The 57671-nt window shown below is 59.1% G+C and carries 48 protein-coding genes (1 of these 48 running past the window's edge); 20 read left to right on the top strand and 28 right to left on the bottom strand.

Annotated elements, in window-relative coordinates; all coding sequences use genetic code 11:
* The 3 genes from ACN1C3_RS25545 to recR all read left to right on the top strand — a co-directional run.
* On the top strand, positions 1–99 hold the end of the coding sequence (locus ACN1C3_RS25545; RefSeq protein ID WP_419118523.1) for a sensor histidine kinase. Its footprint begins 1353 nt before the window's first position; 99 of the gene's 1452 nt are visible here — the last part of the coding sequence; its start codon lies beyond the left edge, outside the window; it ends in the stop codon at positions 97–99.
* Positions 74–1531, top strand: a complete 1458-nt coding sequence (locus ACN1C3_RS25540) for a sigma-54-dependent transcriptional regulator (RefSeq protein ID WP_419118522.1) — start codon at positions 74–76, stop codon at positions 1529–1531. Before ACN1C3_RS25545 ends, ACN1C3_RS25540 begins: the two co-directional genes overlap by 26 nt.
* A 90-nt stretch (positions 1532–1621) precedes the next feature.
* Positions 1622–2224: a recombination mediator RecR gene (recR, locus tag ACN1C3_RS25535; protein WP_419118521.1), complete on the top strand. Its 603-nt coding sequence runs from the start codon at positions 1622–1624 to the stop codon at positions 2222–2224.
* Positions 2225–2327: 103 nt separating this feature from the next.
* Here the strand turns inward: recR and ACN1C3_RS25530 are convergent, their stop codons facing one another.
* The 16 genes from ACN1C3_RS25530 to ccoN (ACN1C3_RS25455) form a co-directional block, all read right to left on the bottom strand.
* Positions 2328–2876 carry an adenine phosphoribosyltransferase gene (locus ACN1C3_RS25530; RefSeq protein ID WP_419118520.1) on the bottom strand — a complete coding sequence of 183 codons (549 nt, stop codon included), beginning with the start codon at positions 2874–2876 and terminating at the stop codon, positions 2328–2330.
* An 86-nt stretch (positions 2877–2962) separates the two neighbouring features.
* On the bottom strand, positions 2963–3697 hold the full coding sequence (gene fnrA / locus ACN1C3_RS25525) for a Crp/Fnr family transcriptional regulator FnrA (protein WP_419118519.1): 735 nt from the start codon (positions 3695–3697) through the stop codon (positions 2963–2965).
* A 139-nt stretch (positions 3698–3836) separates the two neighbouring features.
* Complete coding sequence (gene hemN / locus ACN1C3_RS25520; RefSeq protein WP_419118518.1) at positions 3837–5219, bottom strand: oxygen-independent coproporphyrinogen III oxidase; 1383 nt, start codon at positions 5217–5219, stop codon at positions 3837–3839.
* A gap of 132 nt (positions 5220–5351) precedes the next feature.
* A complete protein-coding gene (locus ACN1C3_RS25515; RefSeq protein WP_419118517.1) occupies positions 5352–6035 on the bottom strand; it encodes a sulfite exporter TauE/SafE family protein in 684 nt (227 codons plus the stop codon).
* Positions 6028–6261, bottom strand: coding sequence for a cbb3-type cytochrome oxidase assembly protein CcoS (gene ccoS, locus ACN1C3_RS25510; RefSeq protein ID WP_419118516.1), 234 nt, complete (start codon positions 6259–6261; stop codon positions 6028–6030). Before ccoS ends, ACN1C3_RS25515 begins: the two co-directional genes overlap by 8 nt.
* 24 nt (positions 6262–6285) lie before the next feature.
* Positions 6286–8736 (bottom strand): heavy metal translocating P-type ATPase, encoded by a 2451-nt coding sequence (locus ACN1C3_RS25505; RefSeq protein ID WP_419118515.1) that lies wholly within the window; start codon positions 8734–8736, stop codon positions 6286–6288.
* 147 nt (positions 8737–8883) lie between these two features.
* Positions 8884–9417, bottom strand: coding sequence for a FixH family protein (locus ACN1C3_RS25500; protein WP_419118514.1), 534 nt, complete (start codon positions 9415–9417; stop codon positions 8884–8886).
* Between the two features lie 11 nt (positions 9418–9428).
* The gene (gene ccoG / locus ACN1C3_RS25495) at positions 9429–10844 is read right to left on the bottom strand and encodes a cytochrome c oxidase accessory protein CcoG (RefSeq protein WP_419118513.1); all 1416 of its coding nucleotides are present in this window, start codon (positions 10842–10844) and stop codon (positions 9429–9431) included.
* Positions 10845–11135: 291 nt separating this feature from the next.
* Positions 11136–12113 carry a cytochrome-c oxidase, cbb3-type subunit III gene (gene ccoP, locus ACN1C3_RS25490; protein WP_419118512.1) on the bottom strand — a complete coding sequence of 326 codons (978 nt, stop codon included), beginning with the start codon at positions 12111–12113 and terminating at the stop codon, positions 11136–11138.
* A complete protein-coding gene (locus ACN1C3_RS25485; RefSeq protein WP_003175465.1) occupies positions 12110–12295 on the bottom strand; it encodes a CcoQ/FixQ family Cbb3-type cytochrome c oxidase assembly chaperone in 186 nt (61 codons plus the stop codon). The genes ccoP (ACN1C3_RS25490) and ACN1C3_RS25485 overlap by 4 nt, the downstream gene beginning before the upstream one ends.
* Positions 12296–12300: 5 nt before the next feature.
* Complete coding sequence (gene ccoO, locus ACN1C3_RS25480; RefSeq protein ID WP_054593209.1) at positions 12301–12909, bottom strand: cytochrome-c oxidase, cbb3-type subunit II; 609 nt, start codon at positions 12907–12909, stop codon at positions 12301–12303.
* Positions 12909–14351, bottom strand: a complete 1443-nt coding sequence (ccoN, locus tag ACN1C3_RS25475; protein ID WP_419118511.1) for a cytochrome-c oxidase, cbb3-type subunit I — start codon at positions 14349–14351, stop codon at positions 12909–12911. The genes ccoO (ACN1C3_RS25480) and ccoN (ACN1C3_RS25475) overlap by 1 nt, the downstream gene beginning before the upstream one ends.
* A 483-nt stretch (positions 14352–14834) precedes the next feature.
* Positions 14835–15785 (bottom strand): cytochrome-c oxidase, cbb3-type subunit III, encoded by a 951-nt coding sequence (gene ccoP / locus ACN1C3_RS25470; RefSeq protein WP_419118510.1) that lies wholly within the window; start codon positions 15783–15785, stop codon positions 14835–14837.
* Positions 15782–15982, bottom strand: coding sequence for a cbb3-type cytochrome oxidase subunit 3 (locus ACN1C3_RS25465; RefSeq protein ID WP_419118509.1), 201 nt, complete (start codon positions 15980–15982; stop codon positions 15782–15784). Before ACN1C3_RS25465 ends, ccoP (ACN1C3_RS25470) begins: the two co-directional genes overlap by 4 nt.
* Positions 15983–15985: 3 nt before the next feature.
* The gene (gene ccoO / locus ACN1C3_RS25460; protein ID WP_419118508.1) at positions 15986–16594 is read right to left on the bottom strand and encodes a cytochrome-c oxidase, cbb3-type subunit II; all 609 of its coding nucleotides are present in this window, start codon (positions 16592–16594) and stop codon (positions 15986–15988) included.
* A gap of 10 nt (positions 16595–16604) precedes the next feature.
* On the bottom strand, positions 16605–18029 hold the full coding sequence (gene ccoN, locus ACN1C3_RS25455; RefSeq protein WP_419118507.1) for a cytochrome-c oxidase, cbb3-type subunit I: 1425 nt from the start codon (positions 18027–18029) through the stop codon (positions 16605–16607).
* A gap of 100 nt (positions 18030–18129) precedes the next feature.
* Here ccoN (ACN1C3_RS25455) and ACN1C3_RS25450 point away from each other — a divergent pair, with 100 nt between their 5' ends.
* On the top strand, positions 18130–18819 hold the full coding sequence (locus ACN1C3_RS25450; protein WP_419118506.1) for an alpha/beta family hydrolase: 690 nt from the start codon (positions 18130–18132) through the stop codon (positions 18817–18819).
* Positions 18820–18916: 97 nt separating this feature from the next.
* Here the strand turns inward: ACN1C3_RS25450 and ACN1C3_RS25445 are convergent, their stop codons facing one another.
* The 3 genes from ACN1C3_RS25445 to acnA form a co-directional block, all read right to left on the bottom strand.
* Positions 18917–20482, bottom strand: coding sequence for a methyl-accepting chemotaxis protein (locus tag ACN1C3_RS25445; protein WP_419118505.1), 1566 nt, complete (start codon positions 20480–20482; stop codon positions 18917–18919).
* An 83-nt stretch (positions 20483–20565) separates the two neighbouring features.
* Entirely contained in the window at positions 20566–21354 is a 789-nt protein-coding gene (locus ACN1C3_RS25440; protein WP_419118504.1) for a lysostaphin resistance A-like protein, read from the bottom strand.
* Between the two features lie 127 nt (positions 21355–21481).
* Positions 21482–24223, bottom strand: a complete 2742-nt coding sequence (gene acnA / locus ACN1C3_RS25435; RefSeq protein WP_419118503.1) for an aconitate hydratase AcnA — start codon at positions 24221–24223, stop codon at positions 21482–21484.
* 257 nt (positions 24224–24480) lie between these two features.
* Here acnA and rlmM point away from each other — a divergent pair, with 257 nt between their 5' ends.
* Both rlmM and tusA read left to right on the top strand, forming a co-directional pair.
* Positions 24481–25554, top strand: a complete 1074-nt coding sequence (gene rlmM / locus ACN1C3_RS25430) for a 23S rRNA (cytidine(2498)-2'-O)-methyltransferase RlmM (protein ID WP_419118502.1) — start codon at positions 24481–24483, stop codon at positions 25552–25554.
* A gap of 97 nt (positions 25555–25651) precedes the next feature.
* Positions 25652–25891: a sulfurtransferase TusA gene (gene tusA, locus ACN1C3_RS25425; RefSeq protein WP_419118550.1), complete on the top strand. Its 240-nt coding sequence runs from the start codon at positions 25652–25654 to the stop codon at positions 25889–25891.
* On the opposite strand, the gene ACN1C3_RS25420 is transcribed toward tusA, so the two are convergent.
* On the bottom strand, positions 25888–27297 hold the full coding sequence (locus tag ACN1C3_RS25420; protein ID WP_419118501.1) for an MATE family efflux transporter: 1410 nt from the start codon (positions 27295–27297) through the stop codon (positions 25888–25890). The two genes, tusA and ACN1C3_RS25420, sit on opposite strands and share 4 nt — an antisense overlap.
* Before the next feature lie 428 nt (positions 27298–27725).
* Between ACN1C3_RS25420 and pdxB the strand changes: the two genes are divergently transcribed.
* Positions 27726–28874 (top strand): 4-phosphoerythronate dehydrogenase PdxB, encoded by a 1149-nt coding sequence (pdxB, locus tag ACN1C3_RS25415; RefSeq protein ID WP_419118500.1) that lies wholly within the window; start codon positions 27726–27728, stop codon positions 28872–28874.
* A 206-nt stretch (positions 28875–29080) separates the two neighbouring features.
* Here pdxB and ACN1C3_RS25410 read toward each other — a convergent pair whose 3' ends face one another.
* Positions 29081–29260, bottom strand: a complete 180-nt coding sequence (locus ACN1C3_RS25410) for a PA1571 family protein (RefSeq protein WP_419118499.1) — start codon at positions 29258–29260, stop codon at positions 29081–29083.
* A 267-nt stretch (positions 29261–29527) separates the two neighbouring features.
* Here ACN1C3_RS25410 and ACN1C3_RS25405 point away from each other — a divergent pair, with 267 nt between their 5' ends.
* Complete coding sequence (locus ACN1C3_RS25405; protein WP_419118498.1) at positions 29528–31300, top strand: ABC transporter transmembrane domain-containing protein; 1773 nt, start codon at positions 29528–29530, stop codon at positions 31298–31300.
* An 82-nt stretch (positions 31301–31382) separates the two neighbouring features.
* On the opposite strand, the gene ACN1C3_RS25400 is transcribed toward ACN1C3_RS25405, so the two are convergent.
* The gene (locus ACN1C3_RS25400; RefSeq protein ID WP_419118497.1) at positions 31383–33311 is read right to left on the bottom strand and encodes a transglycosylase SLT domain-containing protein; all 1929 of its coding nucleotides are present in this window, start codon (positions 33309–33311) and stop codon (positions 31383–31385) included.
* 212 nt (positions 33312–33523) lie between these two features.
* Between ACN1C3_RS25400 and ACN1C3_RS25395 the strand changes: the two genes are divergently transcribed.
* Positions 33524–35440, top strand: coding sequence for an ATP-binding cassette domain-containing protein (locus ACN1C3_RS25395; protein WP_419118496.1), 1917 nt, complete (start codon positions 33524–33526; stop codon positions 35438–35440).
* Between the two features lie 182 nt (positions 35441–35622).
* Here ACN1C3_RS25395 and ACN1C3_RS25390 read toward each other — a convergent pair whose 3' ends face one another.
* Positions 35623–36060 carry a universal stress protein gene (locus ACN1C3_RS25390; protein WP_419118495.1) on the bottom strand — a complete coding sequence of 146 codons (438 nt, stop codon included), beginning with the start codon at positions 36058–36060 and terminating at the stop codon, positions 35623–35625.
* A gap of 103 nt (positions 36061–36163) precedes the next feature.
* On the opposite strand from ACN1C3_RS25390, the gene ACN1C3_RS25385 reads away from it, so the two are divergent.
* The 7 genes from ACN1C3_RS25385 to ACN1C3_RS25355 all read left to right on the top strand — a co-directional run bounded on the left by ACN1C3_RS25385 (position 36164) and on the right by ACN1C3_RS25355 (position 44676).
* Positions 36164–36601, top strand: a complete 438-nt coding sequence (locus ACN1C3_RS25385) for a hypothetical protein (RefSeq protein ID WP_419118494.1) — start codon at positions 36164–36166, stop codon at positions 36599–36601.
* A 561-nt stretch (positions 36602–37162) separates the two neighbouring features.
* Complete coding sequence (fadB, locus tag ACN1C3_RS25380; protein ID WP_419118493.1) at positions 37163–39310, top strand: fatty acid oxidation complex subunit alpha FadB; 2148 nt, start codon at positions 37163–37165, stop codon at positions 39308–39310.
* Positions 39311–39339: 29 nt separating this feature from the next.
* Positions 39340–40515, top strand: a complete 1176-nt coding sequence (gene fadA / locus ACN1C3_RS25375; RefSeq protein WP_419118492.1) for an acetyl-CoA C-acyltransferase FadA — start codon at positions 39340–39342, stop codon at positions 40513–40515.
* Between the two features lie 87 nt (positions 40516–40602).
* Positions 40603–40833, top strand: coding sequence for a DUF1653 domain-containing protein (locus ACN1C3_RS25370; RefSeq protein ID WP_419118491.1), 231 nt, complete (start codon positions 40603–40605; stop codon positions 40831–40833).
* Positions 40834–40953: 120 nt separating this feature from the next.
* Positions 40954–43581: a type I DNA topoisomerase gene (gene topA, locus ACN1C3_RS25365; RefSeq protein ID WP_419118490.1), complete on the top strand. Its 2628-nt coding sequence runs from the start codon at positions 40954–40956 to the stop codon at positions 43579–43581.
* 141 nt (positions 43582–43722) lie between these two features.
* Complete coding sequence (locus tag ACN1C3_RS25360; RefSeq protein ID WP_419118489.1) at positions 43723–44244, top strand: DUF6586 family protein; 522 nt, start codon at positions 43723–43725, stop codon at positions 44242–44244.
* A 198-nt stretch (positions 44245–44442) separates the two neighbouring features.
* Positions 44443–44676 (top strand): hypothetical protein, encoded by a 234-nt coding sequence (locus ACN1C3_RS25355; protein ID WP_419118488.1) that lies wholly within the window; start codon positions 44443–44445, stop codon positions 44674–44676.
* Positions 44677–44776: 100 nt separating this feature from the next.
* On the opposite strand, the gene sulA is transcribed toward ACN1C3_RS25355, so the two are convergent.
* Both sulA and lexA read right to left on the bottom strand, forming a co-directional pair.
* A complete protein-coding gene (gene sulA / locus ACN1C3_RS25350) occupies positions 44777–45250 on the bottom strand; it encodes an SOS-induced cell division inhibitor SulA (protein ID WP_419118487.1) in 474 nt (157 codons plus the stop codon).
* 10 nt (positions 45251–45260) lie between these two features.
* Complete coding sequence (lexA, locus tag ACN1C3_RS25345) at positions 45261–45872, bottom strand: transcriptional repressor LexA (protein ID WP_419118486.1); 612 nt, start codon at positions 45870–45872, stop codon at positions 45261–45263.
* Positions 45873–46124: 252 nt separating this feature from the next.
* On the opposite strand from lexA, the gene ACN1C3_RS25340 reads away from it, so the two are divergent.
* From ACN1C3_RS25340 to ACN1C3_RS25330, 3 genes are all read left to right on the top strand, one after another.
* Positions 46125–46832, top strand: coding sequence for a TetR/AcrR family transcriptional regulator (locus ACN1C3_RS25340; protein WP_419118485.1), 708 nt, complete (start codon positions 46125–46127; stop codon positions 46830–46832).
* 209 nt (positions 46833–47041) lie between these two features.
* Positions 47042–48040 carry a beta-N-acetylhexosaminidase gene (nagZ, locus tag ACN1C3_RS25335; RefSeq protein ID WP_419118549.1) on the top strand — a complete coding sequence of 333 codons (999 nt, stop codon included), beginning with the start codon at positions 47042–47044 and terminating at the stop codon, positions 48038–48040.
* Positions 48041–48051: 11 nt separating this feature from the next.
* On the top strand, positions 48052–48789 hold the full coding sequence (locus ACN1C3_RS25330) for an S-methyl-5'-thioinosine phosphorylase (RefSeq protein ID WP_419118484.1): 738 nt from the start codon (positions 48052–48054) through the stop codon (positions 48787–48789).
* A gap of 153 nt (positions 48790–48942) precedes the next feature.
* Here the strand turns inward: ACN1C3_RS25330 and ACN1C3_RS25325 are convergent, their stop codons facing one another.
* From ACN1C3_RS25325 to mfd, 3 genes are read right to left on the bottom strand one after another with little or no spacing between them, the layout of a single operon-like run.
* Complete coding sequence (locus ACN1C3_RS25325) at positions 48943–51630, bottom strand: SNF2-related protein (protein ID WP_419118483.1); 2688 nt, start codon at positions 51628–51630, stop codon at positions 48943–48945.
* Positions 51631–51641: 11 nt separating this feature from the next.
* Complete coding sequence (locus ACN1C3_RS25320) at positions 51642–52211, bottom strand: CsiV family protein (protein ID WP_419118482.1); 570 nt, start codon at positions 52209–52211, stop codon at positions 51642–51644.
* Between the two features lie 10 nt (positions 52212–52221).
* Entirely contained in the window at positions 52222–55671 is a 3450-nt protein-coding gene (mfd, locus tag ACN1C3_RS25315) for a transcription-repair coupling factor (RefSeq protein WP_419118481.1), read from the bottom strand.
* 365 nt (positions 55672–56036) lie between these two features.
* Here mfd and ACN1C3_RS25310 point away from each other — a divergent pair, with 365 nt between their 5' ends.
* On the top strand, positions 56037–57500 hold the full coding sequence (locus tag ACN1C3_RS25310; RefSeq protein ID WP_419118480.1) for a glyceraldehyde-3-phosphate dehydrogenase: 1464 nt from the start codon (positions 56037–56039) through the stop codon (positions 57498–57500).
* Positions 57501–57671: the final 171 nt, after the last annotated feature.

Raw genomic sequence — 57671 nt, 5'->3', positions numbered from 1 at the left:
TCGGTCAGTCTGACCAGCCGGGAACAGGAAGGAACCCAAATAAGCCTGATTTTTAAAGTGGCGGGAGGGGACCGTGGAACACAGTATTCTATTGGTTGAGGATGATCAGCTCCTCGCCGAAAATATTCAGACGTTTCTGGAGCGCAAGGACTTCGAGGTCACCGTCTGCCATTCGGCTGAAGAGGCGCTTGAATGCCTGCAGACCTGTCAGCCAGATGCGGTGCTGACCGATAACTCGCTGCCGGGTATGAGTGGGCACGAATTGATTCAGCGTCTGAGGGTCAGCGCGCCGGACTTGAAAGTGATCATGATGACCGGTTACGGCAATGTCGAAGATGCCGTGACGGCGATGAAAGAAGGCGCCTTTCACTACCTGACCAAGCCAGTGGCGCTGGCGGAACTCAAGCTGTTGCTGGACAAGGCGTTGGCCGCGGACCGTCTGGAGCGTACGCTGACGTTCTATCAGGAACGCGAGGCGCAGAAGTCGGGTGTGCAGGCGCTGATCGGCGATTCTCCGGCGATGCTGGCAATGAAAAACACCATTAGCCAGTTGCTCGACGCTGAGCGGCGCATGGCCAGTGGCGACCTGCCGCCGGTGTTGGTGGAAGGTGATACCGGCACCGGAAAAGAACTGGTGGCCCGTGCGCTGCACTTCGATGGGCCTCGCAGCAAAGGTCCGTTTATCGAGTTCAACTGTGCCTCGATTCCCTCCAATCTTCTGGAGGCCGAACTGTTCGGCCACGAAAAAGGTGCATTCACCGACGCCAAGGATCGCCGGATCGGCCTCGTCGAAGCTGCCGATGGCGGTACGTTGTTTCTCGACGAAATCGGTGAAATGGATCTGATTCTGCAGGCCAAGCTGCTCAAGCTGCTGGAAGATCGCACCATTCGCCGGATCGGCGCGGTCAAGGAGCGCAAGGTCGACCTGCGGATCATCAGCGCGACCAATTGCAACCTCGAACAGATGGTGCAGCAGGGCAAGTTCCGCCGCGATTTGTTTTTCCGTTTGCGGATCATTTCCATCAAGGTTCCGCGCCTGAGTGCTCGCGGCGAAGACGTGTTGACCCTGGCCCGGCATTTCCTGGCCCATCATGGCAAGCGCTATGGCAAACCCAACCTGTATTTCAGCCCCCAGTCGGAGGCACTGATGCGCGGTTACAGCTGGCCGGGCAATGTTCGTGAGCTGCGCAACATGCTCGAACAGACGGTGCTGCTGGCTGCCCATGAAATGGTCGGGCCAAGCCAGTTGAACGTCTGCCTGAGCCTGGTCGACGAGCCGCTGAACCTGCCGACACAGCCTGCGTCTCAACCTCAGTATCAGCCTCAGTATCACTCGGAGGTTTACAGCCACAGCGAGGATATGATCTCCATGAATCTGCCGGAAGTCGAACGGGACATGGTCAGGAAAATGCTCGACAAGACTGACTGGAATGTCACCAAGTCGGCACGCTTGTTGGGCTTGAGCCGTGACATGCTGCGCTACCGGATTGAAAAGCTGGGTCTGGCCCGCCCGGACAAGCGTCAATGGTGATGCCATCTGCTGAGCAGACGCCCTGGCATTTGACGGTGAACTGAGGCGCGGGTATAAACCGCGTCTCGTTGTTTTGTCGGACCTTTGCCCATGAGCTTCAGCCCCCTGATTCGCCAACTGATCGATGCACTGCGCACTTTGCCAGGCGTCGGTCAGAAAACCGCCCAGCGCATGGCGTTGCAACTGCTCGAGCGTGACCGCAGCGGCGGTTCGCGTTTGGCGCAGGCCTTGAGCCAGGCCATGGAAGGGGTCGGTCATTGCCGTTTGTGCCGCACGCTCACCGAAGACGATCTGTGCCCGCAATGCGCCGATCCGCGCCGCGACGATACGATTTTGTGCGTGGTCGAAGGACCGATGGACGTGTATGCGGTGGAGCAAACCGGTTATCGCGGGCGCTACTTTGTGCTCAAGGGGCATTTGTCACCGCTCGACGGGCTGGGGCCCGAGGCCATTGGCATTCCGCAATTGCTGGCGCGGATCGAAGAGCAAGGCAGCTTCACCGAGATCATTCTGGCCACCAACCCGACGGTTGAAGGCGAAGCCACGGCCCATTACATCGCGCAGTTACTGGCCAACAAAGGCCTGATCACCTCGCGCATCGCCCATGGCGTGCCACTGGGTGGCGAGCTGGAACTGGTGGATGGCGGCACCCTGGCGCATTCGTTTGCCGGGCGTAAACCAATCTCGCTTTAATCCTCCCGACGCGGTGTGGCCGCCGAAAAAATCGCAGGCTCCTACGGATGTACGCGATCCCCTGTAGGAGCTGGCGAAGCCTGCGATTTTTTGATCTTCGAGCTTACTTATCCGTCAACGCAAACTGCGTCAGGCAGAAGGTCGGTATGCCCATGTCTTCCAGGCGCTGAGAGCCGCCCAATTCAGGCAGATCGATAATCGCCGCGGCTTCGAAAACCCGTGCGCCCATGCGCCGTACCAGATTGGCCGCGGCAATCAGGGTGCCGCCCGTGGCGATCAGGTCATCGAATATCAGCACCGAGTCGCCTTCGCACAGGCTGTCAGCGTGGACTTCAAGGAAGGCTTCACCGTATTCAGTCTGATAACCCTCGGCGAGCACGTCGGCCGGCAATTTGCCCTGCTTGCGGAACAGAATCAGCGGTTTGTTCAACTGGTAAGCAATGATCGAACCGATCAGGAAACCGCGAGCATCCATCGCGCCAATGTGCGTGAAGTCGGCTTCGACATAACGATGGACAAAACTGTCCGCCACCAATCGCAAGGCCTTTGGTGATTGGAACAGTGGTGTGATATCGCGAAAGATCACCCCAGGCTTGGGGAAGTCGATCACCGGGCGGATCAAGGATTTGATGTCGAAGGAGTCGAAGACCATCGTCGAAGTGTCCTGGCGGGCTGGGGAAGGGCAGCTCGGCAGTATAAACCCGGCCGAGCCTGTTCGCTCGACCGCAAGGTGGCTGGTCAGCCTTCCAGCGAACCGCCGGCCAGGGCGCAGAGCTGGATCGGATCGAGAATCTGCACTTCCTTGCCTTCGGCGGCGATCAGCTCGTTTTGCTGGAAGCGGGTAAACACCCGGGACACGGTTTCCACCGCCAGGCCCAGATAGTTGCCGATTTCGTTGCGCGACATGCTCAGACGAAACTGATTGGCCGAGAACCCACGCGCGCGGAAACGCGCCGACAGGTTGACCAGGAAGGTTGCGATACGTTCGTCGGCGGTTTTCTTCGAGAGCAGCAGCATCATTTGCTGGTCGTCGCGAATCTCGCGACTCATCACCCGCATCAATTGGCGGCGCAGCTGTGGCAGTTGCACGGACAGTTCGTCGAGGCGATCGAAGGGGATTTCACAGACCGAGGTCGTTTCCAGCGCTTGCGCCGAGACCGGGTAGGCTTCGGTGTCCATACCTGATAGTCCGACCAGTTCGCTGGGCAGGTGGAAGCCCGTGAGCTGCTCCTCGCCGCCGTCGCTCAGGCTGAAGGTTTTCAAGGCGCCGGAGCGTACTGCATAGACGGACGCAAACGTATCGCCCTGACGAAACAGGAATTCACCCTTTTTTAGCGGGCGACCACGTTTGACGATCTCGTCCAGCGCATCCATGTCTTCCAGATTCAGAGAAAGTGGCAAGCAGAGGGGAGCCAGGCTGCAATCCTTGCAATGGGCCTGGTTGTGAGCGCGCAGCTTAACTGGCTCGGACATTTCTTAAATCCTTGTGGGAAAACACACATAAGATGTAAGGGTAACTCACGGGAGGACGTTCCGACCAGCTCGCACGGTGATGGCGTGTCGTCATAACGCTATCGAATTATTGACCCATAACCACATTGGTAATGTTGCGCTAGATAACCCGCGAAAAACGTTGGCTATTCTGCTGTTCCAGATACGCATCGAAAACCATGCACACTGAGCGCACCAGTAGCCGTCCGGCCGGCAATACGCTGATTCTCTGGTTGTCGAGTTCGATCAGACCATCCTCGGCCATGGTCTGAAGCTGTGGCCACACGTCGGCGAAGTAGCCGCGAAAATCGATATTGAAGGCTTGTTCGATCACCGCAAACTCCAGGCTGAAGTTGCACATCAGCTGCTGAATCACCTCCCGACGCAGACGATCGTCCTGATTGCACAGCAGGCCGCGACTGGTGGCCAATTGGGTGTCGCCCAAGGCGGTCTGATAGTGGTTCAAATCACTGCTGTTCTGACAGTACAGGTCACCGATCTGGCTGATAGCCGACACGCCGAGGCCGATCAGGTCGCAATGACCATGGGTGGTGTAGCCCTGGAAATTGCGCTGCAAGGTCGACTCTTCCTGAGCAATGGCCAATTCGTCGTCGGGCAGGGCGAAGTGATCCATGCCGATATACCGATAACCTGCCGCGCTCAGTTGCTCGATCGTGCGATGCAGCATTTCCAGTTTCTCGGCAGGCGCCGGCAGATCGTTGCTGTTGATCCGCCGCTGCGGCATGAAGCGCTCAGGCAAATGCGCGTAGTTGAACACCGAGAGCCGGTCCGGTTGCAGGTTGATGACTTCGTCTACGGTGCGGGCGAAGCTGTCCGGCGTCTGCTTGGGCAGACCGTAGATAAGGTCGATGTTGATTGAGCGAAACTGCAAGGTTCGGGCGGCTTCGATCACTGCTCGGGTTTCTTCCAGGCTCTGCGGGCGATTGACCGCCCGTTGCACCTGCGGATCGAGGTCCTGCAAACCGATACTGACGCGGTTGAAACCCAGTTCGCGGAGCAGGCCCATGGTCGACCAGTCGGCTTCGCGAGGGTCGATTTCGATGCCGTAGTCGCCGGAGTCATTGTCCAGGAAGTTGAAATGCCTGCGCAGCTGGGCCATCAATTGGCGCAGTTCGTCATGACTGAGAAAGGTCGGGGTGCCGCCGCCGAAGTGCAATTGTTCAACCTTCTGGTTCGGGTCGAGGTGGCAGGCGATCAGCTGGATCTCTTGTTCCAGACGCTGCAGATAGGGCAAGGCGCGACCACGGTCCTTGGTGATGACCTTGTTGCAGGCGCAGTAGTAGCAAATGTTCGCGCAGAACGGGATATGCACATACAGCGATAACGGTCGCAGCGCCTTGCGGCTGTCGCGCAGCGCATGCAGCAGGTCAAAGGTGCCGACCTGGCTGTTGAATTGCACCGCGGTCGGATACGAGGTGTAGCGCGGTCCCGCCAGGTCATAGCGGCGGATCAGATCTGTGTCCCAACGAATGGCGTCGAGCATGCGGGCATTCCCCCGGATAGGCTGGCAGTGTCCGTGAGTCTAGGGGGTTCACAAGAGGGGCATGTTGATTTGCATCAAGGGCGATTCTGTCGGAGATCGTTGTCGCTTGCTCGCGATAGGCGCGCCGCCGATTTAATGCCCCATCAACCAATGCTGATGCGGCCCCGGCAGGGTCCAGATGCCAAACAGCATCACCAATAACCCGCCGGTCATGCGTACGCTGCGTTTGCGCAGCAGGGCGGTGACCCGTTCGGCGGCAAGGCCGGTGGCCAGCAGCACCGGCCAGGTGCCGAGGCCGAAGGCTAGCATCAGCAGCGCGCTGTCGAGGGCATTGCCCTGGCTGGCGGACCAGAGCAGCGTGCTGTAAACCAACCCGCACGGCAGCCAGCCCCAGAGCGCACCCAGCAGCAAGGCACGGGGCAGACTCGATACCGGCAACAAGCGGTTGGCGAACGGCTGGATATGCTTCCAAAGGCCGCGTCCGAGGCTTTCGATACGCGTCAGGCCGCTCCACCAACCGGCCAGGTACAGGCCCATGGCAATCAGCAGCAACCCGGCGAGTACGCGCATGAACATCGCTGCCGGACTGTTGGCCACCGCCCAGCCTGCAAGGCCGATCAGCAGGCCGGCCGCCGCGTAGCTGAGAATCCGTCCCAGGTTGTAAGCCAGCAGCAGGCGAAAGCGTCGGCTGCGTTGCTCCTTGGGAATCGCCAGGGTCAGCGCGCCCATCAGTCCGCCGCACATGCCCAGGCAATGACCGCCACCGAGTACACCGAGAATGACTGCGGAAACCAGCAGCGGGGCCAGCTCAAACATGGGGAGGAGCCTTGTCTTTCGATTGGGACGGGGTGGAAGCAGGCGGGTGACCGCTGGCCTCGTCGACGCCAGCCTGGTGGTTCGGGTCCTGGTCGTCGAACAGAATGCTGTGGGCCGGGCCGTCGAGGTCGTCGTACTGACCGCTGTCGACTGCCCAGAAGAAGATGTAAATGGCGATGGCCACGATCAGCAGCGCCGCCGGGATCATCACATAGAGAGCTGGCATGGGTAGACTCCATGCCCGCGCGGCTCAGGCCGGCAGCGGGCGGGTTTCTGGCGTGGCGCTGGCCGCAGGCGTGCTCGGCATGCGAGTCAGGCGCAAAGCATTCAGCACCACGGTCAACGAGCTGAGAGACATGCCGATCGCCGCCCAGATCGGCGTGATCCAGCCGAGGGCGGCGAATGGCAACATGAGGCCATTGTACAGCCCGGCCCACAGCAGGTTCTCGATGATTACCCGGCGCGTGCGTCGCGCCAGGCTGAAGGCTTGCACCAGTGCGTCGAGGCGGTTGGACAGCAGCACCGCGTCGGCGCTGGTTTTCGCCAGATCGGTGGCCGAGCCCATCGCCACGCTGATATCGGCAGCGGCCAGTACCGGCACGTCGTTGACCCCGTCGCCGAGCATCAGCACCTTGCGACCCTGCTGATGCAAGTGTTGCAGCACTTGCAGTTTGTCATCAGGACGCAGACCACCACGGGCCTCGTCGATACCCAGTTCGGCGGCGACGCTGGCGACCATCGGTGAGCTGTCGCCGGACAGCAGCAGCGTGCGCCAGCCACGCGCCTTGCAGGCGGCGAGCAGGGCAGGGGCGTCGGCACGCAAGCGGTCGTCGAGGACAAACCAGGCCAGCGCACCGTGGTGGTCACCGAGCAACAACCATTGACCCGGCTCATCGGGCATCGCCGGTACAGGGCAGTCGCTGAGTTCACACACAAACGCCGGTTGGCCGATGCGCAGGCGCTGCTCACCCACCCGACCTTCAAGGCCAAGCCCAGGGGTGCTGAGGACTTCTTCGGCGGCCAGCGGTGCACGGCCAAAGGCACGGGCGATCGGATGTTCGGAGCGGTTTTCCAGCGCCGCGGCAAGGCCCAGGCACTGATCGCTGTCCAGCGCGCCCAGCACCCGAATCGAACGCAGTGCCAGGCGGCCCTCGGTGAGGGTGCCGGTCTTGTCGAAAATCACCGTATCGATCTGATTCAAACCTTCCAGCACATGGCCGCGCGTCAGCAGCAGTCCGAGTTTGTGCAGCGTGCCGGTGGCGGCGGTGAGGGCGGTCGGGGTGGCCAGGGACAGTGCGCATGGGCAGGTCGCGACCAGCATCGCCAGAACGATCCAGAACGCTCGGGACGAATCCAGCTCCCACCACAGCAGACCAATGGCTGCCGCGGCGATCAACGAAAGCAACAGGAACCATTGCGCAGCGCGGTCGGCGATTTCTGCCAGTCGCGGTTTTTCCGCCTGGGCGCGATCCAGCAGACGGACGATGGCTGACAGCCGAGTATTCTGACCCAGCGCCAGCACTTCGACGGTCAACGCACCTTCGACGTTCAGAGTGCCGGCGGTGACCGCGTCGCCCAGGGTCCGAGGTTGTGGCAGGTATTCGCCGGTCAGCAGCGACTCATCGATGCTCGACTGGCCGTCGAGGATCTTGCCGTCGGCCGGCAAAATGGCACCGGGATGCACCAGCACCCGGTCGCCCAAGCGCAATTCACTGAGCAGGATGCGTTCGCTCTGGCCGTCATCGCTCATGCGCAGGCAGGAAGCGGGCAATAAATTGACCAGCTGTGCGGTGGCGGCGGCGGTGCGTTCCCGGGCGCGGCGCTCCAGATAACGCCCGGCAAGCAGGAACAGTGCAAACATCCCGACCGCGTCGAAATACAGCTCGCCGACCCCGGTGATCGAGGTCCAGATGCCGGCGATATAGGCGCTGCCAATCGCCAGTGACACCGAAACGTCCATCGTCAGGTGGCGGGTACGCAGGTCGCGCATGGCACCTTTGAAGAACGGCGCGCAGCTGTAGAAGACAATCGGAGTGGTGAGGAACAGCGCGACCCAACGCAGGATGGTGTGCAGTTCGGGGCTCAGGTCGATATTGAATTCCGGCCAGGTGGCCATGGTCGCCATCATCGCCTGGAACCACAGTAAGCCGGCGACGCCCAATTGGCGCAGGGCCAGACGGTTTTCACTGGCCAGTTGTTCGGCGGCGCGGTCGGCTTGATACGGATGCGCGGCATAACCGATGTGGCGCAGTTCGCTAAGCACCTGGCTCAACGGCAACTGGCTATCGGCCCAGCGCACGTGCAAACGATGGTTGGACAGGTTCAGCCGTGCTTCGGCGACCGCCGGCAGGCTGCGCAGGTGTTTCTCGATCAACCAGCCGCACGCGGCGCAGCTGATACCTTCCATCAGCAGGGTGGTTTCGGCGAGCTCGCCTTCGTGGCGGACAAAGGGCTCCTGCACATCAGCGCGATCGTACAGCGCCAGTTCGTCCACCAGCTGCACCGGCAGCGCCTCGGGGTTGGCTGAGGCTTCACTGCGATGGCTGTAATAGCTTTCCAGACCCCCGGCGACAATTGCCTCGGCCACGGCCTGACAGCCCGGGCAGCAAAGCTCGCGGGTTTCGCCGAGAACGACGGCGGTGAACCGGCTGCCGGCCGGGACGGGCAGGGCGCAGTGGTAGCAGGGGGTTGGACTGGTCATGAGGTGGAGTCTATATCGTCCGGGAGGGCCTCATCGCGAGCAGGCTCGCTCCCACATTTTGATCGATGTCGTGCACAACATATGTGTACACCGCAGATCCACTGTGGGAGCGAGCCTGCTCGCGATGCGCAAAGCGCGGCTTTATTTCTACTGGTCTTCCGCACCCTGCAGCGGCTCATCACCGAGCAGCAGGTCTTTGTCATGGCTGACTTGTTCTTCCTCGAACATACGCCAGGTCTTGTCGTCCTGCACACCGAGCAGTTCGACGAAGCGACGACCTTCGACCTTGTCGGTCAACTGGCCGATATAGCGGCCTTGTTCGGTTTCGCTGCGAGCCAGGGTGATCTTGCGATCCTTCTCCGGCTGGGTTGGCGAGATCAGGTTCAGCTCCAGGGTTTTTGGCTGGCTGTTGCCGCTCAGGCGCAGGTCGACTTCGCCGGTCACCTCATCCAGATGCACACTGGCGCGCAGCAGCAGGGTCTGGGCCAACAGTTCACGGTCCAGCGAGCGGTTGATGCCTTTACCCGCTTCGTAATAGTTGTCGTTGACCAGGTTGTCCGGGTTTTTGACCGCGATGGTCACCATGGACAAGGTCAGGGTGACCGAGCAGGCCAGAATTCCGATGATAATCCACGGCCAAAGGTGCTTGTACCAAGGGCTTGCGGCAGTTGCTGCGGGCATGGTGACTTCTCTCAACGAATTTGTGGGCCGATGAATCGGCTCTTGGCTTCAATTTGGACGTTTGCGTCATCGGCATCCTTGAGGGTGAATTTCACCTCGTTAGTGCTCGACGGCAATTGTTCCGGCGCGCTCGACAACTCGACCGGCATGCTGAAAATCTCACCAGCACCGACTTTGATCTCGCGCTTGCCTTGCAGCTTGAGGTCCGGCAGGCCAGAGGCTTCCAGCAGATAGGTGTGGTCGCGCTGGTCTTTGTTCATGATTTTCAGGCTGTAGACGTTCTCGATCCGGCCTTCGGCGTTCTCGCGATACAGCACGCGGTCTTTACTGACGTCGAAACCGACCAGCGAACGCATGAAGAACGCGGTCACCAGCAGGCCGATCATTGTCAGCAGTACCAGCGCATAACCGATCAGACGCGGGCGCAGTTTATTGGTTTTTTGCCCGGAAAGGTTGTGCTCCGTGGTGTAGCTGATCAGGCCGCGGGGGTAATTCATCTTGTCCATGATGCTGTCGCAGGCGTCGATACACGCGGCGCAACCGATGCATTCAACTTGCAGGCCGTCGCGAATGTCGATGCCGGTCGGGCAGACCTGAACGCACATGGTGCAGTCGATGCAGTCGCCCAGACCCATGGCCTTGTAGTCGGCGTCTTTCTTGCGCGGGCCGCGACTTTCGCCGCGACGCGGATCGTAGGAAACGATCAGCGTGTCCTTGTCGAACATCACACTCTGGAAGCGCGCATACGGGCACATGTAGATGCACACCTGCTCGCGCAACCAGCCGGCGTTGCCGTAAGTGGCGAGGGTGAAGAAGCCGACCCAGAAATACGACCAGCCATCGGCCTGGCCGGTGAAGAAGTCGATGGTCAGCTCACGAATCGGCGAGAAGTAACCGACAAAGGTCATGCCCGTGACGAAGCCGATCAGCAGCCAGAGGCTGTGTTTGCTGAACTTGCGCAGGAATTTGTTGGCACTCATCGGCGCTTTGTCGAGCTTGATGCGCTGGTTACGGTCGCCTTCGGTGACTTTTTCGCACCACATGAAAATCCACGTCCAGACGCTCTGCGGGCAGGTATAGCCGCACCAGACGCGCCCGGCGTAGACAGTAATGAAGAACAGACCGAACGCGCTGATGATCAATATGCCCGAGAGCAGGATGAAGTCCTGAGGCCAGAAGGTTGCGCCGAAGATGAAGAATTTGCGCTCCGGCAGGTTCCACCAGACGGCCTGATGGCCGCCCCAGTTCAGCCAGACCGTACCGAAATACAACAGAAACAGCCCGGCTCCGCCCATCATCCGCAGGTTGCGGAACAGACCGGTAAAGGCGCGCGTGTAGATTTTTTCCCGAGAGGCGTAGAGATCGACGCTGTTATTCGTATTTTTGGCAGGCGGGGTAACGTCGTGTACCGGAATCTGGTTGCTCATTATTGCATCCCACGGCAGTGGAAAAATGCCTCGGTCAGTACATGCCGACCGCGGTCAAAAGGGTGTTGCAGTGGCGCAATGATACGCCTGTAGCTCTAGATCAAGGGTGCGACCTTTGGTCGCGTTGGGAGAAATCCAGAGATGGTGTAGCAAATGTAACAAGTCGTGATTTGAATCAATTGACTTGTGAATTATGGACGGTTTTGGCGGGTGAGTGGGGCAGCCAGAAACAAAACGGCCCCGCCAATTTTCATTGGCGGGGCCGTTTGGTGTTGCGATCAAGCGTTTGCCTTACTCGGCGTCAGCAGCCTTGTTACCGTGGGACAGGCTGTAAACGTAAGCGGCCAGCAGGTGAACCTTGTCGTTCCCTTGCAGTTGTTCCTGAGCAGGCATCTGGCCCTGACGGCCGTGGCGGATGGTCTGCTGCAGTTGGGCGAAGCTCGAACCGTAGATGAACGCCGCCGGGTGAGTCAGGTTAGGTGCGCCCATCGCTGGGGTACCTTTGCCTTCCGGACCGTGGCAAGCCACGCAGTTGGTCGCGAAGAGCTTCTGACCGGCAACCGGATCAGCTTTCGCACCTTCTGGCAGTTTGCGGCCATCAAGATTGGTCAGGACGAAAGCAGCAACGTCGCTGACGCCTTGCTCGCCAATCACTTCGCCCCATGCTGGCATGACCGCGTGGCGGCCACCCATGATGGTGGTCTTGATGGTTTGTGGCTCGCCGCCCCAGCGCCAGTCGGCGTCGGTCAGGTTAGGGAAGCCATAAGCACCTTTGGCGTCGGAACCGTGGCAGACCGAGCAGTTGGAGGCGAACAGGCGGCCACCCATCTTCAAGGCTTGCGGGTCTTTGGCGACTTCTTCGATCGGCATGGAAGCGAACTTGGCGAAGATCGGACCGAACTTGGCGTCCGATTTAGCCATTTCCTTTTCCCACTCGTGTACGCCAGTCCAGCCGGTCTGGCCGTTGGCGAATGCCGTCTGCTTCTCGTTGTCGAGGTAGCCGTAGCCTGGCAACAGGCCTTTCCAGTTGCCCAGGCCTGGATACAGCACCAGGTAGCCCAGGGCGAAGATGATGGTGCCGACGAACAGCATGAACCACCATTTCGGCAGTGGGTTGTCGTACTCCTCGATCCCGTCGAAGGAGTGGCCAACAGTCTCTTCGGTGGCTTCGCTGCGCTGGCCCTTACGGGTGGACAGCAGCAGCCAGGTCAAGGCGAAGATGGTACCCAGACTGAGGACTGTGACGTACAGACTCCAGAACGTAGTCATTCTTTGTTACTCCTAGAAGCTTGCTCGACGTGCTTGATGGCTTCGGGATCATCCGCGAAAGGCAGCAAGGTCGCGTCTTCAAACTCGGATTTGCGCTTGGGGCTGAACACCCAAAGTGCCAGACCGATAAAGGCAACCATCACGACAACGGTGCCCAGGCCACGAATCATCCCGATATCCATCTAAATCACCGTTTGCTTTTGATGATGGTGCCCAGGCCTTGCAGATAGGCCACCAGCGCGTCCATTTCAGTTTTGCCCTTCACAGCATCCTTGGCGCCGGCGATGTCTTCGTCGGTGTAAGGGACGCCGAGCGTGCGCAAGACTTCCATTTTCTTCGCGGTGTCTTTGCCGTCGAGCTTGTTTTCCACGAGGAACGGGTAAGCTGGCATTTTCGACTCAGGCACTACGTTGCGCGGGTTGTACAAGTGCGCACGCTGCCAGTCATCGGAGTAACGACCGCCGACTCGAGCCAGGTCCGGACCGGTACGCTTGGAACCCCACAGGAAGGGGTGGTCCCAGACGCTTTCACCGGCAACCGAGTAGTGGCCGTAGCGTTCGGTTTCAGCGCGGAACGGACGGATCATCTGCGAGTGGCAGCCGACACAACCGTTGGCGATGAAAATGTCACGGCCTTCAAGTTCCAGCGCCGGGCGCGGCTTCATGCCTTCGACTGGCTTGTTCGTGACGTCCTGGAAAAACAGCGGAACGATCTGGGTCAGGCCGCCGATACTGACGGCGATGACCATGAAGAAGGCCAGCAGGCCAATATTCTTCTCGACTGCTTCATGCTTCATCAGTGAGCTCCAACTACAGCAATCTGAGCGGCGGCTTCAGCTTCAGCCGGGTTCGAGGCGCGTACGGTACGGAACACGTTGTACGCCATGAACAGCATGCCGCTGGCAAAGAACGCACCGCCCAAAGCACGAACAATGAAACCAGGGTGGCTGGCTTGCAGCGCTTCGACGAAGGAGTAGGTGAGGGTGCCGTCATCGTTGATTGCACGCCACATCAGACCCTGGGTGATGCCGTTGACCCACATCGACGCGATGTAGAGCACGGTACCGATGGTCGCGAGCCAGAAGTGAGTGTTGATCAGGCCGGTGCTGTGCATCTGCGGCCGACCGAAGAGTTTCGGGATCATGTGGTAGATGGCGCCGATCGAGATCATCGCAACCCAGCCCAAAGCACCGGCGTGTACGTGGCCGATGGTCCAGTCAGTGTAGTGAGACAGCGAGTTGACGGTCTTGATGGCCATCATCGGGCCTTCAAACGTCGACATGCCGTAGAACGCCAGGGAGACGACCAGAAAGCGCAGGATCGGGTCGGTGCGCAGTTTATGCCAGGCGCCCGACAGGGTCATCATGCCGTTGATCATGCCGCCCCAGCTTGGAGCCAGCAGGATGATCGACATCGCCATGCCCAAAGACTGAGCCCAGTCCGGCAGAGCGGTGTAGTGCAAGTGGTGCGGGCCGGCCCAGATGTACAAAGTGATCAGTGCCCAGAAGTGCACGATCGACAGACGATAGGAGTAGATCGGACGCTCGGCCTGCTTCGGAACGAAGTAGTACATCATCCCCAGGAAGCCCGTGGTCAGGAAGAAACCCACGGCGTTGTGGCCGTACCACCACTGGATCATGGCGTCAGTCGCACCGGCGTAGGCCGAGTAGGACTTGAAGAAACTGACCGGCAGGGAAGCGTGGTTGACGATGTGCAGCATGGCCGTCACAACGATGAAGGCACCGTAGAACCAGTTACCGACATAGATGTGCTTGGTCTTGCGCTTGACGATGGTTCCGAAGAACACCGCACCGTAGGTGACCCAGACGATAGCCAGCAGAATAGCCAGTGGCCATTCCAGTTCCGCGTATTCCTTGGTGGTGGTGTAACCCAGCGGCAAGGTAACGATCGCGCCGACGATTACAGCCTGCCATCCCCAGAAGTGGAAGGCGGCCATGCTGTCGGAAATCAGTCGCGTTTGGCAGGTTCGCTGCACGACATAATAAGAAGTGGCAAACAGTGCACAACCACCGAAGGCGAAAATCACCAGGTTGGTGTGCAGCGGGCGTAAGCGTCCAAAAGTCGTCCACGGCAGGCCAAAGTTAAGTTCTGGCCATACGAGCTGTGAGGCGATGAAGACACCGAGCCCCATGCCAAGGATCCCCCAGACCACCGTCATGATGGCGAACTGGCGGACTACCTTATAGTTATAAGCAGTCGGACTGATTGCTGTGCTCATTCTAAGGTTCCACGGTTTGGGTGTTTTATTAGGAGTAAAAATCGGTCGCAAGTATGGAGAAAGCAGGGTGTCATTGCAACGCGCCATGACCTGGGTCAATGCTTCCCGACGCTGATTCTGCGGCCTTTCCATGCGCCGCGTAAGGACAAAAATGCCCCCGGACAAAATGTCGCAGTGGATGAAAAAGGCGAGGGGTACAGGTCAGATGTAACTGGGTGTGTTGAAACGAGGAGATCAGCTGACAGGCGGTAACTTGCACGACAGCCGGTATAAACCAGCCTTTGCGGCCTGTCATCGAGCAGAATCGTCGAACGCATCAGTTACAGATGGCCTATGACCGACAGGTGCCAGTCCACTAACGGGCAAGCTTAGACCCGAATCCTGAGAGTGGAAAGGCGGACCATTGGAGGGTGCGACACTTGGTCGCGTAGAGGCAGGGAACTGCCGCATCCTGAGCGGATGCGACAGTGAAGCAGTTACTGGTTATTCGCTTTTGCTTTGCACGAGCTCCTTTTCATCAGTGCTGTGGGACAGACTGAAGACATAGGCGGCCAGCAACTGCACTTTGTCATTGCCGAGCAATTCGGTCTGCGCCGGCATATGGCCTTGGCGACCATGGCGAATGGTCTGTTGCAACTGCGCAAGGCTAGTGCCGTAGATAAAGCCGGACGGTTGCGTCAGGTTCGGTGCGCCCATGGCTTCGGTGCCGTGTCCGGCCGGTCCATGGCACGCTACGCAGGTGGTGTTGAACACTTGCTGTCCGGCTTGCAGGTCGGCAGTACTCTCGGCAGGCAGCGGCAGACCGGCCAGTCCATGACGTACATAAGCAGCGACATTCTTCACACCGTTCTCGCCGAGGATCTCGCCCCAGGCCGGCATGGCCGCCATACGGCCGCCCATGATGGTGGTTTTGATCGTGTCGGCGTTGCCGCCCCAGCGCCAGTTGCTGTCGGCGAGGTTGGGGAAGCCGAACGCACCCTTGGCATCCGAGCCGTGGCAAACCGCACAATTGGAGGCAAACAGGCGACCGCCCATTTTCAGCGCTTGCGGGTCTTTGGCGACGTCTTCCAGAGGCATGGCGGCGAACTTGGCGAAGATTGGGCCGAATTTGGCATTCGCCTTGTCCATTTCCTTTTCCCACTCATGCACACCCGTCCAGCCGTTTTCATAGCCCGGCAAGATGCCTTTCCAGTTGCCCAGGCCGGGGTAGAGGATCAAGTAACCGACGGCAAAGACCAAGGTGCCGGCGAACAGCATGAACCACCATTGCGGCAACGGATTGTCGTACTCCTCGATGCCGTCGAAGCTGTGGCCCATGGTCTGGTCGACGCTGCCTTTGGTTTCGCCCTTGCGCGTACCGATCAACAGCCAGGTCAGGCCGATCAGGCTGCCAATAGTCAGTACGCAGATGTACGTACTCCAGAAGGTGGTCATGGCCGAATGCTCCTTGTCGCAGTTGCGGCGTTTTTAGTGTCGGGCAGCGGTTCATCGGCAAAGGGCAACAGGCGTGCTTCGGCAAATTCCGGATTGCGCTTGGCGTTGAACACCCAGAGCGACAGGCCGATGAAGGCGATCATCACCACCAGTGTGCCGAGACCGCGGATCATTCCACTATCGAGTTCAAAACCCATGGCTCACCTCTTGCTCTTGATCGCAGTGCCAAGCACTTGCAGGTAAGCGACCAGTGCGTCCATTTCGGTCTTGCCCTTGAGCGTGTCGGTGGCGCCGGCAATGTCGGCGTCGGTGTACGGGACGCCGAGGGTACGCATGGCACGCAGCTTGGTTTCGGTGTGGCTGCTGTCGAGCTGATTGGCCACCAGCCATGGATAACCGGGCATCTTCGACTCCGGCACGACGTTGCGCGGGTTGTACAAGTGCGCGCGGTGCCAGTCTTCGGAGTAACGACCGCCGACCCGGGCCAGGTCCGGACCGGTGCGCTTGGAGCCCCAGAGGAACGGGTGATCCCAAACGCTTTCCCCGGCCACCGAGTAGTGGCCGTAGCGCTCGGTCTCGGCGCGGAACGGGCGGATCATCTGCGAGTGGCAGCCGACGCAGCCTTCGCGGATATAGATGTCGCGACCTTCCAGTTGCAGCGCGGTGTAGGGCTTCATGCCCTCGACCGGTTTGTTGGTCACGTCCTGAAAGAACAGCGGGACGATCTGGGTCAGACCGCCGATGCTGACGGCCAACACCATCAACAGCAGCAACAGGCCGACGTTTTTCTCGATTGTTTCGTGTTTCATGTCGGACTCCTCAGGCCATCTGCGCCGCGGTGGCGACTTCGGCTGGCACAGAAGCACGCACGGTGCGCCAGGTGTTGTAAGCCATTAGCAACATGCCGCTGAAGAAGATCGCGCCGCCCACCAGCCGCACGACGAAGCCTGGGTGGCTGGCCACCAGGGTTTCGACGAAGGAGTAGGTCAGCGTGCCGTCTTCATTGACTGCGCGCCACATCAGGCCCTGGGCGATGCCGTTGACCCACATCGAGGCGATGTAGAGCACGGTGCCGATGGTGGCGAGCCAGAAATGCGCGTTGATCAGGCCGATGCTGTGCATGGCCGGGCGGCCGAAGATTTTCGGAATCATGTGATACAGCGCGCCGATCGAGATCATCGCAACCCAACCCAGAGCGCCGGCGTGAACGTGGCCGATGGTCCAGTCGGTGTAGTGGGAGAGGGCGTTGACGGTCTTGATCGCCATCATCGGACCTTCGAAAGTCGACATGCCGTAGAACGCCAGGGAGACCACCAGAAAGCGCAGGATCGGGTCGCTGCGCAACTTATGCCAGGCGCCCGACAAGGTCATCATGCCGTTGATCATCCCGCCCCAGCTCGGTGCCAGCAGAATCAGCGACATCACCATGCCCAGCGACTGTGCCCAATCCGGCAGCGCGGTGTAGTGCAGGTGATGGGGACCTGCCCAGATGTACAGGGTGATCAGTGCCCAGAAGTGCACGATCGACAAACGATACGAGTACACCGGACGCTCGGCCTGTTTCGGCACGAAGTAATACATCATCCCGAGGAAGCCTGCGGTGAGGAAGAAGCCCACGGCGTTGTGGCCGTACCACCACTGAACCATGGCGTCGGTCGCCCCGCCGTACAGCGAGTAGGACTTGGTCAGGCTGACCGGAATTTCCAGGTTGTTGACGATATGCAGAATCGCCACGGTGATGATGAACGCACCGAAGAACCAGTTACCGACGTAGATGTGCTTGGTCTTGCGCTTGGCCAGTGTGCCGAAGAACACGATGGCGTAAGCAACCCAGACGATGGTGATCAGGATGTCGATCGGCCATTCCAGCTCGGCGTATTCCTTGGAGCTGGTGTAGCCCAATGGCAGGCTGATGGCCGCCAGCAGGATCACCAGTTGCCAGCCCCAGAAGCAGAACGCAGCGATTTTCGGCGCAAACAACTGGGTTTGGCAGGTGCGTTGTACCGAATAAAAGGAACTGGCAAACAGCGCGCAACCGCCGAAAGCGAAGATCACCGCATTGGTGTGCAGCGGGCGCAGGCGACCGAAGCTGGTCCACGGCAGGTTGAAGTTGAGTTCGGGCCAGACCAATTGGGCAGCGAGAAAAACCCCGAGCCCCATGCCGACGATGCCCCACACCACCGTCATAATGGCGAATTGGCGGACCACCTTGTAGTTATAGGCGGTACTGATAGAAGTGTTCATGGTTCCCCATCCACGGTTCAGCTGAAGTGAAAGCGACTGCGCACGGCATCGGCGCGCTCACTTCTTCTGGAGTTATAGGCAGACTAAAAGCGAGGCAAGCATGGACAAAGAGCACAAGGCCAGTATTGACGGGGATCAATGGGTGCACTGCCTGCAGGATCACGGCTGGCTGTGGAATGCCGCACAACAACCGACTGCGATGGCAGAGCCAGTGACGCTGATTCTGGCCCATGGTGCCGGCGCGCCGATGGACAGCGGCTGGATGAACGACATGGCTGAGCGCCTTGCCGGGCATGGGGTCAACGTGTTGCGCTTTGAGTTTCCCTACATGGCCCAACGACGCCTGGACGGCGGAAAGTGTCCGCCCAATCCGGCACCGAAACTGCTGGAATGCTGGCGTGAGGTGTATGCCCTGGTGCGACGCCATGTCGCTGGGCGTCTGGCCATTGGCGGCAAGTCCATGGGCGGGCGCATGGCCAGTTTGCTGGCGGATGAATTGGGGGCGGATGTGCTGGTGTGTCTGGGGTATCCGTTTTATGCGGTGGGCAAACCGGAGAAACCGCGTGTGGCGCATTTGGCCGGGCTCAAAACTCCGACTTTAATAGTGCAGGGCGAGCGGGATGCATTGGGCAATCGTGAGACGGTCGAGGCTTACCCATTGGCGCCGAGTATCGAGGTGTTCTGGCTGGTAGCGGGGGATCATGATCTGAAGCCGTTGAAGGCTTCGGGGTTTACGCATGAGCAGCATTTGGAGGCTGCGGCGCAGAAGGTGGCTGAGTTTCTTCTGTGATATTTGCGGCGCCGGTCTACCGGACAACATCACTTTTTCCTTGGCAATAAAAAACCCGGCAGTTTCACCTCCCGGGTTTTTGTCTTTCCAGCAACTATCAGCGATTAAACCGCTCCACCAACGAATACTGGGTGTTCGCAGTTTTGGTCAGCTCTTCACTCAGCAGTGCCGAGTGCTGTGCCTGTTCCGATGTCTGATCGGCAAGCTGTGCAATGGTGCTGATATTGCGGCTGATCTCTTCGGCCACAGCACTTTGTTCTTCGGTGGCGGCGGCGATCTGGGTGGTCATGTCGGTAATGTGGGCCACTGCTTCGCTGATGCCCACCAGCGCCTTGTCGGCCTCAAGTACCCGCGCGACACCTTCTTCGGCCTGGCGATGGCCGGCGTCCATGGTTTGTACGGCGGTGCTGGCGGTCTGTTGCAGCTTGGCGATCAGGCTGTGGATCTGCCCGGTGGACTCACTGGTGCGTTGCGCCAGTTGCCGTACTTCATCGGCAACCACCGCAAAACCGCGCCCCATTTCCCCGGCACGAGCCGCTTCGATGGCGGCGTTCAAGGCCAGCAGGTTGGTCTGGTCGGCGATGCCTTTGATCACATCGACCACGCCGCCGATTTCGTCGCTGTCCTTGGCCAGTTGGGTCACGGTGGCGCCGGTCTCACCGACCACCACCGACAGACGCTGGATGGCTTCACGGGTTTCGCCAGCGATGTCGCGGCCGCGACTGGTCAGGCGATTGGCTTCCTGAGTGGCGTCGGCGGTGCGCTGCACGTGGCTGGCGACTTCCTGGGTGGTGGCAGCCATTTGATTGACAGCGGTCGCCACTTGCTCGGTCTCGACCCGTTGACGCTCAAGCCCGGTGGAGCTCTTGTGGGCCAGGGTATCGGATTGACGGGCTTGGTCGTTCAGGTGCTCGGCGGTGTCCTGCAGACGCGTCAAGCAGGTTTTCAGCCGTGCCTCCTGGCTGAGAATGGACATCTCCAGGCGCGCCTGGGCGCCGCGGCTGTCGGTGTACATCTGCGCGATCAGCGGGTCCGAGGTGGTCTGCTCGGCCAGGTGCAGCAAGCGCTTGAGACCGCGTTGTTGCCAGCTTAAGCCGAGCAGGCCCAGCGGCACCGAGAGCCCGGCGGCCAAGGCGAAGCCCCAATGGGAGTTGAGCCAGATGCCAATCAGGAAGCTCAACTGGCTGACCAGAATGAACGGCAGCCAGTCTTGCAGCACCGGCAGCCATGTGTCCCGTTTAGGGATTGCTGACTTGCCCTGATTGATGCGTTGGTAAAGCGCTTCGGCGCGGCGGACCTGTTCGGCGGTGGGTTTGACCCGCACCGACTCGTAACCGACCACCTGATTGCCTTCGAAAACCGGTGTGACATAGGCGTTGACCCAGTAATGGTCACCGGTTTTACAGCGATTCTTGACAATGCCCATCCATGGCAAGCCTTGCTTCAGGGTGCCCCACATGTGCGCGAACACCGCCGCCGGGACGTCCGGGTGACGTACCAGGTTGTGCGGTGCACGGATCAGTTCCTCACGGGAATAACCACTGACTTCAACGAACGCATCGTTGCAGTAGGTGATCACGCCTTTGGCGTCGGTGGTGGATATCAACCGTTGCTGAGCGGGGAAGGTCCGTTCGCGTTGTGTGATGGGCTGGTTATTACGCATGGCTTGTTCAATCCGCAAGGCTTTGTCAGGTTGTCGGCCATGGCGGGGGTTTATTAAGTTTTTTTTTGCTCCTGCAAAAAGCATTACGCGAGCATCGGATAGGTAAACAACCCGAAGTGCAGCAGATTCAAACCAAAGTGCGTGGCGATTGCTGCACTTAGTCCGCCAAAACGGTAGGCCAGACCGTAGCCGACCCCGGCAATACTCGCCAGCAGCACCCATTGCCAGCCAGCGCCAAGATGCGCCAGGCCGAAGAGTAGCGCCGCGCATATCAGGGCAAGATTTTCGCAGTAGGGCAGTTGTTTGAAGCGCTGGCTCAAACCGCCCTGAATATAGCCACGGAACAAAGCTTCCTCGACCAGGGTCACCAGCAGCAGGTTGTTCAGGACCCAAAGCCAGCCTTGACTTGGCCACTTCGGTTCCCAGTGAATGATGCCCAGCAACACCGCGCCACCGAGGGCGGCCAGTGCACTCAGGGTCAAGGCCAGGGCGGTCGCGTACAGCGAAAGACGCAAGGAGCGTCGACCGACAATCCAGGGGCACACCAGCAACAGCCAGAAGCCAATCAGTGGTTTGTCCAGATTGAGGTACATCGAGTACGGCACCGCATCATCGGTAAAAACTTCGGGGCCAATGACGCTGCCGTTATAGAAACCCGGTAGCCAATGCAGGGCCAGCGCGAGGGCCAGTACCACGAACAAACTGTGGCCGAGATAGCGGCCATAACGGCTCTTTTGCTGGCGCACGGCTACGCCTGCGAGCAGCAGTAGGGCAATGGCGATCAGGGCTGTTGCGTCCAGTTGGCCGGCGAATAGTGCGAGGCTGTAGCCGATGGAGAGGAGTGCCAGATAGAGCCATGGCAAAGCGATCATGTGAAGTCCTTTGGGGCGGGAGTCTTACCTGAAAAATTGAAGCGGCGCGCAATTATAAGCAAAGGAACCAACCCACCAGCCAAACTAAAACACCGCCTGAGAGGGCGGTGTTTTAGGTCAGGTGGATTTAAGAAGCGATCAATTGCCGCAATACGTAATGCAGAATCCCCCCCGACTTGAAGTACTCGACTTCATTCAAGGTGTCGATCCGGCACAGCACTTCGATCTTCTCGCTGCTGCCGTCTTCACGGGTAATCACCAGTGTGAGGTTCATGCGCGGTTGCAGTTCGACGCCGGTCAGTCCCTGAATATCCAGGGTTTCCTTGCCGCTCAGTTTCAGGCTCTTGCGGTTCTGATCAAGTTTGAACTGCAACGGCAGCACGCCCATGCCCACCAGGTTGGAGCGGTGAATACGCTCGAAGCTCTCGGCGATCACTGCTTTGACGCCCAACAGGTTGGTGCCCTTGGCCGCCCAGTCGCGGCTCGAGCCGGTGCCGTATTCCTGGCCTGCGATCACTACCAGCGGCGTACCCGCAGCCTGATAACGCATGGCCGCATCGTAGATCGGCAGTTTTTCGCCGGAGGGGATGTAGATCGTGTTGCCGCCTTCTTCGCCGCCGAGCATTTCGTTGCGGATACGGATGTTGGCGAAGGTGCCGCGCATCATCACTTCATGATTGCCGCGGCGCGAGCCGTAGGAGTTGAAGTCGCGCGGCTCCACACCCAGTCCACGCAGGTAGCTCCCGGCCGGACTGTCGGTCTTGATGTTGCCGGCAGGGGAGATGTGGTCAGTGGTCACCGAATCGCCAAGCAGCGCCAGCACTCTGGCGCCCTTGACGTCGGCGATCACCGGCAAGGGGCCGGCGATGTCATCGAAGAACGGTGGATGCTGGATATAGGTGGAGTCTTTCTGCCAGACATAGGTCGCCGCTTGCGGGACTTCGATGGCTTGCCACTGTGCGTCACCGGCAAACACTTCGGCGTATTCCTTGTGGAACATTTTGGTACTGACCTGGGCCACCGCGTCGGCGATTTCCTTAGCACTGGGCCAGATGTCCCGCAGGTACACCGGTTGGCCATCCTTGCCTTCACCCAGCGGCTCGCTGCTGATGTCGATCCGCACGGTTCCGGCCAGGGCGTAGGCCACCACCAGCGGTGGCGAGGCCAGCCAGTTGGTTTTCACCAGCGGATGCACGCGACCCTCGAAGTTGCGGTTGCCGGACAATACCGAGGCGACGGTCAAGTCCGACTGTTGAATGGCTTTTTCGATCGGCTCCGCCAGCGGTCCGGAGTTACCGATGCAGGTCGTGCAGCCGTAACCGACCAAGGCAAAACCCAGTTCATCGAGGTATTGGGTCAAGCCTGCGGCCTTATAGTAGTCGGTGACCACTTTCGAGCCGGGTGCCAGTGAACTCTTGACCCAGGGTTTGCGTTTGAGGCCTTTCTCTATGGCTTTTTTCGCCACCAGCCCGGCCGCCATCATCACGCTGGGGTTGGAGGTGTTGGTGCAGGACGTGATCGCGGCGATTACCACTGCACCGTTTTTCAAGCGATAGGTCTGGCCTTCGAAGCTGTAGTCCGCTTCGCCGACAAGATCAGCGCTACCCACCGCGACACCGCCGCCGCCTTCGCTTTCCAGGCGACCTTCTTCTTTGCTGGTAGGTTTGAACTGCAGGCCGAGAAAGTCGGTAAACGCTTGGCCGACGTGCGGCAGCGATACCCGGTCTTGGGGGCGTTTCGGTCCGGCCAGACTGGCTTCGACGCTACCCATGTCCAGCGCCAGGCTATCGGTGAATACCGGCTCTTTGCCGGGCAAGCGCCACAGGCCTTGAGCCTTGCTGTAGGCCTCGACCAGTTTTACCGTGTCAATCGACCGACCGGACAAGCGCAGGTAGTCCAGGGTGACGTCATCCACCGGAAAAAATCCGCAGGTAGCGCCGTATTCCGGGGCCATGTTGGCAATGGTTGCGCGGTCCGCCAACGGTAAGTCGGCGAGGCCGTCGCCATAGAATTCGACGAATTTTCCGACCACGCCTTTTTTGCGCAGCATCTGGGTGACGGTCAGTACCAGGTCGGTGGCAGTGATGCCTTCCTTGAGCTTGCCGGTCAGCTTGAAGCCGATGACTTCCGGAATCAGCATCGACACCGGTTGGCCGAGCATGGCCGCTTCCGCTTCAATACCGCCAACGCCCCAACCGAGGACACCGAGACCGTTGATCATGGTGGTGTGGGAATCGGTACCGACCAGCGTATCCGGGAAGGCATAGGTGCGGCCGTCTTCATCCTTGGTCCAGACGGTGCGGCCGAGGTATTCAAGGTTGACCTGGTGACAGATGCCAGTGCCCGGAGGCACTACGCTGAAGTTGTCGAAGGCGCTCTGGCCCCAACGCAGGAAGGCATAGCGTTCGCCATTGCGCTGCATTTCGATGTCGACGTTTTGTCCGAAGGCTGCGCTGGTTGCGAATTTGTCGACCATCACCGAATGGTCGATCACCAGGTCCACCGGTGACAGCGGGTTGATACGTTGCGGATCGCCGCCGGCCTTGGCCATGGCCGCGCGCATGGCGGCCAGGTCGACCACTGCGGGTACGCCGGTGAAGTCCTGCATCAACACTCGCGCCGGACGGTACTGGATTTCCCGGTCGGAGCGGCGCTCCTTGAGCCAGGCCGCGAGGGCCTTGAGGTCGGCACCGGTGACGGTCTTTTCGTCTTCCCAGCGCAGCAGGTTTTCCAGCAGGACTTTCAGCGACATCGGCAGCTGGTCGAGGTCGCCGAGTGATTTGGCGGCCTCGGGGAGACTGAAGTAGTGATAGGTCTTGTCGTCGACCTTTAAGGTTTTAAGGGTTTTCAGGCTATCGAGGGACGGCATTGAATGACTCCTTTTAGTCCGCACGGCTACGGACCTGACGGGACGGGCAGAGCCATTAACCTAGCTCTGATTGGGGCATCTGGCGAGGGCGCGATCCTGGAAATAATTGATGCCGTGCCCCCACTGGACTCTATGGGCAAGTCCAGGGTTGCGAACTCGGCTATCATGCGCCGGTTTTCGTGACAGGCTTTGCTTTAGAGCAAGTCTGGGCATCGCGTGCAGTGGCTGAATTCTTCGCCAACTGCCCAGGAGTATTAATGAACACCCTCTTTATGCATTGCCGGCCGGGCTTCGAAGGCGAAGTCTGTTCCGAGATATCCGAACATGCCGCGCGTCTGAATGTAGCCGGTTATGCCAAGGCCAAGACTAGCAGCGCCTGCGCCGAATTCGTCTGCACCGAAGACGATGGCGCCGAACGGCTGATGCGTGGTCAACGTTTCGCCGAGCTGATCTTCCCGCGGCAATGGGCTCGCGGCATGTTTATCGATTTGCCGGAAACCGATCGCATCAGTGTCATCCTTGCTCAGATGGCGACATTCCCGACTTGCGGCAGCCTGTGGCTGGAAGTGGTCGATACCAACGATGGCAAAGAACTGTCGAATTTCTGCAAGAAGTTCGAAGGCCCGTTGCGCAAGGCGCTGACCAACGCCGGTAAGTTGGTGGACGATGCCAGCAAGCCACGCTTGCTGCTGACCTTTAAAAGCGGTCGCGAGGTGTTTCTCGGTCTGGCGGAGTCCAACAACTCGGCAATGTGGCCGATGGGTATTCCGCGCTTGAAGTTTCCCCGCGAGGCACCCAGCCGGTCGACACTGAAGCTGGAAGAGGCCTGGCATCACTTCATCCCCCGCGATGAGTGGGACGAACGCCTGCACAGCGACATGACCGGCGTCGATCTCGGGGCTGCACCGGGTGGCTGGACCTGGCAACTGGTCAATCGCGGGATGCTGGTGACCGCCATCGACAACGGCCCGATGGCTGAGAGCTTGATGGACACCGGGCTGGTTCAGCACCTGATGGCTGACGGTTTCACCTTCAAACCCAAGCAGCCGGTGGACTGGATGGTCTGTGATATCGTCGAAAAACCCGCGCGTAACGCCGCGCTGCTGGAAACCTGGATTGGCGAGGGGCATTGCCGCGAAGCGGTGGTCAACCTGAAGTTGCCGATGAAACAGCGCTATGCGGAAGTGAAGCGCTTGCTCGAACGCATCGAAGATGGCTTCAAGGAGCGCGGCATTCGCGTCGCCATCGGCTGCAAACAGCTGTACCACGACCGCGAAGAAGTGACCTGCCATTTGCGTCGGCTGGATGTGAAGAAGCCCAAGTCCCGCTGATACACACCCACAGGTGCGGTGTACGCCACAGATGACGTTAAGCCCGGCTTTGCGCGACAATGCCGGCCAGTTTCAGGAGTGAAGTATGAGTCAAACCATCGATACGCCCGTCGACGCGATCCTCGACGCCACTGGCCTCAACTGCCCGGAGCCGGTGATGATGCTGCACCAGCACATCCGTGACCTGCAGCCTGGCGGCCTGCTCAAGGTGATCGCCACCGATCCGTCGACCCGTCGCGACATTCCCAAGTTCTGCGTGTTTCTCGACCACGAACTGGTCGAGCAGCGGGAAGAGGCGGGCACCTACCTGTACTGGATTCGCAAGAAGCTCGATTAGCCCGCCGAACGGCTAATCCGGATCCGCTTGCGCGCACTGCGTGTCAGGCGGATCGACAGCATCAGCGCTGCGCAACTCAGGCCCACGATCAAGCCTTGCCACAGCCCGCTCGGGCCGCTGGCGGTACCGAGCCAGTCGGTCAGGCCGAGGGCGTAACCCACCGGCAAGCCAATCCCCCAGTAGGCGAACAGCGTCAGGATCATCGTCACCCGCGTGTCCTGATAACCGCGCAAGGCGCCGGCCGCAGTCACCTGAATCGCATCCGAAAACTGGAACAACGCCGAGTAGATGATCAGCATCGACGCGACCTGAATCACCCTCGGGTCGGCGGTGTAGATCGTCGCGATGTGCTCGCGCAGCAACAGCATCATGCTGGCGGAGATACAGGCGTAGGCCAGTGCAGTGCCCATGCCGACACCCGCGGCAAAGCGCGCTTCACGGGGCTCATCACGCCCCAGCGCCTGGCCGACGCGCACGGTCACGGCCATCCCCAGGGAGTAGGGGATCATGAACACCAGCGAGCTGAAGTTCAGGGCGATCTGGTGTCCGGCGACCACGGTGGCGCCGAGGCTGCCGATCAGCAGGGCGATCACCGCGAAAATACTCGACTCGGCGAACACTGCGATGCCGATTGGCAGGCCGATGCTCAGCAGGCGTTTGATCACGGCCCACTGCGGCAAATCGAAACGACTGAACAACTGACTCGACTGATACGCCGGTGCCCAGCGGGTCCAGCCCGCCATGCCGAGCATCATCACCCACATCACAATCGCCGTGGCCCAGCCGCAACCGACACCGCCCATCGCAGGGACGCCGAAGTGGCCGTAGATGAAGATGTAGTTGAGCGGAATATTCAGCGCCAGCCCACAGAGGCCCAGTACCATGCTCGGGCGGGTACGGCCAAGGCCATCGCTGAAGCAGCGCAGCACATGGTAGAGCGCGACCGCTGGCAATCCGGTGGCGATGCCGCGCAGGTATTCCATGCATGGGCCGATCAGTTCGGGATCGACCTTCATGACATGCAGAATCGGCTCGGCACTGAACAGGATCAGCGTCGCCATCAACCCCACCACCAAGGCCAGCCATAACGCCTGCCGCACAATCGGGCCGATCTCGCCGTGAGAGCCGGCACCGAAGCGCTGCGCGACTTTCGGGGTGGTCGCCAGCAGCGTGCCGGTCATCAGCAGGAACACTGGCACCCAGATCGAGTTACCCAGCGCCACCGCCGCCAGATCCCGCGGCCCGACACGGCCCGCCATGACCGCATCGACGAAGCCCATGGCCGTGGTCGCCAGCTGCGCGATCATGATCGGCAAGGCCAGGCCCAGCAGGTTACGCAGTTCGAGACGAACCCGGGCAGGGCGGTTGAGGGAAATAGCGGCAGGGCTGTCAGTCACGGAATTCACAAGCGAAGCGTCCAAAGGTGTTGATGCGCAAAGCGGCGCATTCTACGCCTTGACGCAATGGTCAGGAAAATTCCTGTGTTGGGGATTTGTAAGCGTTAATCGGACGTTCTGGTCGGGCATGGTCCTGTGGGGAAGGGGCATGCCCTAATGCCGGTAAGTGAAGCGTCCTCGGTCTTGATATAAGGACGATCTAATGTGGGAGCGGGCTTGCTCGCGATGCAGGCAGCGCGGTTCTCCGGATGTACCGTGTCGCTACCATCGCGAGCAAGCCCGCTCCCACACTTGATCTGTGAAGCTTTGGAAATTTCATCAATTGAACTCGGCATTTGGGAAAACCCACTCGCCACAGGTAGGCGGTGACTTCCAAAGCCTGCTGGCTCCCCACCCTCAACTACGCCTACACTGCGGCTCCGCGAAAGGAGCCTGCCATGCTGATTGTTGCCGACGAAAATATTCCGCTGCTCGATGCCTTCTTTGGGGGCTTCGGCGAAATCCGGCGCTTGCCGGGGCGCTCCATCGACCGCGCCGCCATCGAGCAGGCCGATGTGTTGCTGGTGCGCTCGGTGACCAACGTCGACCGCGCGCTGCTTGAAGGCAGTAATGTGCGCTTTGTCGGCACCTGCACCATTGGCACTGATCATCTGGATCTCGATTACTTTCAGCAGGCTGGCATCACCTGGTCCAGCGCTCCGGGCTGCAACGCCCGCGGTGTGGTTGACTATGTACTCGGCAGCCTCCTGACCCTGGCAGAAATCGAAGGCGCTGACCTGAGCCAGCGCACCTATGGTGTGGTCGGTGCCGGTGAAGTGGGGGGGCGGTTGATCAACGTGCTGCGGGGTCTGGGCTGGAACGTGCTGGTGTGCGATCCGCCACGGCAAGCCGCTGAAGGCGCGGATTTCGTCAGCCTGGAACAGATCATCGAGCAGTGCGATGTCGTCAGTCTGCATACCCCGCTTAGCAAAAACGGCGATCTGCCAACCTGGCACCTGTTCGATCAAACACGTTTGAAGCAACTCAAATCCGGCACCTGGCTGATCAATGCCAGCCGTGGCCCGGTGGTGGATAACGTTGCTTTGCGCGAAGTATTGCTACAGCGTGAGGACCTGCAAGCGGTGCTGGACGTTTGGGAAGGCGAGCCGCAGGTCGACGTCGCCCTGGCCGATCTGTGCGTGATTGCTACCCCGCATATCGCGGGTTACAGCCTCGATGGCAAACAACGCGGCACGGCGCAGATCTATCAAGCGTTTTGCGACTACCAGGGGCAGGCACCTCAGGTCAGTCTCGATGATTTGTTGCCCGCGCCGTGGCTGGCTGACGTCAGTCTCAGCGCCGATAGCGATCCGGCCTGGGCGCTGGCCATGGTGTGCCGCGGTGTCTACGACCCGCGCCGTGACGATGCGGATTTCCGTCGCAGCCTGGTGGGCAGTATTGAAGAGCAGCGCACCGCGTTCGATGCCCTACGCAAACATTATCCGCTGCGGCGGGAGATTGATGGGCTGACGGTGAGGATCAAGGGCGAATCGCCTGCATTGCAGCAAATCGTCGCGGCGCTTGGGGCGGTGTCTACTCAAAACTGAGTTGGCTTCATCGCGAGCAAGCGAACGTCGCCCGGCCCTTCCCACATTAGATTCGCGGTGCACACAAAATGTGCGTCTGATGCGGTCAAGTGTGGGGGCAGCCGGTCGACGCTCGATTGCTCGCGATGGGTCGCGCAGCGACCCTAAAAAGCAGCCATAAAAAACCCGGTCTCAAAGGCCGGGTCAAGAGGACGTGAGGCTATGTATCAGTCTTGCTTGGCAGGCTTGACCAATCGTTGTTCCAGTGCGCGGCAAGCTCTCTGAATCATGTCTTCAGTGATCGGTACTTCGCGCCCATCAGCGTCGATAATCGAGCAACCCAGAGACTGGTCCGGCTGGGTGCGGATCACTTGAATTTTGTCTTCGCGGCTGTTTTGCAAGGACATGGCCTGTCTCCTCATCAGGTTGTGTACCTATTCTAGAACCGTCAGGTGACCAAGCTGTGACAACTCCCTACAGGATCGCCAAACGGCATCGTCAGTCCACCAGAAATACCCTTCAACTTCCAGCCAGACATTAGATCAATAACATCTAGGCTCTAGTGTCAGAGTTCATATTTAACCTGACTCATTATGATTTACAGCGTCCGACGAATCGGTCGGTGTAGGCTTGGCTGCGTTTATCCCTTCAGGTTGTGCTATCGGATGATCTTCATGCTTTCTTCTCGTCACCGCCGTGCGATCCGCCTGGCCACTCATTTCATTGCGCCGTACCGCTGGCAGGCGTTTGGCGCTTTATTGGCCCTGATCGTCACCGCCGGCATCACCTTGTCCATGGGGCAGGGCATTCGCCTCATGGTGGATCAAGGCTTCATGACCCGGTCGCCGCAGCTGCTCAACCAGTCCATCGGTTTGTTTCTGTTGCTGGTGTTAGGGCTGGCGGTGGGCACTTTTGTGCGTTTCTATCTGGTGTCATGGATTGGCGAGCGTTGCGTGGCGGATATTCGTCGGCAGGTGTTCAATCATTTGATCTACCTGCATCCGGGCTTTTATGAAGACAACCGCAGCTCGGAAATCCAGTCGCGGTTGACCGCCGACACCACGCTGCTGCAATCGGTGATCGGCTCCTCATTGTCGCTGTTTCTGCGCAATGCCTTGATGGTCATTGGCGGCATCGTGCTGCTGTTTATCACCAACCCCAAACTCACCAGCATCGTGGTGGTTGCCTTGCCGCTGGTGTTGGCGCCAATCCTGATCTTCGGGCGCCGGGTGCGTAGCCTGTCGCGCTTGAGCCAGGACCGTATCGCCGATGTGGGTAGTTACGTGTCCGAAACCCTTGGACAGATCAAGACCGTGCAGGCCTATAACCACCAACTGCAGGACGAGCAACGCTTCGCGGTGACCGTTGAAGAGGCGTTCGACACGGCGCGTAAACGCATCATGCAGCGGGCCTGGTTGATCACCCTGGTGATCGTGCTGGTGCTCGGTGCCGTTGGGGTCATGCTCTGGGTCGGTGGCATGGACGTGATTGCCGGGCGCATTTCCAGTGGTGAACTGGCGGCCTTTGTCTTCTACAGCCTGGTCGTCGGCGGCGCCTTTGGCACCTTGAGCGAAGTGATCGGCGAGTTGCAGCGGGCGGCGGGTGCGGCCGAACGAGTTGCTGAATTATTGCGCTCGGAAAACATCATCCAGGCGCCGGTCACCGGGCGGGTTAAATTGCCGGCGCGTGTCGAAGGTCATCTGGTTTTGCAGGACCTGCGTTTCTCCTATCCGTCGCGGCCGGAAAGCTATGCCATTGACGGACTCAATCTGACCATCAAAGCCGGCGAAACCCTGGCGCTGGTCGGGCCTTCGGGCGCTGGCAAATCAACCGTGTACGATCTGCTGCTGCGTTTCTACGACCCGGCGCAGGGCTGCATCCTGCTGGATGGGCACCGGCTGACCCAACTCGATCCCATGGACCTGCGCCGCTGCTTCGCGCTGGTTTCGCAAAGCCCCGCGCTGTTTTTTGGCAGCATCGAAGAGAACATCCGCTACGGCAACCCATCGGCGACCCTGGCCCAGGTACAAGAAGCGGCAAAAATTGCCTACGCTCACGACTTCATCGAGAAAATGCCCCACGGCTACCAGACCCACCTCGGTGATGCGGGCCTCGGTCTCTCCGGCGGTCAGCGCCAGCGCCTGGCGATTGCCCGAGCGCTGCTGGTCGACGCGCCGATCCTGCTGCTGGACGAAGCCACCAGCGCCCTCGACGCCCAAAGCGAACACCTGATCCAGCAAGCCCTGCCAAGCTTGATGAAAAACCGCACCACCCTGGTCATCGCCCACCGCCTGGCCACGGTCAAAAACGCTGATCGCATTGCCGTGATGGATCAAGGAAAACTGGTAGCGATCGGCACCCATCAAGAACTGATTGCCAGCAATGCGTTGTATGCGCGATTGGCGGCGTTGCAGTTTAATGATGGCAAGCCTGAACTCGATGTCTGACCGTAGGAGCTGCCGCAGGCTGCGATCTTTTGATTTTCCGATTTCACGCCAAAAAGATCGCAGCTTGCAGCTGCTTCACCTGCTATTGATCATCAAAATACCGCTCATGCCAGTCCACCAGTGGTTGCGGCGAGTTGAGTTTCTGGCCGTAGATCACTGAATAAGACAACACGTTCTGCACGTACTGGCGGGTTTCGTCGAAGGGAATGCTTTCAACCCAGACGTCGAAGCTTAGGTGGTCGGCGCCTCTGAGCCATTGCCGCACGCGGCCGGGGCCGGCGTTGTAGGCGGCGGAGGCGAGTACGCGGTTGCCGTTGAACTGGCTGTGGACCTGGCTCAAGTAGGCGGCACCGAGCTGGATGTTCTTGTCCGGGTCCAGCACTTGCTGCGGCGAGGACAGAGGGATGCTGAATTTGCGCGCGGTTTCCCTGGCGGTGACGGGCATCAGCTGCATCAAACCGCTGGCACCGACACCGGAGCGGGCGTCGTCCATGAAGGCGCTTTCCTGGCGGGTGATGGCAAACACCCAGCTCGAATGCAGGCCGCGGATCTTGGCTTCGCGCACCAGGGTTTCGCGGTGAGCCATCGGGAAGCGTATGTCCAGATCATCCCAATACTGCGCCTGACTAATAGTGCGGATCGCCGGGAAGTACCATTTCAGGTCGTAGGCCAATTTGGCCTGAGCAACCATTTCGTCGCGGCTGAAGTGGCGACTCACGTGGTACCACTCGCGGCGACCTTCGACGATCTGCCCGCGAGCGTGGAGCTCCAGGGCGCGGCGCACGCCGGGGGTATTGCGAACCTTGTTGATAGTCGCCTGGCTGAGCACCAGGGGCTTGTTGATCAGCGAATACGGCGACTGCGCGCGGTCGGCAGCGAGGAAGCCATAGAAGTCACGCTCATGGGCGAGGCTTTTATAAAGCACCAGCGCTTGCGGATTCTGCGGTTGGGCCAACTCCAGGCTGCGGGCCTGCCAGTAACGCCAGCGGTTGGTGGTGGCCAGATCCTGCGGCAGTCTGCGGGTCAACTGATAGGCATCGTCCCAGCGCGCCAGGCGCAGCAGCAGGCGCAGGCGCCATTCGGAAACGGTGTTGTCACGCAACTCCGGATCGTATTTGGTCATCACGTCGAGGGCGCGGCTGTCGAATCGGCGGGCCAGAGTCAGACCGATTTCCCGAGCGATTGCCACTTTTTCGTCACGGGAGAAGTGCATGCTGTTGGCATAGCCGTCGAGCAGGTCCATGGCTCTGTCCGGATCCTGACGAGCCAGGCGGCGCAGACCCAGACCGACTACGTCGGACATGGCTTCATTGACTGGCGTAAAGCGTGACGGTTGGTTGAGCAGCTCCGGTTTCTGGGCAACCTCGACCAGCCACCTGCCTTGCGGGGCGAGGGTGGTCAGGCCTTGTACCAGGCTGTTGGCCAGCGGGTAGTTGCGGGCGTCGGCGGCCAGCTTCGCGCGCTGCCAGCGTTTTTGCTCGGTCAATTGACCTTCGGCGGCCCACTGGCCGAACAGCGCATCGCAGGCCTCGGGTTGGGATTTGCCGGTCAGCCAGAGCTTTTCAGCGTTGGCATAGCCTTCAGCCTTGAAGTTGTGGCCCAGCTGATATTGGCCGAACAAACAGTCCAGTTCGGTGAAGTTGAGCTTGGGGTCGTAGTATTTGACGAAAGGTTGCCAGTCGCCACGCTCAGCCAGCCAGCGCAACCAGCGCAGTTTCATCCAGTTGGCTTGCGGCAGGTCACCATGTTCGGCGAGGAATTTCTCGATCTCGGCGTTGCTGGCGGTTTTCAGTCGAGCGGTCAGCTCGTCGTAGGCCAGGTACGGCTCCAGCGGGTAATCGCTGAGCGCCTGGCTGTAACGGAAGTACGGGCCGGAATCACCCTTGGCCAAGGCACGCTTGGCTTCATCGTAATACTGGCGTTGTTGAGACAAGTCTGCAGCCTGGACGGATTGAACGGCAGTGGCAGAGAGAAGCAAACAAGATAAAAAGCAGAAAATGCGGCTGCGCATGAGACGTCCGGGCAGAGAAATCGTGACAAGTGTCGGCGGTGCCAACACTGATTATCCGTAGCTTAGCCTTTTGCCAGTAGCCGGCGAAAGCTTTGCCGGCCTGTCGGTACAAGTTCTGGATAAATGTTGTTCGGGGTGCTGTGAAGGTGAAATTGCCGGCCGCCTAAGGTCTCAAGTCAGGTAGAATACGCGCCCGGTTTTTGGAGAAGCTCATGACCCTGCTCAAATTCAGCGATGTGTCCCTTGCTTTCGGCGCTATGCCGTTGTTGGACAAGGTGTCCTGGCAGATCGCCCGTGGTGAGCGGGTGTGCATCATCGGCCGCAACGGCACTGGCAAATCCAGCATGATGAAGCTGGTCAAAGGTGACCAGAAGCCCGATGAGGGCTCCGTCTGGCGCGCGCCAGGGCTCAAAATCGGCGAATTACCGCAAGAATTGCCTCTGGCCGACGAGCGGACCGTGTTCGACGTGGTGGCCGAGGGCCTGGACGGCGTCGGCGAGCTGCTCGCGCAGTATCACCACCTGAGCCAGAACATCGTCACCGACGCTGATCTGGACAAGCTGATGCACGTCCAGCATGACCTCGAAGCCCGTGACGGCTGGCGCTTGCAGCAATTGGTAGACAGCACCTTGAGCCGTCTGCAACTGCCGGCCGACAAGACCCTCGCCGAATTGTCCGGCGGCTGGCGTCGTCGCGTCCTGCTGGCTCAGGCACTGGTGTCCGAACCGGATCTGCTGCTGCTCGACGAACCGACCAACCATCTGGACATCGGTGCAATTGCCTGGCTCGAAGAGGCTCTGAAGGATTTCCAGGGCGCCGTACTGTTCATCACGCACGACCGTTCTTTCCTGCAAAACCTGGCGACCCGGATTCTCGAACTGGACCGTGGCGGCCTGATCGACTGGAACGGCGATTACGCCAGCTTCCTGGTCCACAAGGAGGCCACCCTGGCCGCCGAAGAGACCGCCAACAACTTGTTCGACAAGCGCCTGGCCCAGGAAGAAGTATGGATTCGTCAGGGCATCAAGGCCCGCCGCACCCGTAACGAAGGCCGCGTCCGCGCGTTGAAAGCCCTGCGTGTAGAACGTAGCGAGCGCCGTGAGCGCACCGGCAAAGCCAATATTCAGCTGGATACCGCCGACAAGTCCGGCAAACAGGTGATGGTTCTCGAGAACGTGAGCTTTGCTCACCCGGGCGGCCCGTTCCTGATCAAGGACTTCTCCATGGTCCTTCAGCGTGGCGACCGTATCGGTCTGCTGGGCGCCAACGGTACAGGCAAGACCACGCTGTTGAAGCTGATGCTCAACGGTTTGCAGCCAACCAGCGGCACAGTGGAAGAGGGGACACGCATCGACGTGGCCTACTTCGACCAATTGCGCCATCAGTTGGATTTGGAAAAGACCGTGATCGACAACGTGGCCGAAGGTCGCGACTTCATCGATATCGATGGTCAGAGCCGTCACGTGCTGAGCTACCTCGGCGACTTCCTGTTCAGCCCGCAGCGTGCCCGCACGCCGGTCAAGGCGCTGTCCGGTGGTGAGCGTGCTCGCCTGTTGCTGGCCAAACTGTTCAGCAAACCAGCGAACCTGCTGGTACTCGACGAACCGACCAACGACCTCGACGTAGAAACCCTCGAGTTGCTGGAAGAGGTCTTGCTGACCTTCAACGGCACTGTGTTGATGGTCAGCCACGACCGGGCATTCCTCGACAACGTGGTCACCAGCACCCTGGTCTTCGAAGGTGAAGGCAAGGTTCGTGAATACGTCGGTGGTTATCAGGACTGGCTGCGTCAGGGCGGTTCGCCGCGTCTGTTGGGCGTGACCGAGAACAAGTCCGGCAAAGCCGAGCTGAACTCCGCTGTTGTCACGCCATCTGCTGCAGCCGCTCCCGCACAGGAAGCTCCGGCAGCCAAGAAAAAGCTTAGCTACAAGCTCCAGCGCGAACTGGAAGCCTTGCCAGGCGATATTGAAGCGAAAGAGCAGAAGATTGCTGCTGTTGAGGTCGAAATGGCTGATGCGAGCTTCTATCAGCGTCCTGCCACGCAGACAGCGGCGGTAATCGCTCAATTGGAGCAATTGCAGGCTGAACTCGAAGTGTTGGTCGAGCGTTGGGCCGAGCTGGATGCCTGATTGATCGGCTAGCAGCGTAAAAAAAGCCCGGCCTCACGGATGTGAGCGCCGGGCTTTTTGCAAAAACCAAATCTGTGGGAGCGAGCTTGCTCGCGATGCAAGCAACTCGGTCGGTCTGTAATGCCGAGGTGATGCAATCGCGAGCAATCTCGCTCCCACATTAAATATCTGCGGTTTCGGAATCAGCTCTTGACCAGTCGAACCGCTAGCACATCGCAAGGCGCGCCGTGCAACACATCATTGGCGGTGGAGCCGAGCAGTAGCGCCAAGCCATGTCGGCCGTGGCTGCCGACAACGATCAGGTCGCATTCCTGTTCCTTGGCCAGATGATGGATCTCTTGGCGCGGTTGGCCGTAGGTCAGGTGACAGTTGGCTTTGGTGGCCTCCGGGTATTTCAGGATCAACCGGTCGAGCCGCTCTTTGGCCTGGTCGAACTGTTGTTGCTGCAATTGCGAAAGGTCCATGGGGACGTCGCCGCCGAAAGCCATGGCCATAGGCTCGACAATATGGACCAGTGAGAGTTTGGCGCCATTGCTGACGGACAGTTCACGAGCGCGCTTGATGACAGGGTCGCATTCTTCAGTGAGGTCAACAGCGACCAGGATGTGTTCATAGGGCATGGAAGGCACTCCGGAGGATTGCGATAACGGTAAGTATGGCTGGTTTCAAGCGGATTGGTTTCAGTGGGGCGCAATCCGCTCCTCAAGAATCGGGAGTACACATATGACGGTCTGGATAGTGGTGTCAATCCTTGCGCTGGTTTTAAGCCCTTTGGCCTGGTTGCGACCTTCGCGCAATCAGAGCGGGCGGATGGCCCTGCGCATGGAAGCGCGTCGTATTGGCTTGGCCATGCAGCTGGCGCCTCAGGAGTGGCCGCACTGGCTGGAGCAAGAACCGCCAAGCCCTTGCGCCCAATACCATCGGCCACGACGCAGCGCTAAAGCAGCGTGCTGGATCTACTGGCAGACAGCGTCGGGCGTTTGGCTCAATCAATGGCGGGAAGTGTGTGAGGATGAGGTGTTGCTGGAGCATTTCAACAAATTACCAGCCAACGTCTTCAAGATCGAAGCAGATAAGCAAATGATCGCGTTGTATTGGGGCGAAAAGGGCGACGCGAGTGTTTTGCAGGAGATTGCAGCAGTGCTCAAAGCTCTGGCCTAAAACACGATCCCCGTCGTAGGGGATTTGTGTGATTGGCGGGTATCGCAGGCAATAAAAAGCCCGACATCATCATCGGGCTGGAGTTGGCCAGGCAGGCCGGTAATTCGGTAAATCGCAACGGCATATGTTTCGTGGCGCTGATCTTACCCTTGGCATTCGCTCAAGGTGTTCATATTTTTTTGCGGTCCTCGCAAGCTTAGCCCGAGAAAGCCAAGAGCAATGCGGGTTAGGGCGACTTTTCTAATTATTGACCCTATGAATGACTGGGCATGCGTTGGCGTGTTGATGATCTTCCCGGCGCTGAAGTGACCGCAAAGTCGCGTTTCAACCAGTATTTTGGGCGATTGACAATTGCCTGAAATTCCGTGAAGGTGGCGTACCCAAATCAAACGGGCGTATGAATTGAGCGTTTGTATTACAGATCGCTCCTACAGAATCCCGACTATCGCGTTGGCGGGTGTGCCTGGCGGATTGGCGTAGCATCGACGGAGACGTCAGTGCCGAGCCAGAAGTTAGCGTCCGACGTGTACTGTTCAGCTTCCATATCGTGGAGATCAGTTGATGATTTACGAAGGTAAAGCCATCACGGTTAAGGCTCTTGAAAGTGGCATCGTCGAATTGAAATTCGACCTCAAGGGTGAGTCCGTCAACAAGTTCAACCGTCTAACCCTGAACGAACTGCGTCAGGCCGTAGACACCATCAAGGCAGATGCTTCGGTCAAGGGTGTGATCGTCAGCAGTGGCAAGGACGTGTTCATCGTCGGTGCCGACATCACCGAATTCGTCGAGAACTTCAAGCTGCCTGATGCAGAGCTTGTTGCAGGCAACCTCGAAGCCAACAAAATTTTCAGCGATTTCGAAGACCTGAATGTTCCGACCGTAGCCGCGATCAACGGCATCGCCTTGGGCGGCGGTCTGGAAATGTGCCTGGCAGCGGACTACCGCGTCATGGCCACTACGGCCAAAATCGGCCTGCCGGAAGTCAAACTGGGCATCTACCCAGGCTTCGGCGGTACGGTGCGTCTTCCACGGATCATCGGTGCCGACAACGCCATCGAATGGATCGCCGCAGGTAAGGAAAACCGTGCCGACGACGCGCTGAAGGTAGGCGCAGTCGACGCTGTGGTTGTTCCAGAGAAGCTGCAAGAAGCGGCACTGGAACTGCTCAAGTGTGCCATTTCCGGCGAGTTCGATCACAAGGCCAAGCGTCAGCCGAAGCTGGAAAAGCTCAAGCTCAACGCGATCGAACAAATGATGTCGTTCGAAACCGCTAAAGGTTTCGTGGCCGGTCAAGCGGGCCCGAACTACCCGGCGCCGGTTGAAGCGATCAAGACCATCCAGAAAGCCGCGAACTTCGGTCGCGACAAGGCACTGGAAATCGAAGCTGCCGGCTTCGTGAAACTGGCCAAGACTTCTGCTGCGCAGAGCTTGATCGGTCTGTTCCTGAACGATCAGGAGCTGAAGAAAAAGGCCAAGGCCTACGACGAAATCGCTAAAGACGTGAAGCAGGCTGCCGTACTCGGCGCTGGCATCATGGGCGGTGGTATCGCTTATCAGTCGGCTTCCAAAGGCACGCCGATCCTGATGAAGGACATCAACGAGCACGGTATCGAGCAAGGTCTGGCGGAAGCCGCCAAGCTGCTGGTGAGTCGCGTTGATAAAGGTCGCATGACCGCAGCGAAAATGGCTGAAGTGCTTAACGGCATTCGTCCGACCCTGTCCTACGGTGATTTCGGCCACGTCGACCTGGTCGTCGAAGCGGTCGTCGAGAACCCTAAGGTCAAGCAAGCTGTTCTGGCTGAAGTCGAAGACAAGGTCAAAGAGGACACCATCCTCGCGTCGAACACCTCGACTATTTCCATCAGCCTGTTGGCCAAGGCCCTCAAGCGTCCGGAAAACTTCGTCGGCATGCACTTCTTCAACCCGGTGCACATGATGCCGTTGGTGGAAGTGATTCGTGGCGAGAAGTCCAGCGAGCTGGCGGTTGCCACTACTGTTGCCTATGCCAAGAAAATGGGCAAGAACCCGATCGTCGTCAATGACTGCCCGGGCTTCCTGGTCAACCGCGTTCTGTTCCCGTACTTCGGCGGTTTCGCCAAGCTGGTCAGCGCCGGTGTGGACTTCGTCCGTATCGACAAGATCATGGAGAAATTCGGCTGGCCGATGGGTCCTGCGTACCTGATGGACGTGGTCGGCATCGACACTGGCCACCACGGTCGTGACGTGATGGCTGAAGGCTTTCCGGACCGCATGAAAGACGACCGTCGTTCGGCCGTTGACGTGCTTTACGAAGCCAAGCGCCTGGGGCAGAAGAACGGCAAGGGCTTCTACGCCTACGAGACCGACAAGCGCGGCAAGCAGAAGAAAGTCGCCGACCCGTCGGTGCTGGAAGTGCTCAAGCCTATCGTTTTCGAGCAGCGTGAAGTGACTGACGAAGACATCATCAACTGGATGATGATCCCGCTGTGCCTGGAAACCGTGCGTTGCCTGGAAGACGGCATCGTCGAAACCGCTGCCGAAGCCGACATGGGTCTGGTCTACGGTATTGGTTTCCCTCCATTCCGTGGCGGTGCGCTGCGTTACATCGATTCCATCGGTGTTGCAGAATTCGTTGCCCTGGCTGACCAGTACGCTGATTTGGGCGCCCTGTACCACCCGACCGCGAAGCTGCGTGAAATGGCCCAAAACGGCCAGAGCTTCTTCGGTTAAGCGCCCAAACGACTAGAGCGAGAATATTTATGAGCTTGAATCCAAGAGACGTCGTGATTGTCGACTTCGGTCGCACCCCGATGGGCCGCTCCAAGGGCGGCATGCACCGCAACACCCGCGCTGAAGACATGTCGGCGCACCTGATCAGCAAACTGCTGGAACGCAACGTCAAAGTCGATCCAGCCGAAGTCGAAGATGTGATCTGGGGCTGCGTCAACCAGACCCTGGAGCAGGGCTGGAACATTGCCCGCATGGCGTCCCTGATGACGCAGATCCCGCACACCGCTGCCGGCCAGACCGTCAGCCGTCTGTGTGGCTCGTCGATGAGCGCACTGCACACCGCAGCCCAAGCGATCATGACCGGCAACGGTGACGTTTTCGTGGTGGGCGGCGTCGAGCATATGGGTCACGTGAGCATGATGCACGGTGTCGATCCGAACCCGCACATGTCTCTGTACGCGGCGAAAGCCTCGGGCATGATGGGTCTGACCGCGGAAATGCTCGGCAAAATGCACGGCATTACCCGTGAAGCGCAGGATGCCTTTGGCGTGCGCTCCCACCAGCTCGCCCACAAAGCGACCCTGGAAGGTAAGTTCAAAGACGAAATCATCCCGATGCAGGGCTACGACGAGAACGGTTTCCTGAAACTGTTCGATTACGATGAAACCATCCGTCCGGAAACTACCCTGGAAAGCCTGGCGGCATTGAAGCCAGCGTTCAACCCTAAGGGCGGCACCGTAACAGCGGGTACTTCCTCGCAGATCACCGATGGTGCTTCGTGCATGATCGTGATGTCGGCGCAGCGTGCTCAGGACCTGGGCATCCAGCCAATGGCGGTCATCCGCTCGATGGCAGTGGCAGGTGTGGACCCGGCGATCATGGGCTATGGTCCAGTACCGGCAACACAAAAAGCACTGAAGCGCGCGGGCCTGGGTATTGCTGATATCGACTTCTTCGAACTCAACGAAGCTTTCGCTGCACAGGCTCTGCCGGTGCTGAAAGATTTGAAAGTGCTCGACAAGATGAACGAGAAGGTTAACCTGCACGGCGGCGCGATTGCTCTGGGCCATCCATTCGGTTGCTCCGGTGCGCGTATCTCCGGCACCTTGCTCAATGTGATGAAGCAAAATGGCGGCACCTTCGGTGTGTCCACCATGTGCATTGGTCTCGGCCAGGGCATTGCCACCGTCTTCGAACGCGTTTAAGCGTTTCGTCGATGGAAGCCGGGGCCTTGTGCCCCGGTTTTTGTTTTTCTGAAGATTTATTTTTTTTATGTGCAGGAGGGCCAGAACATGAATTTACAACCCGGGCTCTATGAGCATTACAAGGGGCCGCAATATCGCGTTTTTGCAGTCGCGCGGCATTCCGAAACCGAAGAAGAAGTGGTGTTCTACCAAGCGCTGTATGGCGATTACGGCTTTTGGGTGCGTCCCTTGAGTATGTTCCTGGAGTCGGTCGAAGTTGACGGCGAACAGGTGCCACGCTTTGCTTTGGTGCAAGCCGAACCAAGCATTTTTCCGTAGCCATAAGGTGAGTGCGCGCAGAACCCTGCGCTTGACCTCACCTTGTTGCCACTATATATAGCGGTGCCGCGTCAGGCGCCAACCGCCTTTCACTTCTAGAATTCAGGAATTTTCTGATCCATGGGCAAATCGCTGGTCATTGTGGAATCCCCGGCTAAGGCCAAGACCATCAACAAGTATCTGGGCAACCAATACGTGGTGAAGTCGAGTATCGGCCATATCCGAGACCTGCCCACCAGCGGTTCGGCTAGCGCCAGCAAAGAACCTGCTGCCAAGCGTGGCAAGGCCGCCGCAGGTGAAGCTCCCGCGCTCTCTCCGAAAGAGAAAGCGCGCAAGCAGCTGGTCTCGCGCATGGGTGTCGATCCCGATCATGGCTGGAAAGCCAAGTACGAGATTCTCCCGGGCAAGGAAAAGGTCATCGAAGAGCTGCGCCGGCTCGCCAAAGATGCTGACACCATCTATCTCGCAACCGACTTGGATCGCGAGGGGGAAGCCATTGCCTGGCACCTGCGCGAAGCCATTGGTGGTGATGACAGCCGCTACAAGCGCGTGGTGTTCAACGAAATCACCAAGAAGGCGATTCAGGAAGCCTTCTCCAAGCCAGGCGAGCTGGACATTGATCGGGTCAACGCCCAACAGGCACGTCGTTTCCTCGACCGCGTGGTGGGTTACATGGTCTCGCCACTGTTGTGGCAGAAGATCGCCCGTGGTTTGTCCGCCGGTCGTGTGCAATCGGTTGCGGTGAAACTGGTCGTCGAGCGTGAGCGTGAAATTCGCGCGTTCAACCCGGAAGAGTACTGGGAAGTCCATGCGGACCTCGGTACCGCCAAGGGCGCCAACGTGCGTTTTGAAGTGGCCCGTGAAAACGGCGAAGCCTTCAAGCCGCTCAACGAAACCCACGCCATGGCCGCACTGGAAAAGCTCAAGGCTTCCAGTTACACCATCGCCAAGCGTGAAGACAAACCGACCAGCAGCAAACCGTCGGCACCGTTCATTACTTCCACCTTGCAACAGGCCGGCAGCAACCGTCTGGGCTTTGGTGTGAAGAAAACCATGATGATGGCTCAGCGTTTGTACGAAGCGGGCTACATCACTTATATGCGTACCGATTCGACCAATCTCTCGGCCGATGCCGTAGAAATGGCGCGCACTTATATTGAAGGCGAATTCGGTAGCAAATACCTGCCGGCCGCGCCGAATGTCTACAGCAGCAAAGAAGGCGCGCAAGAGGCTCACGAAGCGATTCGTCCTTCCGACGTCAATACCGACCCAAGCAAGCTGGTGGGTATGGAGCGCGACGCTGAGCGTCTCTACGAGCTGATCTGGCGCCAATTCGTCGCTTGCCAGATGCTGCCGGCGCAATACCTGTCGACCACCGTCAGCGTCGCCGCTGGGACCTTCGAGCTGCGTGCCAAAGGCCGCATCCTCAAGTTCGACGGCTACACCCGCGTCATGCCGCAAATGACCAAGCCAGGCGACGACGATGTGTTGCCGGACATGGCCCAGGGCGACGTGCTGAAGCTGATCAAGCTCGACCCAAGCCAGCACTTCACCAAGCCGCCTGCGCGTTACTCCGAAGCGAGCCTGGTCAAGGAAATGGAAAAACGCGGTATCGGTCGTCCTTCGACTTATGCGGCGATCATTTCGACGATCCAGGACCGTGGCTACGTAGCACTGCATAACCGTCGTTTCTACTCCGAAAAGATGGGCGATATCGTTACCGAACGACTGTCCGAGAGCTTCTCCAACCTGATGGACTATGGCTTCACCGCCGGTATGGAAGAGAACCTCGATGACGTCGCCCAGGGCGAACGCGACTGGAAAAACGTGCTTGACGAGTTCTACGGCGACTTCAAGAAGAAACTCGAAGTGGCTGAAGGCGCGGAAAATGGCATGCGTGCCAACGAACCGGTAATGACCGACATCCCGTGTGTCCTGTGCAGCCGGCCGATGCAGATTCGTACCGCCTCGACGGGCGTGTTCCTTGGTTGCTCGGGTTACAGCCTGCCGCCGAAAGAGCGCTGCAAGGCGACCGTCAATCTGGTGCCGGGTGATGAAATCGCTGCAGACGACGAGGGTGAGTCGGAATCGCTGGTACTGCGTGGCAAGCATCGCTGTCCGATCTGCAGCACGGCGATGGACGCTTACCTGCTCGATGAGAAACGTAAACTGCATATCTGCGGTAACAATCCAGATTGCGCAGGTTTCGAGATCGAAGAGGGCAGCTACCGCATCAAGGGTTATGAAGGTCCGAGCCTGGAATGCGACAAGTGTGGCAGTGAGATGCAGCTCAAGACCGGCCGTTTCGGCAAGTTCTTCGGTTGCACCAACGCGACCTGCAAAAATACCCGCAAACTGCTGAAAAGCGGTGACGCGGCGCCGCCGAAGATGGATCCGGTGAAAATGCCGGAACTCAAGTGCGAGAAGGTCAACGACACTTACATCCTGCGTGACGGTGCTTCCGGTCTGTTCCTGGCGGCGAGCCAGTTCCCAAAAAACCGCGAGACCCGTGCTCCGCTGGTCATCGAGATCGTGCCGCACAAGGACGAGATCGATCCGAAGTATCACTTCCTCTGCGAAGCGCCGAAGAAGGACCCGGATGGCCTCCCGTCAGTGATCCGTTACAGCCGCAAGACCAAAGAGCAATACGTCCAGACAGAAGTCGACGGTAAGCCGACTGGCTGGAAGGCGTATTACGACGGTGGCAAGTGGACGGTTGAAGACAAGCGTCCATCAGCCAAGTCTTAAAAGGCGCTGTACTGAAAAGGCCGCATGTGAACCCTCGGGTTTTCATACGGCCTTTTTGTTTTGGGCTTGCGGGAAGCGGAGGTGATCCACGACACTGTCCGACCTGCGTGAAGCAATTATTTCATTGTGGAGGCTGCCGTCATGGCCCACGAACTCTATACCCGCACCAACCAGAAAATTTATTTTGCCGGTCTTTCATTGGAAGCGCTGGCCAGATCCGAAGAGGGGCGGGCGATTAATTCCCAGGCGCTTGTTCAGGCCGGGCGTGAATCGGTTCTGTTTCACCTGTACGGTGCGTTGCTTGGGTTGTGTCATGAGATAGCCGGTTTCTACCGCCTGCCTCAGGCCAATGCACCGCGAGCGGAAATGCTGCTGACTCGTGAGGTGCTGGAAACCATTGCCATTCCCGAGCTGGCCGAGTTGGTGGAGCTGGCACAAAACCCTGAAACATGGCTGGCGAAGCTGCTGGCGGCTTATGCCGCGCTGTTTCAGCCGCCACGAGCGCCGCATAAGCCCAAGGGCGATGTGACGCAGCCATTGATCGTTGCGGTCAACCTCGATGAGGAAGTGGAGCCAGAGTTGAGTCGGGAGGAATTGGAAAGCTGGCGTCAGAACCTGAAAGAGCTGGCGATTCGGTTTCGGGATGGGCTTAACGAAAGCTGAAGCGATCCGTAGCAGCTGACGAGCCTGCGAGGCTGCGTTCGGTTCGGGCTGCGATCAGACGCAGCAATCGTAAATCTTACATCCGGGATATACCTGAAACACCGCAGCGCATGATTTTGCGACTGCTGCGCAGCCGAACGCAGCCTCGCAGGCTCGACAGCTGCTACAATGTCGGCCTTTCGTGGAGAACAGACCTTTATGCCAACGTCCTTTCTAGAAATTGTTGAGTTGCCTGACGGCCGTATTGAGCTGCGCAGGGCTGAGGACGAGGGTTCTCTGGTTACTTTGAACTTTTCCGAAGATGCCAAAGTGTTTCTGCAAGGTCAGCACGTTGAAGTCGCCAAGGCCATGTTGAGCGTTGGTGTGCAGATGGCTGGACGTCTGGTTGAAGGCGAATTTGAGAAAGAAGACGGTCCACGGATTCTTCACTGAGTCCGTTTGTCGGTTTCCTGAGTATAATTTGTCGCTTCAAATCGGCTTCTCTATTCCCGAGAAGCCCCATGCTATTCAAGTCTCGTTACAGTCCTGTTGATCAACCCAAGCGAATGTTCAGGCTTTGCGCATCCCCTGTACGGGCCGCGCTGATCAACTGTGCCCGTGCGGTTGGGGTCAGAGGATTAAGCCAGCTGACAACAGTGTGGCTACGGCCCAGGCGCAATGCCTCGCACGTCAGTTGTTGAGCGCTTTGGGTGCCTCGCGGTTGCAGCAGTAAAATCCGTTCGCGGTTCAATCCGGCGTCCCGTAGCCAAGCCTGGGTCAGGCTCGATGGCGGGGCAATCAGGGTCAACCAGCGAGCGTCCTGGTCCTGGCTCAGTTCTCTGAGAATAGGGGCCAGCAGGTTCAGGCAGTTCCCGGCCGCACCGCGTAACGACAGTTCACTGAAAGCTTCGGGCTCGGCGCTCCAGGGCGACTCGACCACATCTTTAAGGATCGGGGCGAGTGGCTGGGCCATAAATGCCTCGAACAGTGACAGTTGTGCATGCTGTGGTGTGTGTGGGAACTGCATAAAGCCTCCTTTAGCGGCGAATGACGCCGACACTCAAGCCTTCGATCACCAGATCCTGATCTTTCAGGTTTACTTCGATGGGGGCGAACTCGGGGTTTTCGGCGATCAGCCAGACTTTGCTGCCTTCACGCTTGAAGCGCTTCACGGTGACTTCATCGCCGATCCGGGCGACCACGATCTGGCCATTGCGAGCTTCACGAGTGGTATGCACGGCGAGCAGATCGCCGTCGAAAATACCGACGTCTTTCATGCTCATGCCGTGTACGCGCAGCAAATAGTCGGCGCGAGGATGGAAGAAGGCAGGATTGATGTGGCAGGATTCTTCGATGTGCTGTTGAGCGAGAATCGGTGCGCCGGCGGCAACCCGGCCGATGATCGGCAGGGAAGCGTCATCGGCCCCCTTGGCTTCGAAGCCGGGAATGCGAATCCCCCGCGAAGCGCCTGGCGTCATCTCGATTGCACCCTTGCGGGCCAGCGCCTTGAGGTGTTCTTCGGCGGCGTTGGGTGATTTGAAACCCAGTTCCTGAGCGATTTCCGCGCGGGTCGGCGGGTAGCCGTTGTCTTCGAGGCATCGTTTGATAAAAGCCAGAATCTCAGCTTGGCGTGGCGTCAGTTTTAGCATTTCGATCGCTCTGTCTTTTTATACAGTGACTGGGATTATATACAGTGGATCATTCTTGGCAATCCTCCTTTTTATTCAGTCCGCTGGACGGTCGAATTGCTGGCAATCGTGCCTTGAGCCGCAGGACTGACTACACAGTCAGACTTGTGTGATTTAATAGGTGACTGACCGGCCGGAATACGGACAGGCAGACTTGACAAGGCATGGTCTGAAACGTATGTTTCAAACAAGTGTTTGTCAGGCGGAGTAGTCATGGCCCAGTCGGAAACCGTTGAACGTATTCTTGATGCTGCCGAGCAGTTGTTCGCGGAAAAAGGGTTTGCCGAAACCTCATTACGGCTGATCACCAGCAAGGCCGGGGTTAATCTGGCGGCGGTGAACTATCATTTCGGTTCGAAAAAAGCGCTGATTCAGGCGGTTTTTTCGCGTTTTCTCGGTCCCTTCTGCATCAGCCTCGATCGCGAGCTTGAGCGGCGGCAGGCCAAGCCGGACAACAAGCCGAGCCTGGAAGAGCTGCTGGAAATTCTCGTCGAGCAGGCGCTCGTGGTACAGCCACGCAGTGGCAACGATCTCTCTATTTTCATGCGTTTGCTGGGTCTGGCCTTCAGTCAGAGCCAAGGGCACTTGCGTCGCTATCTGGAAGACATGTACGGCAAGGTGTTTCGCCGCTACATGATGCTGGTGAACGATGCTGCACCGCGCATTCCGCCTATCGAGCTGTTCTGGCGCGTGCACTTCATGTTGGGTGCGGCGGCGTTCAGCATGTCGGGTATCAAAGCCCTGCGGGCGATTGCCGAGACCGATTTCGGGGTCAATACCTCGATTGAGCAGGTCATGCGCTTGATGGTGCCGTTCCTGGCGGCTGGGATGCGTGCCGAAACTGGCGTCACCGATGCTGGCATGGCCAGTGCTCAGCTAAGACCGCGCAGTAAATCGACGCCTTCGGCCGCCAAGGTTTAACGGCGCACGGGTGGGCGCGGCTGCTGACATCCGCTAAGCTAGCCGCCCATGCTGACTCCAGTTTTAAATCCGCTCCCTATCCCTTTCGCCGACACTCTTTTGCCGGGCTTTGCCGATGGCGATCGGGTCGTGCGTCTGCGCCGATCCGGACGCATCGTTGATGTGCTGTGCGCGCATCCCGTTATTAAGGAATTTCTATGACATCTGGCCTGCAAGGCTCCTTGATGGTGGACGTCGCCGGTACCTGGCTGACGGCTGAAGATCGCCAATTGTTGCGTCAGCCCGAAGTGGGTGGCCTGATCATTTTTGCACGCAATATCGAGCATCCGCGCCAGGTTCGTGAGCTGAGCGCGTCGATCCGTGCCGTGCGTCCGGACTTGCTGCTGGCAGTAGACCAGGAGGGCGGACGGGTACAACGGCTGCGCCAGGGTTTTGTGCGTTTGCCGGCAATGCGGGCAATTGCCGATAACCCCAATGCCGAATACCTTGCCGAGCAGTGCGGCTGGATTATGGCAACCGAAGTGCTGGCCGTTGGCCTCGACTTGAGCTTTGCCCCGGTGCTGGATCTGGACTATCAGCGCAGCGCCGTTGTCGGCAGTCGTTCATTTGAAGGCGACCCTGAGCGCGCCGCTTTGCTGGCGGGTGCATTCATTCGTGGCATGAACAGCGCCGGTATGGCCGCCACCGGCAAGCACTTTCCCGGTCATGGCTGGGCGGAAGCTGACTCCCATGTGGCGATCCCGACCGACGAGCGTAGCCTTGAAGACATTCGCGCCAATGACCTGGTGCCGTTTGCCCGTTTGAGCAAGCAGCTGGCGGCTGTTATGCCTGCCCACGTCATCTACCCTCAAGTCGATTCACAGCCAGCAGGCTTTTCTCGCCGCTGGTTGCAGGACATCCTGCGTGGCGAATTGCAATTTGATGGCGTCATCTTTAGCGATGACCTGTCCATGGCCGGCGCTCACGTGGTCGGCGATGCCGCGAGTCGAATCGAGGCGGCGCTGTCGGCCGGCTGCGACATGGGGCTGGTGTGTAACGATCGTGCGGCTGCCGAGCTGGCATTGAGTGCCGCCCAGCGCTTGAAGGTCAAGCCATCGGCACGTATTGCGCAGATGCGTGGCAAAGCCTTTGCGAGTACCGAATACCGCCAGGACCCACGCTGGCTGGCGGCCCTTGGCGCGCTCAAAGACGCCCAACTGATTGATTAAGGATTTTTGCAATGACGGTTTACGCGATTATCGGTGGCACTGGTCTCACTCAGCTCGAAGGCTTGAGCATTCGCCAATCGTTGCCACTGGATACGCCATACGGGACGCCTTCGGCCGAGATCCAGTTCGGTGAATACGCCGGGCGTGAAGTGCTGTTTCTGGCGCGCCACGGCCATCCCCACCGTTTCCCACCGCATCAGGTGAACTACCGCGCCAACCTCTGGGCGCTGAAGCAAGCCGGGGCCGAGGCGATTCTGGCGGTTAACGCCGTGGGCGGGATTCATGCGGCGATGGGCACCGGGCATTTCTGTGTGCCTCATCAGTTGATCGACTACACCAGCGGTCGTGAGCACACCTACTTTGCCGATGATCTGGAGCAGGTCACTCACATCGACTTCAGCTACCCCTATAGCGAACCACTGCGTGAGCAACTGATTGCCGCGCTGGCCGCTGAGGGTTGCGCCTACAGCAGCCACGGCGTGTATGCCTGCACCCAAGGACCGCGGCTGGAAACCGTGGCCGAGATCGCCCGTCTGGAGCGTGATGGTTGCGATATCGTCGGCATGACCGGCATGCCGGAAGCGGCCTTGGCTCGTGAGCTGGATCTGGCGTACGCCTGTCTGGCATTGGTGGTGAACCCGGCGGCGGGCAAGTCCACCGCGGTGATCACCATGGCCGAGATCGAGCAGGCGCTGCATGACGGGATGGGCAAGGTTAAGTCGACCTTGGCGCGGGTGTTGGCGGGCTGAGTTGTACCTGCCAGACCGCGGCGCGCCCATCGCGAGCAGGCTCGCTCCCACATTAGATTGAAGTCGTGCACAAATTCTGCGCTCGCTGAAGATCCAGTGTGGGAGCAGCCGGTCGACGCTCGATTGCTCGCGATTGCGCTGTGTCAGGCGCCGCTATCTTTCCAGTTTATTGGGCAGCGGCGCAAACAGCGCTTCGATATCCTCGCTCTGCAATTTCCAGTCCCCAGTCTTGCGTCCATCCAGCACGCCCGCCGCCAAGTCGGACTTTTCCTTTTGTAGATGCTGAATCTTCTCTTCGACGGTTCCGCGAGCAATCATCTTGTAGACGAATACCGGCTTCTCCTGACCGATGCGATACGCACGGTCGGTGGCCTGGTTTTCGGTGGCCGGATTCCACCACGGATCGTAGTGGATGACCGTGTCGGCCTCGGTCAGGTTCAAGCCCACGCCACCGGCTTTCAAGCTGATCAGGAAGATTTGCAGTTTGCCACTCTGGAATTCTTTTACCGGCGTGCGTCGATCCCGGGTTTGCCCGGTCAGCAGCGCATAGGCGACGCCGCGGCGTTTCAGCTCCATTTCGATCAGGGCCAGCATCGAGGTGAACTGTGAGAACAGCAGAATTCTCCGTCCTTCTTCAAAAAGCTCCTCAAGCATTTCCATCAGACTGTCGAGTTTGCCGGACGAACTGCCGCGCGCCGGTGGAGCGTCATTGACCAGTCGCAAATCACAGCAGACCTGACGCAGCTTCAGCAGCGCCTCAAGGATGATGATCTGGCTGCGGGCAACGCCTTTGCGGGTAATCTCGTCGCGGACTTTCTTGTCCATGGCCAGGCGCATGGTTTCATAAACGTCACGCTGCGCCTCGTTGAGTTCGACCCAGTGAATGATCTCGGTTTTCGGCGGTAATTCGGTGGCGACCTGTTCTTTGGTCCGGCGCAACAGGAAGGGTTTGATCCGTCCATTGAGGTGCTGCAGTCGTACTTCGCTGGCGCGCTTTTCGATCGGCACACGGTAGTCGCGATTGAAGGTCTTCACGTCACCGAGCCAGCCGGGCAACAGGAAGTGAAACAGCGACCACAGCTCGCCCAAATGATTTTCCAGTGGCGTTCCGCTCAAGCACAGGCGTTGCCGGGCATTGAGCTCCCGCGCGGCGTGGGCAGCCTTGCTGTTGGGGTTCTTGATGTATTGCGCTTCATCGAGGACCAGAACGTGCAGTGGCAGGGCGGCGAGACGCTCGACATCCTTGGGCAGTAGCGCATAGGTGGTCAGGATCAGGTCGTAATCCGTCAACTCGTCGAAATGCTTTTTGCGCCCGGCACCATACAGCGCCAGCACCTTGAGTTGCGGCGTGAAGTGCGCCGCCTCATCAAGCCAGTTGGGGATCAGGCTGGTGGGCATCACCACCATGCACGGTCGGTCCAGGCGTCCTGCGTTCTTCTCGCTCAGCACATGGGCCAGGGTTTGCAGAGTCTTGCCCAAGCCCATGTCGTCCGCGAGGATCCCGCCGACTTCCAGTTGCCGTAGCGACTGCATCCAGCTCAAACCTTCCAGCTGATAAGGCCGTAGCGTAGCGTTCAAGCCTTCAGGTGCGGTCGTTGTGTAGTCTTTGATATCCCGCAGACGCTGAGCGAAGGTGCGAATGTGATCGCCACCTTCCCAGAGTAACGGCAGATCTTCCAATGGGTTGAGACGCGTCGCATCGGCGCTGCTCAAGCGCAGGGTGGTTGTGCCGGGCTCTTGCAGATAGAACTCGCCGAGGGTTGCCAGCACCGGCTTCAACCGTCCGAATGGCAGGGCAACCTGCAACGGGCCATGCTCGGAGTTGGGTCGGTTGGGTATGTTCACCAGGATTAGCTCATCGTCACGGCGTTTGGCGAGCCGTTCCGGGTTGAGCAGTTCGGTGTGCGAGCGCATCAGGTTGAGCAGGATCGGCAGCAGGCTCAGCCGTTCGCCATTGACGATAATCCCCAATTCCAGGTCGAACCAGTCCCGCTCGGGTGCTTCTTCGACGGTGGCGTACCAGTCATCGACGGCCGTCAGGTCGAAGCCGAAGTCTTCATCGATCTGCAGTTCCCAGCCCTGGATGCGCAGCTTTGGCAGCTCATTCAGGGTGAAGGTCAGCCATGCGCTGTCGTTGACCATCTCAAACAGCTCGCCGGCGCTCTCCGGCAGCGCCTTGCTTTGCCGGGTCGCGATTTTGAAGCCGAGGATTCGAAGCTGTTCGCGGTAGGCTTGCTCGATGTCAGGATGGCGCTTGATCCGCAGTGTTTGCTGCTCTTGGCGAATCAGGATGTCAGCATTCTTTTGCCCGCTGACGTATTCATCCAAATAGCTGAAAGAGAGGGCGGCGCGGTGCTGGATGTAGCGTTGCATTTTGCCGTTGCGCGGTTCGAAGGCGCTGAACTCGATGCTCGCCAGCCACAGGCGCGGAACCGGTTGCACGTTATCCACCAACAGTTGCGGCAAAGCGGCTGGGCTACGGTTTTCCAGAACAGCCTGAAGCTTCTCCAGCAACTCGGCATCTTTCGCGGCAGCCGGGTAGGCGAGAGTTTCCTGCACCTGTAGCAATACCGCCGCACAATGTTTGCAGTTGCTGTGCACCGGACAAGAGCAGGTGGCATCGACGATCAGCAAGGTGCCTTTGGCCGACTCACGCAAGCGAATGGTCTGACGGTAAACGTTGCCACCCGAGCCTTCGCAACTGGCGGTGATCGTACTGTCGCCAGCCTGGACAATTCTGACGCGGTTTTCCAGGGCGTAGCGGCGGCCACGTTCCAGACTTTGTTCTTTGAATCGACTGACCCAGGAAGGTGCCAGAGGTTTGGTCAGGGTCGGGGGCATAGGGACTTCAGTCAGTCCGGAATTTCAAGAGGAGCTTGCTGAACAGCAGGCGCCGAAAGCGACGTGATCTTGATCAGCAGGCCCAAGTGTCCGTTATCGAGAAAGTTGAGTTGGCCGTTCTTGGTGTGGCTGTCCTGCTTCAGTTGTTCGCTGCCAGTGATCAAACCGTTACTGTCGATCTGATTGATCCAGAACTCAGCGTCGACGTCAGTGAAGCGCCCCAGCTTCAGGTTGAGCGTGCCCTCGATCGGGAATTGGCCGTACTGTTCCTTGCCTGCGCTGACGGCGATTTTACTCGGCTCATCACCCAGCTTTTGTTCCCAGGCTTTGTGCAGCAGCACCGTGTAATCGCTGCTTGCAGCGAGCTTGGCCGCTTCGCTGTTGAGGCTTGGTGTGCGTTCGTCTTGCGCGGCGATGCGTTGGGCGCCGGCTGCCCAGTCTTCCGGCGCGGCGCGGCCGACGATGGCGGGTACTGCGTTCTGGCGGACCAGGATCATTTCAACCATATACTGGTTGTCGGCAAACGCCGTGGGTGCGGCGACCAGTGTCAGAAGCAAGATCAGTGAGCGAAACAGGCGCATGCGGCGTCCTTCAAGCAGTTTTCGGAATGAGGCGCTCAAACAGCGCCTCCACTGTATTGAAGCGCTCTTCAGGGCGCTCCATCGGCACCATGAATTTGAACATCGTAGCGCCTTCGAATTTGTAGCGGTTGGGCTGGCCCTGGATCAGCTTGATCAACACCAGTGGATCGACCGGGGTTTGTGCCTCGAACTCGATGCGACCGCCTTGTGGACCGCCATCGACCTTTTTGATGCCGAGCTGCTCAGCCTGCAATTTCAGCAAAGTCAGGCGCACCAGGTTTTTGGTCGGTTCCGGCAGCAGGCCGAAGCGGTCGATCATTTCCACTTGCAGATCTTTCAGGCCTTCCTCGTCGGTGGCCGACGCGATGCGCTTGTAGAGAATCAGTCGTGCGTGGACGTCGGGTAGATAGTCTTCAGGAATCAACGCCGGCAGACGCAGGTTGATTTCCGGACCACCGCCCAGCGGTTGGTCGAGGTTTGGTTGCTCGCCCTTGCGAATGGCTTTTACCGCGCGCTCGAGCATTTCCATATACAGGGTGAAGCCAACGGCCTGAATCTGGCCGCTCTGACCGTCGCCGAGCAGTTCGCCGGCACCACGAATTTCCAGGTCGTTGGTGGCAAGCACAAAGCCGGCGCCGAGGTCCTGGGTATTGGCGATGGCCTCCAGGCGCTTTTCCGCGTCCGGGGTGATTTCCTGGCGTGACGGTGTCAGCAGGTAGGCATAGGCCTGGTGGTGACTACGACCGACCCGGCCGCGCAATTGATGCAATTGAGCCAGACCGAACTTGTCAGCACGCTCGATGATGATGGTGTTGGCGCTCGGCACGTCGATACCGGTCTCGATGATGGTCGAGGCGATCAGGACGTTGAAACGTTTGTGATAGAAGTCGCTCATCACTTGTTCGAGTTCACGTTCACGCATCTGCCCGTGGCCGATGCCGATCCGTGCTTCCGGCACCAGCTCGGCGAGGTCGGCGGCGCATTTTTCGATGGTCTTCACATCGTTGTGCAGGTAATAAACCTGGCCACCACGCAGCAGCTCGCGGAGCAGGGCCTCTTTGACCGTGCTCTTGTTCTGCTCCATGACGAACGTGCGCACGGACAAACGACGGGCCGGCGGTGTGGCGATGATCGACAGATCGCGCATGCCCGAAACCGCCATGTTCAGCGTGCGCGGGATCGGCGTGGCGGTCAGGGTGAGAATGTCGACTTCGCTGCGCAACGCCTTGAGCTGTTCTTTCTGACGGACACCAAAGCGGTGTTCTTCGTCGATGATCACCAGCCCCAGGTTTTTGATCTTCACATCGTCTTGCAGCAGCTTGTGGGTGCCAATGACGATGTCGATCTTGCCCTCGGCCAGGTCGGCGACCGCGGCGTTGATTTCCTTGGTCGACTTGAAACGGCTCATCACTTCCACGCTCACTGGCCAGTCGGCGAAGCGGTCGCGGAAGCTGTTGTAGTGCTGCTGAGCGAGTAGGGTGGTCGGCACCAGAATGGCGACCTGGCGGCCACCATGCACGGCGATAAACGCCGCCCGCATCGCCACTTCGGTCTTGCCGAAACCGACGTCGCCGCAGACCAGGCGATCCATCGGTTTGGGCGCGAGCATATCGGCGCGTACCGCATCGATGGTAGTTTGCTGGTCTATGGTTTCTTCGAACGGGAAGCCGGCGCTGAAGGTGACGTAATCGGCTTTTGGGTCGGCGAACGCATAACCTTCGCGAGCCGCGCGGCGGGCATAGATGTCGAGCAGTTCGGCAGCCACGTCGCGTACTTGTTCGGCGGCTTTGCGTTTGGCTTTTTGCCAGGTTTCCGAGCCCAGTCGGTGCAGTGGGGCCAGGGCATCGTCGCTGCCGGTGTAACGGGCGATCAAATGCAGGTTGGCCACCGGCACGTAGAGCTTGGCGCCCTCGGCGTAGGCAAGGGTGAGAAATTCGGCGGCCTGGTTATCGATTTCCAGCGTCGCAAGGCCCAGGTAGCGGCCGACGCCATGATCGATGTGCACCACAGGCGCACCTTCACGCAGCTCGGTGAGGTTCTTGATCACCGCATCGTTGTTGGCGTCGGCGCGTTTTTCCCGACGGCGACGCTGCATCACGCGCTGACCGAACAGCGGGCTTTCGGCAATCAGCGCCAATGACGGGTCGTCCAGCACCAAACCGTCGTCCAGCGGAGCGATAGTGATCGCCAAGCGATGTTTGCTGGCGACAAAGTCCGGCCAGTTGTCGACGTTTTTCGGGCGCAGCTTCAGTCGTTCAAGCAGTTCCAGCAGGACTTCACGGCGACCGGCAGATTCGGCGGTAAACAGTACGCGGCCGGGAAACTCATCGAGGAAACTGGCCAGCGCCGCCAACGGCTGATTGGCTTTGGCTTCGATGGCCAGGTTCGGCAATGGCTTGGCCGGGAAGCGCTCGCGGCCGACACCGGTGTCTATGTCTTGCTGGCTGGCGACGACTCGTGGCCAGTTTTTCAGGCGCGCAAAGCAGTCTTCCACCGGCAGGAACAGCTCGTCCGGTGGCAGCAATGGGCGAGAGGGATCGACACGGCGCTCTTCGTAGCGGTTGCGCACGTCGTTCCAGAAGTTTTCGGCGGCCTGTTCGATGCCCGGCAGGGAAAACACCTGAGTGTCCTGGGGCAAATAGTCAAACAGGGTTGAGGTGTCGTCGAAGAACAACGGCAGGTAGTACTCGATACCGGCCGGGGTAATCCCGCTGCTCAGATCCTGAAAGATCGGGCAGCGACGAAAGTCGACATCGAAACGCTCACGGAAACGCGCCTTGAAACGCGTGACAGCATCCTTTTGTAGCGGAAACTCCCGCGCCGGCAGCAGCCGTACGGTGTCCACCTTGTCGATGGAGCGCTGGTTGTCGGGGTCGAAGGTCCGAAGGGTCTCGATTTCGTCGTCGAACAGGTCGATCCGGAAAGGCAATTTGCTGCCCATCGGGAACAGGTCAATCAGCGAACCGCGGACGGTAAATTCGCCGTGCTCGTACACCGTATCGACGTAGCGATAGCCGCTGGCCTCGAGTCGGGTGCGCATTTGCTCGACGTCGAGCTTCTGACCAACGTCCAGCACCAGGCTGCTGCCGAGCAGGAATTTGGTCGGCGCCAGACGATGCAGGGCCGTGGTTATCGGCACGACCAGAACGCCATGGGTCAGCTCCGGCAACCGATACAGGCTGGCGATACGCTGCGAGATGATGTCCTGGTGCGGCGAGAACAGGTCGTAGGGCAGGGTTTCCCAGTCCGGGAAATGCAGGACAGGCAAATCCGGGGCGAAGAAACTCAGCTCCTGTTCCAGCCGTTCGGCACTTTGGCTGTCGGCGGTCAGCAGCAGGGTAAAGCGCTTGGCAGCGCTGGCGGCCTCGGCGATTGCCAGGCTCAGGGCGGCACCGGGCAGGTTGCCCCAGTGCTGTTTACCTGCCGCGGCAGGGAGAAGCGGTAGACGCAGAACGGGCACGGAAGGTTGAGCTCCAAGCGTTGCGACAAAGTCGGTAATTGTAGCGGCCTCAGGTGCCGGCTGTCAGTTGCAGACTGTGTCTATTACGCGGGTTGGGCGAAATGTAGTGGTAATGACAAAATCGAGCCGCTTTTTAGTGGGAATTACTGAATATGTAGTGGCAAAACGAACCGGTGTTACGGATGGTTACGGACAATGCTGCGCTGTCTCCAAAAAATTGACTACGCTGGAAGGCCCGGTTTTATTGGGCTTCAGCGGCGCGTAGTTTTTTTTGGCGGGATTTTGTTACGGGCCGCGCGACAGGCGCGCATTGCTACGGGAGCCACTCGGCGGCATAATGTAGCCCCTTTTTTCTGCCCCTACATATGTGGAAGGTTCCCGTGACTCAGAAGCCCGACCAGTGTCTTGGTGAATGGATCGATCGTGAAGCGCTCGCTGAGGCGATGATTCCGCTTATCGGTCAGCTCTACCGCAATAACAACGTGGTGAGCTCGATCTATGGCCGCAGCCTGATCAACCGTTCAGTCATCGCGATTCTCAAAGCCCACCGCTTTGCTCGCCATCGCCAGTCCGACGACAGCGAATTGTCCGTCCACGAAACTTTCCCGCTGCTTAAAGCGATGAGCGAGCTCAAGCTCGGCGCCGCTTCGGTCGATTTGGGCAAGCTGGCCGTCAAGTTCAAGGCTGAAGGCAATGGCCGTACTGCCGAGCAGTTCGTCCGTGAAGAGCTGGCCGATGTGGTCGGTAAGCAAAATGGTTCCGGGCGTACCGGCACTGACGTCGTGCTGTACGGCTTCGGTCGTATCGGCCGTCTGCTGGCGCGCATCCTGATCGAAAAAACCGGTGGTGGCGACGGCCTGCGTCTGCGCGCCATCGTTGTCCGCAAGGGCGCCGAGAACGATCTGGTGAAACGTGCCAGCCTGCTGCGTCGTGACTCGGTTCATGGTCCGTTCGATGGCACCATCATTATTGATGAAGCCAACAACACCATCACCGCCAACGGCAACCTGATTCAGGTGATCTACGCGAAAAGCCCTACTGAAGTGGATTACACCCAGTACGGCATCAAAAACGCACTGCTGGTGGACAACACCGGTGTATGGCGTGACGCCGAGGGTCTGGGTCAGCATCTGTCCTGCCCGGGTATCGACCGCGTTGTTCTGACTGCGCCTGGCAAAGGCAAGCTGAAGAACATCGTGCACGGTATCAACCATGGCGAGATCACTGCTGACGACAAGATCGTTTCCGCGGCTTCCTGCACCACCAACGCCATCGTGCCGGTGCTCAAGGCCGTCAACGACAAGTTCGGCATCATCAACGGCCACGTTGAAACGGTTCACTCGTACACCAACGACCAGAACCTGATCGATAACTTCCACAAAGGCGATCGCCGTGGTCGTAGCGCCGCGTTGAACATGGTGATCACCGAGACCGGTGCTGCCACTGCCGCTGCCAAGGCTCTGCCTGAACTGGCTGGCAAGTTGACCGGTAACGCGATCCGCGTTCCAACGCCAAACGTGTCGATGGCCATTCTCAACCTCAACCTTGAGAAAGCCACCACTCGCGAAGAGATGAACGAGTACCTGCGTTACATGGCGCTGCACTCCGATCTGCATAAGCAAATCGACTTTGTCAACTCGCAGGAAGTGGTTTCCACCGACTTCGTTGGCTCGCGCCACGCCGGTGTAGTGGATGCTGAAGCGACTATCTGCAACGATAACCGCGTTGTTCTGTACGTGTGGTACGACAACGAATTCGGTTACAGCTGCCAGGTGGTTCGAGTGATGGAAGACATGGCCGGTGTAAACCCGCCAGCGTTCCCACGCTAAGCAACCGCACATGAAAACGCCCCGACTTGTCGGGGCGTTTTTGTTTGTGCGCCAGGCATGGCGCGTTGCGCGTAAGCGCAACCAGTTTGGCTGTGGTGGCCACGCTGGTGACTTGGAGGTGAAAGTCCTCTACACACCCGGCAAGGGGAAGTGTTAGCCAGAGGCAAGGGT

Source organism: Pseudomonas sp. H11T01 (assembly GCF_048515765.1).
In the GTDB taxonomy this organism is placed as follows: domain Bacteria; phylum Pseudomonadota; class Gammaproteobacteria; order Pseudomonadales; family Pseudomonadaceae; genus Aquipseudomonas.
Note: the sequence above shows the minus strand (reverse complement) of the source record. Positions and strands in the feature narration are given on the sequence as shown.

What these genes read in the sequence shown, in the direction of transcription:
- ACN1C3_RS25500 (WP_419118514.1), bottom strand. Translation starts at nt 9,417, where the DNA reads ATGCCCGCAGCAACTGCCGCAAGCCCTTGGTACAAGCACCTTTGGCCG.
- ACN1C3_RS25320 (WP_419118482.1), bottom strand. Translation starts at nt 52,211, where the DNA reads ATGCGCCTGTTTCGCTCACTGATCTTGCTTCTGACACTGGTCGCCGCA.
- ccoP (WP_419118510.1), bottom strand. Translation starts at nt 15,785, where the DNA reads ATGACCACCTTCTGGAGTACGTACATCTGCGTACTGACTATTGGCAGC.
- ACN1C3_RS25370 (WP_419118491.1), top strand. Translation starts at nt 40,603, where the DNA reads ATGAATTTACAACCCGGGCTCTATGAGCATTACAAGGGGCCGCAATAT.
- sulA (WP_419118487.1), bottom strand. Translation starts at nt 45,250, where the DNA reads ATGCAGTTCCCACACACACCACAGCATGCACAACTGTCACTGTTCGAG.
- ACN1C3_RS25390 (WP_419118495.1), bottom strand. Translation starts at nt 36,060, where the DNA reads ATGCCCTATGAACACATCCTGGTCGCTGTTGACCTCACTGAAGAATGC.
- ACN1C3_RS25385 (WP_419118494.1), top strand. Translation starts at nt 36,164, where the DNA reads ATGACGGTCTGGATAGTGGTGTCAATCCTTGCGCTGGTTTTAAGCCCT.
- ACN1C3_RS25410 (WP_419118499.1), bottom strand. Translation starts at nt 29,260, where the DNA reads ATGTCCTTGCAAAACAGCCGCGAAGACAAAATTCAAGTGATCCGCACC.
- fadB (WP_419118493.1), top strand. Translation starts at nt 37,163, where the DNA reads ATGATTTACGAAGGTAAAGCCATCACGGTTAAGGCTCTTGAAAGTGGC.
- ccoN (WP_419118511.1), bottom strand. Translation starts at nt 14,351, where the DNA reads ATGAGCACAGCAATCAGTCCGACTGCTTATAACTATAAGGTAGTCCGC.
- fnrA (WP_419118519.1), bottom strand. Translation starts at nt 3,697, where the DNA reads ATGTCCGAGCCAGTTAAGCTGCGCGCTCACAACCAGGCCCATTGCAAG.
- topA (WP_419118490.1), top strand. Translation starts at nt 40,954, where the DNA reads ATGGGCAAATCGCTGGTCATTGTGGAATCCCCGGCTAAGGCCAAGACC.
- ACN1C3_RS25405 (WP_419118498.1), top strand. Translation starts at nt 29,528, where the DNA reads ATGCTTTCTTCTCGTCACCGCCGTGCGATCCGCCTGGCCACTCATTTC.
- hemN (WP_419118518.1), bottom strand. Translation starts at nt 5,219, where the DNA reads ATGCTCGACGCCATTCGTTGGGACACAGATCTGATCCGCCGCTATGAC.
- ACN1C3_RS25400 (WP_419118497.1), bottom strand. Translation starts at nt 33,311, where the DNA reads ATGCGCAGCCGCATTTTCTGCTTTTTATCTTGTTTGCTTCTCTCTGCC.
- rlmM (WP_419118502.1), top strand. Translation starts at nt 24,481, where the DNA reads ATGAACACCCTCTTTATGCATTGCCGGCCGGGCTTCGAAGGCGAAGTC.
- ACN1C3_RS25450 (WP_419118506.1), top strand. Translation starts at nt 18,130, where the DNA reads ATGGACAAAGAGCACAAGGCCAGTATTGACGGGGATCAATGGGTGCAC.
- ACN1C3_RS25325 (WP_419118483.1), bottom strand. Translation starts at nt 51,630, where the DNA reads ATGCCCCCGACCCTGACCAAACCTCTGGCACCTTCCTGGGTCAGTCGA.
- ccoO (WP_054593209.1), bottom strand. Translation starts at nt 12,909, where the DNA reads ATGAAGCATGAAGCAGTCGAGAAGAATATTGGCCTGCTGGCCTTCTTC.
- ACN1C3_RS25440 (WP_419118504.1), bottom strand. Translation starts at nt 21,354, where the DNA reads ATGATCGCTTTGCCATGGCTCTATCTGGCACTCCTCTCCATCGGCTAC.
- ccoS (WP_419118516.1), bottom strand. Translation starts at nt 6,261, where the DNA reads ATGCCAGCTCTCTATGTGATGATCCCGGCGGCGCTGCTGATCGTGGCC.
- ccoN (WP_419118507.1), bottom strand. Translation starts at nt 18,029, where the DNA reads ATGAACACTTCTATCAGTACCGCCTATAACTACAAGGTGGTCCGCCAA.
- ACN1C3_RS25445 (WP_419118505.1), bottom strand. Translation starts at nt 20,482, where the DNA reads ATGCGTAATAACCAGCCCATCACACAACGCGAACGGACCTTCCCCGCT.
- ccoP (WP_419118512.1), bottom strand. Translation starts at nt 12,113, where the DNA reads ATGACTACGTTCTGGAGTCTGTACGTCACAGTCCTCAGTCTGGGTACC.
- ccoO (WP_419118508.1), bottom strand. Translation starts at nt 16,594, where the DNA reads ATGAAACACGAAACAATCGAGAAAAACGTCGGCCTGTTGCTGCTGTTG.
- ACN1C3_RS25485 (WP_003175465.1), bottom strand. Translation starts at nt 12,295, where the DNA reads ATGGATATCGGGATGATTCGTGGCCTGGGCACCGTTGTCGTGATGGTT.
- ccoG (WP_419118513.1), bottom strand. Translation starts at nt 10,844, where the DNA reads ATGAGCAACCAGATTCCGGTACACGACGTTACCCCGCCTGCCAAAAAT.
- fadA (WP_419118492.1), top strand. Translation starts at nt 39,340, where the DNA reads ATGAGCTTGAATCCAAGAGACGTCGTGATTGTCGACTTCGGTCGCACC.
- ACN1C3_RS25340 (WP_419118485.1), top strand. Translation starts at nt 46,125, where the DNA reads ATGGCCCAGTCGGAAACCGTTGAACGTATTCTTGATGCTGCCGAGCAG.
- ACN1C3_RS25360 (WP_419118489.1), top strand. Translation starts at nt 43,723, where the DNA reads ATGGCCCACGAACTCTATACCCGCACCAACCAGAAAATTTATTTTGCC.
- ACN1C3_RS25515 (WP_419118517.1), bottom strand. Translation starts at nt 6,035, where the DNA reads ATGTTTGAGCTGGCCCCGCTGCTGGTTTCCGCAGTCATTCTCGGTGTA.
- ACN1C3_RS25310 (WP_419118480.1), top strand. Translation starts at nt 56,037, where the DNA reads ATGTGGAAGGTTCCCGTGACTCAGAAGCCCGACCAGTGTCTTGGTGAA.
- pdxB (WP_419118500.1), top strand. Translation starts at nt 27,726, where the DNA reads ATGCTGATTGTTGCCGACGAAAATATTCCGCTGCTCGATGCCTTCTTT.
- ACN1C3_RS25465 (WP_419118509.1), bottom strand. Translation starts at nt 15,982, where the DNA reads ATGGGTTTTGAACTCGATAGTGGAATGATCCGCGGTCTCGGCACACTG.
- ACN1C3_RS25505 (WP_419118515.1), bottom strand. Translation starts at nt 8,736, where the DNA reads ATGACCAGTCCAACCCCCTGCTACCACTGCGCCCTGCCCGTCCCGGCC.
- ACN1C3_RS25330 (WP_419118484.1), top strand. Translation starts at nt 48,052, where the DNA reads ATGACGGTTTACGCGATTATCGGTGGCACTGGTCTCACTCAGCTCGAA.
- recR (WP_419118521.1), top strand. Translation starts at nt 1,622, where the DNA reads ATGAGCTTCAGCCCCCTGATTCGCCAACTGATCGATGCACTGCGCACT.
- ACN1C3_RS25395 (WP_419118496.1), top strand. Translation starts at nt 33,524, where the DNA reads ATGACCCTGCTCAAATTCAGCGATGTGTCCCTTGCTTTCGGCGCTATG.
- ACN1C3_RS25355 (WP_419118488.1), top strand. Translation starts at nt 44,443, where the DNA reads ATGCCAACGTCCTTTCTAGAAATTGTTGAGTTGCCTGACGGCCGTATT.
- ACN1C3_RS25530 (WP_419118520.1), bottom strand. Translation starts at nt 2,876, where the DNA reads ATGGTCTTCGACTCCTTCGACATCAAATCCTTGATCCGCCCGGTGATC.
- acnA (WP_419118503.1), bottom strand. Translation starts at nt 24,223, where the DNA reads ATGCCGTCCCTCGATAGCCTGAAAACCCTTAAAACCTTAAAGGTCGAC.
- lexA (WP_419118486.1), bottom strand. Translation starts at nt 45,872, where the DNA reads ATGCTAAAACTGACGCCACGCCAAGCTGAGATTCTGGCTTTTATCAAA.